This is a genomic window from Streptomyces sp. CNP082, assembly GCF_059570535.1.
The window spans coordinates 1-46,946 of sequence record NZ_JCANSZ010000056.1 but is presented as its reverse complement, the minus strand read 5'-3'; the positions used below and the strand labels follow the sequence as shown (position 1 = coordinate 46,946).

General features: G+C 70.2%; 42 protein-coding genes and 1 pseudogene. 26 read left to right on the top strand and 17 right to left on the bottom strand.

Annotated elements, in window-relative coordinates; all coding sequences use genetic code 11:
- Positions 1-469: PepSY domain-containing protein (locus B124_RS30890; protein WP_496506296.1), on the top strand; the 469-nt coding region annotated here is incomplete at its 5' end.
- A gap of 63 nt (positions 470-532) precedes the next feature.
- Here B124_RS30890 and B124_RS30885 read toward each other — a convergent pair.
- On the bottom strand, positions 533-1,048 hold the full coding sequence (locus tag B124_RS30885) for an anthrone oxygenase family protein (RefSeq protein WP_496506295.1): 516 nt from the start codon (positions 1,046-1,048) through the stop codon (positions 533-535).
- A gap of 238 nt (positions 1,049-1,286) precedes the next feature.
- On the opposite strand from B124_RS30885, the gene B124_RS30880 reads away from it, so the two are divergent.
- The 5 genes and pseudogenes from B124_RS30880 to B124_RS30860 all read left to right on the top strand — a co-directional run bounded on the left by B124_RS30880 (position 1,287) and on the right by B124_RS30860 (position 4,559).
- Entirely contained in the window at positions 1,287-1,514 is a 228-nt protein-coding gene (locus tag B124_RS30880) for a FitA-like ribbon-helix-helix domain-containing protein (protein ID WP_496500103.1), read from the top strand.
- Entirely contained in the window at positions 1,511-1,903 is a 393-nt protein-coding gene (locus B124_RS30875) for a type II toxin-antitoxin system VapC family toxin (RefSeq protein WP_496506294.1), read from the top strand. The genes B124_RS30880 and B124_RS30875 overlap by 4 nt, the downstream gene beginning before the upstream one ends.
- 94 nt (positions 1,904-1,997) lie before the next feature.
- Positions 1,998-2,936, top strand: a complete 939-nt coding sequence (locus tag B124_RS30870) for an AraC family transcriptional regulator (protein ID WP_496506293.1) — start codon at positions 1,998-2,000, stop codon at positions 2,934-2,936.
- 176 nt (positions 2,937-3,112) lie between these two features.
- Positions 3,113-3,373, top strand: a pseudogene (locus B124_RS30865) (calcium:cation antiporter family protein); the annotation flags it as partial.
- A gap of 79 nt (positions 3,374-3,452) precedes the next feature.
- Positions 3,453-4,559 carry a DUF3533 domain-containing protein gene (locus B124_RS30860; protein ID WP_496506292.1) on the top strand — a complete coding sequence of 369 codons (1,107 nt, stop codon included), beginning with the start codon at positions 3,453-3,455 and terminating at the stop codon, positions 4,557-4,559.
- 279 nt (positions 4,560-4,838) lie between these two features.
- On the opposite strand, the gene gad is transcribed toward B124_RS30860, so the two are convergent.
- Both gad and B124_RS30850 read right to left on the bottom strand, forming a co-directional pair.
- The gene (gene gad / locus B124_RS30855) at positions 4,839-6,221 is read right to left on the bottom strand and encodes a glutamate decarboxylase (protein ID WP_496506291.1); all 1,383 of its coding nucleotides are present in this window, start codon (positions 6,219-6,221) and stop codon (positions 4,839-4,841) included.
- Positions 6,222-6,361: 140 nt separating this feature from the next.
- Complete coding sequence (locus B124_RS30850; protein ID WP_496506290.1) at positions 6,362-7,102, bottom strand: hypothetical protein; 741 nt, start codon at positions 7,100-7,102, stop codon at positions 6,362-6,364.
- Between the two features lie 682 nt (positions 7,103-7,784).
- Between B124_RS30850 and B124_RS30845 the strand changes: the two genes are divergently transcribed.
- Both B124_RS30845 and B124_RS30840 read left to right on the top strand, forming a co-directional pair.
- Positions 7,785-8,078: a hypothetical protein gene (locus tag B124_RS30845; RefSeq protein ID WP_496506289.1), complete on the top strand. Its 294-nt coding sequence runs from the start codon at positions 7,785-7,787 to the stop codon at positions 8,076-8,078.
- 15 nt (positions 8,079-8,093) lie between these two features.
- The gene (locus tag B124_RS30840; protein ID WP_496506288.1) at positions 8,094-8,714 is read left to right on the top strand and encodes a hypothetical protein; all 621 of its coding nucleotides are present in this window, start codon (positions 8,094-8,096) and stop codon (positions 8,712-8,714) included.
- On the opposite strand, the gene B124_RS30835 is transcribed toward B124_RS30840, so the two are convergent.
- The 3 genes from B124_RS30835 to B124_RS30825 form a co-directional block, all read right to left on the bottom strand.
- Positions 8,675-9,529, bottom strand: a complete 855-nt coding sequence (locus tag B124_RS30835) for a hypothetical protein (protein WP_496506287.1) — start codon at positions 9,527-9,529, stop codon at positions 8,675-8,677. The genes B124_RS30840 and B124_RS30835 overlap by 40 nt on opposite strands.
- Positions 9,526-10,935 carry a putative T7SS-secreted protein gene (locus tag B124_RS30830; RefSeq protein WP_496506286.1) on the bottom strand — a complete coding sequence of 470 codons (1,410 nt, stop codon included), beginning with the start codon at positions 10,933-10,935 and terminating at the stop codon, positions 9,526-9,528. The genes B124_RS30835 and B124_RS30830 overlap by 4 nt, the downstream gene beginning before the upstream one ends.
- A gap of 196 nt (positions 10,936-11,131) precedes the next feature.
- Entirely contained in the window at positions 11,132-11,938 is an 807-nt protein-coding gene (locus tag B124_RS30825; RefSeq protein ID WP_496506285.1) for an SAM-dependent methyltransferase, read from the bottom strand.
- A gap of 635 nt (positions 11,939-12,573) precedes the next feature.
- Between B124_RS30825 and B124_RS30820 the strand changes: the two genes are divergently transcribed.
- Positions 12,574-13,644, top strand: coding sequence for a DNA methyltransferase (locus tag B124_RS30820; RefSeq protein WP_496506284.1), 1,071 nt, complete (start codon positions 12,574-12,576; stop codon positions 13,642-13,644).
- Positions 13,645-13,683: 39 nt separating this feature from the next.
- Here B124_RS30820 and B124_RS30815 read toward each other — a convergent pair whose 3' ends face one another.
- The 3 genes from B124_RS30815 to B124_RS30805 all read right to left on the bottom strand — a co-directional run bounded on the left by B124_RS30815 (position 13,684) and on the right by B124_RS30805 (position 17,293).
- A complete protein-coding gene (locus B124_RS30815; protein WP_496506283.1) occupies positions 13,684-14,646 on the bottom strand; it encodes a hypothetical protein in 963 nt (320 codons plus the stop codon).
- A 243-nt stretch (positions 14,647-14,889) separates the two neighbouring features.
- Entirely contained in the window at positions 14,890-15,843 is a 954-nt protein-coding gene (locus B124_RS30810; protein WP_496506282.1) for an FAD-dependent oxidoreductase, read from the bottom strand.
- Positions 15,844-15,853: 10 nt separating this feature from the next.
- Entirely contained in the window at positions 15,854-17,293 is a 1,440-nt protein-coding gene (locus B124_RS30805; protein WP_496506281.1) for an NsdA family TPR-like regulatory protein, read from the bottom strand.
- 1,129 nt (positions 17,294-18,422) lie between these two features.
- Between B124_RS30805 and B124_RS30800 the strand changes: the two genes are divergently transcribed.
- From B124_RS30800 to B124_RS30785, 4 genes are read left to right on the top strand one after another with little or no spacing between them, the layout of a single operon-like run.
- A complete protein-coding gene (locus tag B124_RS30800; RefSeq protein WP_496506280.1) occupies positions 18,423-18,782 on the top strand; it encodes a hypothetical protein in 360 nt (119 codons plus the stop codon).
- A gap of 20 nt (positions 18,783-18,802) precedes the next feature.
- Positions 18,803-20,089, top strand: a complete 1,287-nt coding sequence (locus B124_RS30795) for a radical SAM protein (RefSeq protein ID WP_496506279.1) — start codon at positions 18,803-18,805, stop codon at positions 20,087-20,089.
- Complete coding sequence (locus B124_RS30790) at positions 20,086-20,991, top strand: radical SAM protein (RefSeq protein ID WP_496506278.1); 906 nt, start codon at positions 20,086-20,088, stop codon at positions 20,989-20,991. Before B124_RS30795 ends, B124_RS30790 begins: the two co-directional genes overlap by 4 nt.
- A gap of 33 nt (positions 20,992-21,024) precedes the next feature.
- Positions 21,025-21,795 carry a hypothetical protein gene (locus B124_RS30785; protein ID WP_496506277.1) on the top strand — a complete coding sequence of 257 codons (771 nt, stop codon included), beginning with the start codon at positions 21,025-21,027 and terminating at the stop codon, positions 21,793-21,795.
- 57 nt (positions 21,796-21,852) lie between these two features.
- Here the strand turns inward: B124_RS30785 and aspS are convergent, their stop codons facing one another.
- Complete coding sequence (gene aspS, locus B124_RS30780) at positions 21,853-23,163, bottom strand: aspartate--tRNA(Asn) ligase (protein WP_496506276.1); 1,311 nt, start codon at positions 23,161-23,163, stop codon at positions 21,853-21,855.
- Positions 23,164-23,767: 604 nt separating this feature from the next.
- On the opposite strand from aspS, the gene metG reads away from it, so the two are divergent.
- A complete protein-coding gene (gene metG, locus B124_RS30775) occupies positions 23,768-25,492 on the top strand; it encodes a methionine--tRNA ligase (protein ID WP_496506275.1) in 1,725 nt (574 codons plus the stop codon).
- A gap of 298 nt (positions 25,493-25,790) precedes the next feature.
- On the opposite strand, the gene B124_RS30770 is transcribed toward metG, so the two are convergent.
- The 6 genes from B124_RS30770 to B124_RS30745 all read right to left on the bottom strand — a co-directional run bounded on the left by B124_RS30770 (position 25,791) and on the right by B124_RS30745 (position 32,388).
- Positions 25,791-26,537 (bottom strand): SAM-dependent methyltransferase, encoded by a 747-nt coding sequence (locus B124_RS30770; RefSeq protein WP_496506298.1) that lies wholly within the window; start codon positions 26,535-26,537, stop codon positions 25,791-25,793.
- A gap of 172 nt (positions 26,538-26,709) precedes the next feature.
- Complete coding sequence (locus tag B124_RS30765) at positions 26,710-28,428, bottom strand: relaxase/mobilization nuclease domain-containing protein (protein WP_496506274.1); 1,719 nt, start codon at positions 28,426-28,428, stop codon at positions 26,710-26,712.
- Positions 28,425-28,949 carry a plasmid mobilization relaxosome protein MobC gene (gene mobC, locus B124_RS30760; RefSeq protein ID WP_496506273.1) on the bottom strand — a complete coding sequence of 175 codons (525 nt, stop codon included), beginning with the start codon at positions 28,947-28,949 and terminating at the stop codon, positions 28,425-28,427. Before mobC ends, B124_RS30765 begins: the two co-directional genes overlap by 4 nt.
- A gap of 367 nt (positions 28,950-29,316) precedes the next feature.
- The gene (locus tag B124_RS30755) at positions 29,317-30,150 is read right to left on the bottom strand and encodes a DUF2637 domain-containing protein (RefSeq protein ID WP_496506272.1); all 834 of its coding nucleotides are present in this window, start codon (positions 30,148-30,150) and stop codon (positions 29,317-29,319) included.
- Between the two features lie 253 nt (positions 30,151-30,403).
- Positions 30,404-31,738 carry a DUF3631 domain-containing protein gene (locus tag B124_RS30750; RefSeq protein ID WP_496506297.1) on the bottom strand — a complete coding sequence of 445 codons (1,335 nt, stop codon included), beginning with the start codon at positions 31,736-31,738 and terminating at the stop codon, positions 30,404-30,406.
- A gap of 398 nt (positions 31,739-32,136) precedes the next feature.
- A complete protein-coding gene (locus B124_RS30745) occupies positions 32,137-32,388 on the bottom strand; it encodes a helix-turn-helix transcriptional regulator (protein WP_496506271.1) in 252 nt (83 codons plus the stop codon).
- Between the two features lie 282 nt (positions 32,389-32,670).
- Between B124_RS30745 and B124_RS30740 the strand changes: the two genes are divergently transcribed.
- Positions 32,671-33,189: a helix-turn-helix domain-containing protein gene (locus tag B124_RS30740; protein ID WP_496506270.1), complete on the top strand. Its 519-nt coding sequence runs from the start codon at positions 32,671-32,673 to the stop codon at positions 33,187-33,189.
- Positions 33,182-34,495: a tyrosine-type recombinase/integrase gene (locus B124_RS30735; RefSeq protein WP_496506269.1), complete on the top strand. Its 1,314-nt coding sequence runs from the start codon at positions 33,182-33,184 to the stop codon at positions 34,493-34,495. Before B124_RS30740 ends, B124_RS30735 begins: the two co-directional genes overlap by 8 nt.
- Positions 34,496-34,569: 74 nt before the next feature.
- On the opposite strand, the gene B124_RS30730 is transcribed toward B124_RS30735, so the two are convergent.
- Positions 34,570-35,031, bottom strand: a complete 462-nt coding sequence (locus tag B124_RS30730; RefSeq protein WP_496506268.1) for an ATP-binding protein — start codon at positions 35,029-35,031, stop codon at positions 34,570-34,572.
- A 203-nt stretch (positions 35,032-35,234) separates the two neighbouring features.
- Between B124_RS30730 and B124_RS30725 the strand changes: the two genes are divergently transcribed.
- From B124_RS30725 to B124_RS30680, 10 genes are all read left to right on the top strand, one after another.
- The gene (locus B124_RS30725) at positions 35,235-36,062 is read left to right on the top strand and encodes a hypothetical protein (RefSeq protein ID WP_496506267.1); all 828 of its coding nucleotides are present in this window, start codon (positions 35,235-35,237) and stop codon (positions 36,060-36,062) included.
- A 130-nt stretch (positions 36,063-36,192) separates the two neighbouring features.
- Positions 36,193-36,945, top strand: a complete 753-nt coding sequence (locus tag B124_RS30720) for a YcnI family copper-binding membrane protein (RefSeq protein ID WP_496506266.1) — start codon at positions 36,193-36,195, stop codon at positions 36,943-36,945.
- Between the two features lie 89 nt (positions 36,946-37,034).
- Entirely contained in the window at positions 37,035-37,706 is a 672-nt protein-coding gene (locus tag B124_RS30715) for an SCO family protein (protein ID WP_496506265.1), read from the top strand.
- On the top strand, positions 37,703-38,224 hold the full coding sequence (locus B124_RS30710) for a copper chaperone PCu(A)C (RefSeq protein WP_496506264.1): 522 nt from the start codon (positions 37,703-37,705) through the stop codon (positions 38,222-38,224). Before B124_RS30715 ends, B124_RS30710 begins: the two co-directional genes overlap by 4 nt.
- A 10-nt stretch (positions 38,225-38,234) precedes the next feature.
- A complete protein-coding gene (locus B124_RS30705; protein ID WP_496506263.1) occupies positions 38,235-40,583 on the top strand; it encodes a copper resistance CopC/CopD family protein in 2,349 nt (782 codons plus the stop codon).
- Positions 40,580-41,869: an iron uptake transporter deferrochelatase/peroxidase subunit gene (gene efeB / locus B124_RS30700; RefSeq protein WP_496506262.1), complete on the top strand. Its 1,290-nt coding sequence runs from the start codon at positions 40,580-40,582 to the stop codon at positions 41,867-41,869. The genes B124_RS30705 and efeB overlap by 4 nt, the downstream gene beginning before the upstream one ends.
- Positions 41,870-42,077: 208 nt before the next feature.
- Positions 42,078-43,013: a prephenate dehydratase gene (gene pheA, locus B124_RS30695; protein ID WP_496506261.1), complete on the top strand. Its 936-nt coding sequence runs from the start codon at positions 42,078-42,080 to the stop codon at positions 43,011-43,013.
- 518 nt (positions 43,014-43,531) lie between these two features.
- Positions 43,532-44,821: a serine--tRNA ligase gene (gene serS / locus B124_RS30690; protein ID WP_496506260.1), complete on the top strand. Its 1,290-nt coding sequence runs from the start codon at positions 43,532-43,534 to the stop codon at positions 44,819-44,821.
- A complete protein-coding gene (locus B124_RS30685) occupies positions 44,818-45,627 on the top strand; it encodes an HAD family hydrolase (protein WP_496506259.1) in 810 nt (269 codons plus the stop codon). The genes serS and B124_RS30685 overlap by 4 nt, the downstream gene beginning before the upstream one ends.
- Positions 45,628-45,790: 163 nt before the next feature.
- The coding region (locus tag B124_RS30680; RefSeq protein ID WP_496506258.1) for a serine/threonine-protein kinase at positions 45,791-46,946 on the top strand (1,156 nt) is incomplete at its 3' end.

Here is a 46,946-nt window from a genome sequence, read left to right as displayed (position 1 = left end):
CGACGACCGCGACGACCGCGACGACCGCGACGACCGCGATGACCGCGATGACCGCGATGACGACTGGGACGACCGCGACGACCGGGATGACGACTCGGACGACGACGGCGACGACGACCGGGGCGAGGCCGAGGCGCTCGCCGCGGCGAAGGTGAGCGTGGACGAGGCCATCGCGGCGGCGCTCCAGGAGCGGGCCGGCATGGTGGAGTCGGCGGAGTTCGACGGTGACGACGACGACCGCGGCGGGGCCCACAAGTGGGAGATCGACATCCTCGGCACCGACGGCAGGTGGTACGAGGTGCACGTCGACGCCGACAGCGGTGACGTCTTCGCGGACCGCGGTGACGACAGCGACGGCCGCGACGACCGGGACGACCGGGACGACAACGGCGACGACAACGGCGGGTCGACCGACCGGGACGACCGGTTCGAGCCCGGCGACGACCGTGACGACAGCGACGGCGCCTGATCCGACGGCGAAGACCGGCGCCGGGACCCCGTGCTCCCGGCGCCGGCCGCTTGCCGCCACCCGCTACCCCTTGCCGGTGGCGCGTCCGTACTGCAGCAGTGCCCAGGTCACGCAGCCGAAGGAGAGGACGGAGAGGACGGAGCGGACGTTGTTCCACCGCACCCACCTGTCCTCCATCCGCTCGCGCACGGCAGCCAGGTCCTTGATCTGGTCGACGGCGCCCGCGGCGTCCAGCTCGTCGTTCATCGGCACGTTGACCGCGAAGGTGATGACGAGCACGGCCACGTACAGGACGACGGCGGCGATCAGCCACGGCAGCGCCTTCGGCCTCTGGTCGCCGTCCGCGCCGGCCAGCAGGCCGCCGGCCAGCAGCAGGAAGACGATCGCGCCGCCGAAGGTGAGGGCGAACCAGCCGTTCAGCATCGCCTTGTTCATCTGCTGAAAGCTCTCGACGAAGGTGCGGTCGCTGGCGCGGGCCAGGCCGGGCATCACCGAGTACGACCAGACGTAGAACAGTCCCGCGCTGAGCCCGGTGGTGAGGACGGCCGCGAGCAGCACCGCCGAACGGAAGTCAGACATTCCAGGCTCCTCTCCCGGCGGCTTCGCGCACGAAGTCGGTGAAGTCGCGGGGGGCGCGCGCCAGGGCTTGCTGTACGCCGTCGGACAGGTGGGGGTGTGGCCGGGTGGTGGGTGCACTGGGATGTGTCATACAGCCAGTCAAGCCGCGAACGGTTGGACGTTCCATGACTCAAAGGCGCGCCCGCATACGCGAGCGTCTAGCTACGCGGTGGCGCCAAAGAAGCGCTATTATGCATGCATGGCCACGGTGCAGATCAGAAACCTCGATGACGATGCCTACGCCATACTGCGTCGGCGTGCGGCGGATTCGGGCAGGTCGCTCCAGGAGTACCTGCGCGTCGAGCTGGAGCGCGTCGCGCTTCGGCCCACCGTCGCCGAGGCCCTGGCACGGGCGCGAGCCGAGCTGACCACCGAAGTGTCGATGGATGACATCGTCGCGTTGCAGCGTCAGGAGCGCGGCGAGTGATCGTGCTCGACAACTCGGCCTTCGTCCTGCTGCTCACGGATGCCGGGCCGGTGGCCAAGGCGCTGGCCGACCGGCTCGACGGATCCGAACTCGCCGCCCCCAGCGTGATCGACCTGGAGGCGGCGAGTGCGCTCAGGGGGCTCTTGCGAGGCCGCAAGATCACCGCTGGGGATGCGGACCACGCCCTGGCGCAGATTCCGGGTTTTCCCATCGAGCGGTTTCCGCACCAAGGGCTGCTGCCGAGGATCTGGGAGCTGCGGGACAACCTCACGCCCTACGACGCCGCCTACGTGGCGCTCGCCGAGCAGCTCGGCGCGCCCCTGGTCACCGGCGACGCGAAGCTGCAACGTGCGTCGGGCGGGCGCTGCGTCGTCGAGGCGTTCGGCTGAGGTCTGCGCCGGGCCCGGCCGGGTGGTGCGCCGGAAGCGGACCGACATCTCCTGACCGGGGAAGCTCACGTGTCCGCGCCCTACCCTGGCCCGTATGGACTCGCTCGCCGGACTCCTCGACAGCCCCCGCGCACGCGGCGCGTTCATGATGCGCGCGATCCTCGACCCGCCGTGGTCGGTGCGGATCGTGGACCGGGCGCCGCTGTGCATCGTGGCGCTGGCGAGCGGCACGGCGTGGGTGACGTACGACGGCGCGGAGCCGGTGCGGGTGAGCGAGGGCGAGATCGCGATCATGCGCGGCCCCGACCCGTACGTCTTCGCCGACGACCCGGCCACCGAGCCGCAGGCGCTGATCCACCCGGGCGGGCGCTGCGAGACGCCGGCTGGCCACAGCCTCGCCGGGGACATGGACCTGGGCATACGGACCTGGGGGCACAGCACCGACGGCGCGGCGAAGATGCTCATCGGCTCGTACGAGCACACCGGGGAGATCGGCGCGCGGCTGCTGGACGCGCTGCCGCGGCTGGTGGTGCTGCGCCGGGACACGTGGGACTGCCCGCTGCTGCCGCTGCTGGAGGAGGAGATCGTCCGGGACGACCCGGCGCAGGCGGTGGTGCTGGACCGGCTGCTGGACCTGCTGGTGGTGGCGGCGCTGCGGGCGTGGTTCGCCCGGCCGGAGGCGCAGGCGCCGGGGTGGTACCGGGCGCAGGGCGATCCGGTGGTGGGGCAGGCGCTGAAGCTGCTGCACAACAACCCGGCGCACCCGTGGACGGTGGCGGAGCTGGCGGCGCGGGCGGGGGTGTCGCGGGCGGCGCTGGCGCGGCGGTTCGCGGAGCTGGTGGGGGAGCCGCCGATGACGTATCTGACGGGGTGGCGGCTGGCGTTGGCGGCGGATCTGCTGCGGGAGCCGGAGGCGACGGTGGGCGCGGTGGCGCGGCGCGTGGGGTACGGGAGCCCGTTCGCGCTGAGCGCGGCGTTCAAGCGGGTGCACGGGGTGAGCCCGCAGGAGCACCGGCTGGCGGCGGTGGGCTGAGTCGGCCGCGGGGCGGCTCGGGGCGTACAGGACCAAGGCGTACGGGACCGGGGGCTGGGGCGTACGGGGGCCGGGGACTTGGGGCGTACGGCGCCCGGAGGCCCGGCGCGTACGGGACCGCCGTCCGGCTGCGCACGATGAGCGGGGCCGCGGGCCGCGTGCCAGTGTCGGAAGATGACCGGGTGCAGACGAGCCTGAACCTGGCGTACGGGTCGGCGATCGCGAGCATCGGGCTGACGATCCCGGCGGTGGCGCTCGCGTCGGTCTGGCTGGAGGGGCCGCTGAAGCTGGGGCTGGGGAGCAATCAGTTGGTGCTGCTGACGATGACGGTGGCGGTGGGGACGCTGACGGTGATGCCCGGGCGGGCGACGCTGCAGCAGGGCGGGGTGCATCTGGTGCTGTTCTTCGCGTATCTGGTGCTGGCGGTGCTGCCGTGAGGGAGCCCGTGGGGGGCGCGGGGAGGCCGTTCGGGTGCCTGGAGGTGCGGGGTTGGGCGGCGTCGCGGACGCTGAGGTCATGGGTCTGGACAGCGGGGACGGCCTGGGAGGCAGCGGGGCGGCCGGCAGTGGGACGGCCGACGGCGGGGTGCCCGGCGGCGGGCCGGGGGGCGATGGGGGCTTCTGGCGTGAGGTGAGGGACGCGGTGACGCCGCGCTCCGCGCTGCTGGTCCTGGGGGTGCTGGCGCTGGGGGTGCTGTTCATCGCCTCGTACGCGGGGGCCTTCCACTCGCCGAAGCCGAAGGACATCCCGTTCGGGGTCGTCGCCCCCGAGCGGGTGCGCGGGGAGGTGACCGGCCGGCTGGACGGGCTTGAGGGCTCGCCGCTGTCGGCGCGGGCGGTGTCTTCGCGGGCGGCGGCGACGGAGCAGATCCGGGACCGCACGCTGGACGGCGCGCTGGTCGTCGACCCGCGGGGGCGGGCGGACCTGCTGCTGGTCGCGGGCGGCGGGGGGCAGTCGCTGGCGGACGCGGTACGGGAGGTCGTGACGACGGCGGAGCGGGCGCAGGACCGGGACGTACGGACGGTGGACGTGGCGCCGGCGGACGCCGGGGACGCGCGGGGGCTGTCGGCGTTCTACCTGGTCGTGGGGTGGTGCGTCGGCGGGTATCTGTGCGCGGCGATCCTCGCCGTCAGCTACGGCGCCCGCCCGTCGGACCCGCGGCGGGCGGTGATCCGGCTGGCGGTGCTGGCGCTGTACGCGATCCTGCTGGGGGTGCTGGGGGCAGTGGTGATCGGGCCGGCGCTGGGGGCGCTGCCGGGCAGCGTGGTGGGGCTGGCGGCGCTGGGGGCGCTGGTGGTGTGTGCGGCGGGGGCGACGACGTTCGCGTTCCAGGGGATGCTGGGCGTCGTCGGGATCGGGGCGACGGTGCTGGTGATCGTCATCGCGGGCAACCCGAGCGCGGGCGGGGCTTACCCGTATCCGCTGCTGCCGCCGTTCTGGCGGGAGATCGGCCCGGCGCTGATCCCGGGCGCGGGGACGTGGACGGCACGGTCGATCGCGTACTTCGACGGGCGCGCGATGACGGGGTCGCTGCTGGTGCTGGCGGCGTGGGCGGTGGGCGGGGCGGTGCTGACACTGGTCTTCGCCCGCGTACGCACAGCAGACGCCCAGCACTTGAACTGACCCGGCACCCCCGCACGCCCGGATCCCCCGCACGCCCCGCACGCCCGCATCCCCCGCACGCCCCGCACGTCCCGCATCCCCCGCACGCCCGGCACATCCCGCAACCCCGCACGTCCCCCGCACTCCCGCCCAAGGGTAGGCCGCCCCGCTGACAACGCCCCGCGGCCGAGGCGCCGTCGCCCCCGGCGCGGAGGTGGCCGACGCCCGCGACCGCATCGTCATCCCGGGGTCCGGCGGCACGCACCACCACCGGGTGGCGGCCACGCGGTGGGCGCGTCCTCAGTGGTGGAAGCCCGGCTGGTGCGGCGCCGGTGTCCCGGCGCCGTCCTTCAGCCGCTCCAGCGCCGCCCGAACATCCGCCGCCAGCAACTCGACCTTGTCGTGGCTGATCCCGTGCCTGATCAGCACCCGCTGGATGACCGTCTCCTCCCGCCGCGGCGGCAGCGGGTACGCGGGCACCTGCCAGCCGCGCAGCCGCAGGTGCTCCGTCAGGTCGTACAGCGTGAAGCCCGTGCCCGCCGGGTCCGTCAGCGTCCACGACACCGCCGGCAGCGCGCCGCGGCCGTCGTACAGCAGCGTGAACGGGCCCATGCCGGCGATCTGTCCGCCCAGCCACTCGGCGCTGGCCGCCGCCGCGCGGTAGATGCGGCGGTAGCCCTCGCGGCCGAGCCGCAGCAGGTTGTAGTACTGCGCGACGACCTCGCCGCCCGGCCGCGAGAAGTTGAGCGCGAACGTCGGCATGTCGCCGCCGAGGTAGCTGACGCGGAAGACCAGTTCCTCGGGCAGCAGGTCGGCGGAGCGCCAGATCGCCCAGCCGACGCCGAGGGGCGCCATGCCGTACTTGTGTCCTGAGGCGTTGATGGACGCCACGCGCGGCACGCGGAAGTCCCACTCAAGACCGGGGTGGAGGAACGGCGCGACGAAGCCGCCGCTGGCGGCGTCCACGTGCACGGGGACGTCCAGGCCCGTATCGGCCTGGATGGCGTCGAGTTCGGCGGCGATCTCCCTGACCGGCTCGTAGTCGCAGGTGTACGTGACGCCGAGGATGGCGACGACGCCGATGGTGTTCTCGTCGACGTAACGGCGCAACTGGTGCGGGCGCAGCCCCGTGGCGTCCGGCTCCAGCGGCACCTGGCGCAGCTCGACGTCGAAGTAGCGCGCGAACTTCTCCCAGCACACCTGCACCGGCCCGCACACCAGGTTCGGCCGGCCGGCGGGCCTGCCCTCCGCCTCGCGGCGCTTGCGCCAGCGCCACTTGAGCGCCAGGCCGCCGAGCATCGCGGCCTCGCTGGAGCCGGTGGTGGAGCAGCCCATGGTGGTCTCGCCCTCAGGGGAGTGCCACAGGTCGGCGAGGATGTGCACGCAGCGGCTCTCGATGTCGGCGGTCTGCGGGTACTCGTCCTTGTCGACCATGTTCTTGCCGATGCACTCGTCCATCAGCTCGTGCACCTCGGCCTCGGCCCAGGTGGTGCAGAACGTCGCCAGGTTCTGCGCGGCGTTGCCGTCGAGGGCCAGTTCGTCGCTGATGAGGGCGTATACGGCGCGCGGGTCGGAGACGTCCTCGGGCATCCGGTACTTGGGCAGCGCGTGCTCGCTGATGGGCATCGCGTAGACGTCGTCGTGCGGTCCGGCGACGCCGCGGCCGGTCTGGTGCAGGGGCACGGTGCGGCTCCTCTGGTCCCGTGCCCGCCCGCGCCCATACGCGCGGGCGCGGGCGGGCGGTGGGCGGGCGGACGGGCGGATGGCGGATGGGCGGACGGGCGAGCGGACAGGCAGAGGGGCGAGCGGGCGGGCGGCGGGCGTCAGCCGCTCCAGGGCACCGTCTCGCCGGGCGCCGGGGTCTTGTCGGGGACGGGCTGGTCGAAGGAGAAGTCCGCGACGTGCTCCTGGCCGTCGCCGGTCGAGGTCGCCCGTACCGGGTACGGCGTGCCCGTGGTGGCGACGGAGAGGACCAGTTCCTTCCCGTCGTGCTTGCCCGTGACCTCGACGACGGGCACGCCGCTGACGGTCGTCTCGCCGCCCTTCTCCAGGGGGCCCGCGGAGGCGGCGTCCTTGAGGCCGTCGCGGTACTCGTCGATGCTGCAGAGCCTGGCGAGGTCGGAGAGGCCCTGGTCCTGGGCGGTGCCCTGGAGGTACTTGCCCTCCAGCTTCCGCACGTCCCCCGTCCCGCCGGCGGGGAGGTTGTTCCTCAGCCAGGCGGCGTCCGGCTTGGCCCACACCCTGTCGGCGTGCCTGATGATCTCCAAGCTGCCGCCGTCTGCGGCGTAGTCGACGGTGCCGACGCAGTTGTCGGAGCGGTCCGCGGAGACCTCGAGGCGGGCCGGCTCGTGGCGGTCGAGCCCGGAGCCGTCCCTGCTCATGGTGACGTGGAGGGACCGGGCGTCGTTGAAGGAGCCGGTGGCCGTGTTCGCTATCCCGGTGGCGCTCTTCTCCGCGACGCCGTTGTCGTCCTGTGCCTGGGCGGCTCCTGCGGTGCCGACCAGAGCGGTCGCGCAGAGCGTGGCGCCGAGGGCGCCGAGGGTCGCTTTCCGCGTGCGGGGCATCGGATTTCCTTCCAGAAGGAAACAGCAACGCCAGAATCGTACATTTAGGGCAAAGCGGTCGCACGACCGGCGTAGCGTACGGGCGTACGCGCCCGCGGACACGCCTGCGAACAGGCCGATCCGGGGAGCAGCGCGAGACGCTCCTCATGGCCGACGACCTCCGCCCCGTCCGGCCGGGCCGCTGCCCCGGCGGGCTCCCCGACCGCGCCGGCGCCACCACCCGCTGCACCGTCCGCTACGCGGACGTGGCGGTGCCCTGGCAGGTGGAACTCACCCGCACCCCCCGCGACGCCGCCGGCGACACCGCACAAAAGAACCGCCCCCGCTACGCCGTCCGCCCCCTCACCAGCGTCCACACCGCCGAGGCCGTCTACGCCGCGTACGCCCGGCACGTCGGCCGCAGCGACGCCGACGGCCCCTGGCCCCCCGCGACCCGCGCTGCGACCGGCTCCCCGACGTCTTCACCGCGGCACCGGGCGAGGACACCGGCTACTTCTGCCAGGACATCCTGTGGTCGTGCCGCAGCGGCGACTTCGACTTCGCCTGGAACGACCTCCCCGTCCGCGCGGACGAACACGGCGACGTCACCTTCGAGTAGCCGCAGCCGGGACAGGGTCCGCGGGCACCCGCCGCTGGTACGGTGGCCGGGCCGGCTTCGGTGGAGTCCGAGGGGAGCGTCCGGATGTCGTTTCTGAGGTTCGCCTACGACGAGGTCAGGGAGATGGCCCGCACGCTGGAGGAGAGCGGCGGCCGGATGAAGAGCGCGTCGAAGGAGATGACCCGGGTCGACGCCAGCAGGATCGGCCACGAGGAACTCCACTCCGCGTGCGACGACTTCGCCGGCTCCTGGGACTACGGGTTCGGCCAGTTGTCGAAGATGACCAAGGGCGTGTCGTCGTTCACCAGGACGGCCGCCGAGGAGTTCGAGAAGCTGGACGAGAAGCTCTACAACGAGCTGATGGGCAAGGGCGGCTGAGCCGGGGGAGCCGCCATGCGGATGCGACGCTACCTGCGCAGGATGCTGGAAGAGGGCGACGCGCTCGGGGAGTTCAGCACGCCGATCCCCTGGCCGTCGGTCTGGCTCTTCGCCAAGTTCGCCTACTGCGCCGAGCAGTTCGGCTACCGCTACGCGGGCCTGGCCACCGGCGTCCCCGCCGGTCTCCGGCCGCCGCTGCACACGTTCCGCCGCCTCCCCGACGCCCGCAGCCGCGCCGAGCGCACCACCCGCGACTACCCCCGCGCGCTCCGCGGCGGCCGGCTGCCCGGCATGTACCCCTGGCCCGTACCGCTGATCGCCCGCGGCCCCGCCCGGCGTGAGGTCCGGCTGCTGCACGCCCGCATCAAGGCCGACTACTTCGGCGTGGTGGGGCACGAGCCGGTGCGGGGGCTGGCCGTCAAGATCTTCGCGGTCGTGATGGTGGCGGTCCTGGTGAGCGGGGGCGTCGGCGAGCCGCTGGTGTTCGTCGCGGCCGGCGGTCTCGCCGCGGCGCTGATCCTGCTGATCGCGTTCTCCAAGGTGTTCATGCGCCGGCGCCGCGCGTCGTACCTGCGGCTGCTGGCGCGCGAGGGGATTCAGTGGCCGCCGCCGGTGACGGCGGCCCCGGAGCGCTGAGCCGCCCCGCTCTCCCCACCCTCCCCGTCCTCCTCCTCGTGCTCCTCCCCGTGCTCCTCGTGCTCCTCCTCGGGCTCGTCGGGAGCCTCGAAGGCGAAGGTCCGGCCGATGGCGGAGAGCCGCTCGGTGTACTCGTTCAGCAGGTCGACGCAGGGCGTCGAGATCGTGACGTACACGACGTAGTCACGGGGCGCCGGGACGATCAGTTGCAGCGCGGCGAGGGAGACCGTCGCGGGCACCATGGCCGGGCTGCCGTCCGGCGGCGCGTCCCCCTCCCGTATCGATGCCGCGATGTCCGCCGACGCGACCGCGCGCACCGACGCCGACATCACCCCGGGGCCGCACGGCAGGTGCACGGCGAGCAGCGTGTCCTTGCTGCCCTGCCGGCCCTTCGCCCGCGGCAGGTCGACCTCCGTCAGTTCCGGCTCACCGGCGAAGAGGGCCTGCTCCTTCGCCCGGTAGATGCCCTCCGCGGCCATCAGCCGGTCGCCGTGCCCGCTGGGACGGGCGGAGACGGCCAACAGGCCCTGGGAGAGCCGGTAACCGTCGTCGGAGTCCTCGATCCCCAGGCACACCGCGACGTCCACCAAGGTCTCCTCGGCGACGAGCAGCGTGGGCAGGCTCCGCAGCATCTGCCGGGCGTACACGGCCCGTTCCACCTCATCCGCCGCGGGGAGCAGTTCTACGGCCGCCTCCTGCCAACCGGCAAGCCGGATCGGATCCCGTACGTGCACGAACGCGTCCGGCAGCTCGTACCGGAAGGCGTACCGGACGTTCTCCGGGACGGGTCTCTCGGGGTCCGTGGGCGCGGTCATGAGCCCGTCCGGGGGGATATGCCGCTGTCGAACGTGCTGCCCGCGGACGCGAGCGGCTTGCTGAGATCCCGGTTGGGCTCGACGAAGTCCCACACCTTCGGCGCCGTGCCGACCAGGGGGATGTCGCCCGTGTTCCAGTCTCCGTACCAGGGCGCTCCCTCCTCGAAGAAGTACCGGCCGTTGATGTTGGACCCGCCGGCCAGGGCGACACCGCCCTGCGTCCACCTCAGGTCCTTCAGCGCGCCCGTCTTGAGCATCGACTCACCCTGGCGGATCAAGTCGTCCCCCTTGCTGATCCAGCGGTACGACTGGCGCATCTCCCGGAACGCCTGCAGGGAGTTCTGCGCCCCGGTGCGCAGCCCCTGGAGCCCCTCCTTCACCTTCCACGGCTTGCGCATGAAGTTCGACGCCATGGCCTTGAAGCCGGCCGTGTTCTTCAGCGTCTTCGCCGCGTTGAGGCTGTCCGTTCCCAGGGTCCTGATGGCGGTGCCGGCGCTCTTGAGGTCCTTGCCCGCCTTCGCCAGCCGCATCCCCTTCACCGCCCGGAACCCCGCGAAGACCCCCGCCGCGTCCCAGGCGAGGGTCTGCCACGTCACGCCCTCCGCGCCGCCGAGGAAGGCGGCCCCGTGGAAGAGCAGCGCGCCGCCCGCCAGGGCGAGCCCGATCCAGCCGAGCCCGGGAACGCCGAGGAGGGCCAGGATGCCGACGACCATCGCGGCGTCGGCGAGGAAGTCCCCGATCGCCTTCCAGAAGTCGGGATCCGTGATGGAGGCGAAGGCGTTCTCCAGCATGTTGCCGAGATCGTTGATCCGCCGCTCGAACCAGTTCGGCTTCGGCGGCGCGTCGTCCGCCGCGTCCCGCAGCCGTCTGGCGGCGGTCCTGGCCTCGACGTCGAACTCGCCGTTCAGGGTGCGCGCACGGCTGCGGATGCCGTCCAGCTCGCCCTGGGCGTCGCTCAGCGCCCGCTCTTTGCCCCGCTTCTCCTTGCCGTGGTCTTCCTTCTCCCGGTCGGACATGCCCTCGGTGTCGGCCGGCAGCCCGTCCACCGCCCCCTGGGCCGTGGACACCCGCCCGGCGGCGTCCGCGGCCTCGTTCTCCAGGCGGCGGGCCGCGGCCTGGAAGCGGGTGAGGCTCGTGTGCCACGACGAGAGCGCACGGTGGGCTTCGTCGAGGGAACCCAGCGCCTTCTTCAGATAGGGCGGGATCTCGGAGACGCTCTCGCTGAACTTGTCGGCGGCCTTACCGACCCAGATGCCGTCCGACGTGCCGATCTTGTTGACCTCGGTGTGGGCGGAGTTGCCCTCTCCACTCACCCGCCCCACCAGCGCCACGAGGGCCGACAGATCGTCGAGATCACCGGGCGCGGGGTCGAACCCCAGATGGGGGAAGTCCCTCTCGGTACTCACGTGCCCTCCCAGTCCACCGCCTGAACAGAGCGCTCCTTCGGGGAAAAGCACGCCGCCGCCCGCGCGTTCGGTTCCCTTGGAGGAGCACGTACGGTTCCACACGAGGACCCGCCGCCGGAAGACTTCTGGCCAAGTACAGTACGCGCAGTCAACTGCCGTGCCGGCGTTTCCGAGCGGTCCTCCGGCAGACGTGGTGTCAGGGCTTGCGGGCGACGCCGCAGTACGCGGCGACCTCCGGCGGCAGGCCGCCGGACGGAGTGCCCTCAGGGCGCCAGCGGGAGGTGGAGATCACGCCGGGCTCCAGCAGTTCCAGGCCGTCCAGGTACGCGGCGATCTGCTCGGGACTGCGGTTGTAGTAGCGATCCCCGGAGGTCTCCTTGTTGTGCCGGTCCGTGGCCGCGACCCGGCCGGGGTCGGTGGTGGTCCCGTCGTTGATCACCAGGTAACTGCCGGACGGCACCGCCGCGACGAGCCGGCGGACGATGGAACGCGCCTCTTCGTAGTCGGCGACATTCCCCATGATGCCCAGCATGATCAGCGCCACCGGCTGCTCGAAGTCCAGCGTCCCGGCGGACTCGGCCAGGATCCGGTCCGGGTCGTGCACGTCGGCGTCGACGTACGCGCAGGTCCCCTCGTCACTCGATGCCAGCAGCACCTGGGCATGCATCAGCACCAGGGGATCGTTGTCCACGTACACGATTCTCGCCGTGGGCGCGATGCGCTGCGCGACCTCGTGGGTGTTGTCCATGGTCGGCAGTCCGGTGCCGATGTCGAGGAACTGCCGGATGCCCGCCTCCCCGGCCAGGTACCGAACGGCACGCCCGAGGAAAGCGCGGGACTGCCGGGCCACGTCCTCCACCCCGGGGAACAGCTCCTTGACCTTGTCCCCGGCCTGGCGGTCGGCCTCGTAGTAGTCCTTGCCGCCCAGCCAGTAGTTCCACATACGGGCGGAGTGCGGAACGCCCGGGTTGAGCCGGGCGTTCAGTTCGCTGTCGTACCCCATGAGGGCCGTCCTTGGTCTGCGCGCGGCGGATGTCAACACACAACCTAACCACGGGTGTCGGCACGCGCACACACAGTTCGGCACGAGGTGGCGCCGGACCGGGCGGTCAGGCCGCCTGGAGGGGGGCGTCCTCGCGCCATTTGAGGATCAAGTGCCTCCACCACCGCGGTGACCTGCGACTTCACCACGAGACCGTCGCTGACCAGCAGGAACTCCCTTCACTGGTTCCTGCTGGTCGGCGGCGTTTTCGAGCCCCGTGTGCCCTGCATGTGCCCTCACACTACGCAAGGCCGGCTTCCATCTCAGCACCCGTCAGACCGCTTGCCATGACGATGCCACTCCCACCATGATCGAACCTCGGAGCGGAGCCACAGCCGAGCACGCCCCGGCCCAAAATCCACTATCGGGCGCGGCATATCAGTGTAACGGCGCTGATAGAGGCTGACACTGTTGACATGACTCAGCCCGAGGAGCTCGGCCACGCCGCGGCTGTCAATAAGGTCGTCCGGATCCACCAACCGAGTCATAGCCGGAAGTGTAGTGAAAGGGAGCCACCCCTATGCTAGTGTCTACAGGGTTAGACATCGTCGCTGGTGAGCACGCGAGCGCCGAGACGGCTGTAAGAGGGAGACCCCGTGTCCGACACCCCCTACTCACTCCACCGTGGTGACGCCCTTGAGGCATACAAGGGCTGGGACGCCCCGGCAACGATCATCAGTGATGGCGCTTACGGAGTCCGGGGCTTTCATGGCGACACTACAGGCCCGGACGGTCTGGTTGATTGGTATAGGCCCCACGTTGAGGCGTGGTCCACGGCGGCGACTCCCTCTACGACGCTCTGGCTTTGGAACACCGAGATCGGTTGGGCTACCGTCCATCCCCTCCTAATTGAAAACGGGTGGGAATACGTTCAGCTCATCACATGGAACAAGGGTATCGCGCACATCGCGGGCAATGTCAACGGCAAGACGATTCGACAATTTCCTATTGTCACCGAGGTTTGCGGATTCTATCAGCGGAGGTTTGAAGTTAATGTCGGATCCCAGCGAATTTCAGCAAAACGCTGGCTGAGAGACGAGTGGCAGCGAGCCGGAATTCCACTATACAGAGCGAACGAAGCGTGCGGAGTCAAGAATGCCGCGACACGCAAGTACCTAACACAGGACTGGCTCTGGTACTGGCCTCCTGGGGAGATGATTGAAAAGCTTGCCCAGTACGCCACCCAGCACGGAAAGCCGACAGATCGGCCTTACTATAGCCTGGACGGCCAGCAATCTGTATCAGCTAAAGAATGGGACGCACTTCGCTACCGGTGGACTCACCGGCATGGCATTACCAATGTCTGGAATCGCGGCCCGCTGCACGATAACGAAAGACTCAAGGGAACACTCCGTCGCGCTGCACCCAGAGTATATAAACCCACCAAGGGCTCTGCCGCTCACCTGAATCAGAAGCCGCTGGAGTTCATGGAACGACTTGTCTCAGCGGTGACTTGCTCCGATGATGTCGTTTGGGAACCATTCGGCGGGCTTGCGTCCGCTTCGGTGGCAGCAGTAGCACTTGGACGCAGAGCGTTCGTTGCTGAGCTTGACGAGAATTTTCAACTCCTCGCCGAGGAACGACTTGAGAACGCAGCGAAGAACGCCGACCCTGCGGGTGAGCAATTGGTTATGGATGAAGCGACTGAGAGTACTTTCGGAGACTAATTTGGCTACACCTTAAGCCTCTCTTGACCCGGAGTCCAACTAGTCACTCAGCTCTTCCTGGATCTGGCGAACGAGGTTGGCAATCCTCTCGGCTTTTCTACTGGAGACGTGACCATGATGTGTCGCCAGTTCACCAGCGAGTGCAGCGTACACAGAGTCAGCATCAGATGAATCGCTGTGCCGAGTGAAGAACGCCACCCAATCTCGAATGGGAATTCCAAGCGCTTCCTGTGCTTTCGCCTCATCAATGAATGTCGTCATGAGCCCCCTGACACGGGCGAGCCGACCGAAATTGCCGCCGCCGTCATGTTCCGGGCTGTCCGAGATCTGCTGGTCCTTAGTCGGATAAGGTGTAGCACCATCTGGCACGCTAATGACAGAAGATGCCTGAGTTCGACGAATGTACTGCCAGTAGTAGTTTCGATACTGTGCAGCCCACCGAGCTGATGCAACCCAGGGATCTCGGGCTACAGGACTGCCCGATGTTACATTGCTAAAATGCCAGGGGACGACACAGAGCAGGTCGTGGATTGCACACGAATTAGCTGTATTAGTAAATCGAAAAGTGGGGACTCCTTCCTTACTGAACAGATACCACCCCTTTAGCTCGACCCCGAGAGCGATATCTCGCTCACCGCTCTGGCGCCCGATCAAGCGAACATCCGGAAAAGTTTGCGACTGCCTCTCAAATCGATAACCTTGCCACTCGTTCTCCGGATCCCAAAGGTCCCGTAGTCGATTAAGAGTCGCTACGACCTGAACCTCAATGCTTGCGCCGAGAAGCGTGTTCGCCGCCTGTAGATCGGTGGCGTGCACGCCTTCAATTCGGGTATCGAACTCGAAATACGAGGGCATCGCTTGAAGTGTCTCTACTACTCGTGCGCGTAGAATTGTCTTGGGATCGCTTTCGTCCAGATCTGGTGGCTCTGGCGCCTGAGGAGCGCCCGCAGACGCCTGGCTCACGGCCTCTTCAAGCACGGGGTCGGTAAACGCGTCAGTCAAGAGATCGATCCCTCTCTGATCATCGCATGGCGAGGCTTCCAGGATAGAGCATGTGCAGAAGCCCCCGAGGCTCGTTTCCCAGTCAACTCCCGCCCACGCGTGCGGAGTGCGGAATGTGAGCTGCTGCGCAGCTTGAAACTACGGTGTTCGATCTCATCGCCCCATATGCGCGCGACTGAGCGGTGGATCTGGAACCTCCTTCGCCTGCGGATACTCGTCGCGATCACTGAGTAGAGCTGCCCATTACTCCTTGGCCAGAAGGCGATGGACTTCCCGAGCGCAGCCCCAGGAGAGGGTGACGCCGGCGCCGCCGTGGCCATAGTTGTGGATCACCGGAGTTCCGTCGGTTCGGCGATCCGCCGTCACCCGCACTCGGGGCCTGGTCGGCCTGAGACCTACGCGGTGGTCGATAACCGTGGACTGGGCCAGCCGAGGCTCCACGGCGGTGCAGCGGGCCAGGATGTCGGCTGCCGCCTTCTCGTCCGGGTCCACGCTGCCGTCGCCGTCGAGAGCGGTGCCGCCGAGGACCACGGTGTCGCCGTGGGGGTAGATGCAGAGCAGGTCCGGCGATGGGCCGGTGTCTTCGGAGAAGAAGTCGGTCAGGCCGGGATTGGTGACCACGACGTGTTGGCCACGGATCGGCCGCATGGTCGCGTCGGAGGCCAGGGAGGCCGCGCCCATGCCCGTGCAGTTGATGATCGTTGACGCCTGGGGGGCGTCATCGAGTGTGGGCACCTGCTGTTGCTCGATCGCGCCGCCGGCCGTTCGCAGGCGGTGCTCCAAGTACCGCAGGTACGTCGGCATGTCGATCAGCGGGACTGTGAAACGGTAGCCGGAGGCGAAGCCGGGCGGGAGATCGGCGCGCGAGACCGGCTGGAAGCCTGGTAGCGCGGTGGCCCAGTCTGGTGCCTCGTCTGCGCTGCGGGATGCCTCGATGCCGGACGCTGCCCGGACACCAGTTGCCGAGTCGGTTGCAAGACCGCGAAAGGTCTCCAGCGAGTGCTGGCTCCACTCGTCTACCAGGTCCTTGGGCTCTACGAGGTACGGGCCCCACATCGCGCCGGCGGCCATTGAGGTCACGCCGGGGATCTCTTCAGCGATGACTTGCACCGCCAGACCTGCCTCGGCCAGGACGACGGCGGTGGTGAGGCCAATGACCCCAGCGCCCAGTACAACAGTGTCGCCTTGGAAGGTCATGTTCGTGACTCTACCTGGCCGCGGAGACGGGCGAGTTGTATCGGATGAGGGCCTGTTCGAGGCCGGGGAGGAAGCTCGCGACGTGGGGGTTGCGCTGCCGCCTTCGCAGGTCCTTGGCGAGCTGCTGGAGCAGGGCGACGCTGCGTGGCGATCGGACAACGTCCAGGCGAGCGGTGGCGATCTGGCCGACCTTGCAGGCCAGTTCCAGCTCCCCGCGGGCGCCGTAGCCCAGGGCGAGCCAAGCGCCTTCGAAGAGGGCACGACGTTGGCTGGGGTCGCCACGCGGCACGGTATAGGCGCCGCTCTCCAGGAGGGAAGTCCCCTGGGTGATGAACGCTCTGGACGCCGTGACGCCCTCGCGTTGCTTGCTTCGTCCGAGCTGGACCAAGGCGTAACCGGCCTGGCAATCAAGGTGGTTGTCGGTGAGGAAGTACAGCCAGCGAGGCTCCTCCTCCCGGCCGCCTCGGTCGATGACTTCCCGTGCCACGTCACGGGTCCGGTAGAAGTCGATTGCTCGGCCGGCAGACGTGTAGGCGTAGGCCAGTCGCGACAGAACCGAAGCTCGCACGGCGGCGGGCGCTGCGTCTGCGGCACGTCGGGCGGCTTCGCCGAGGGTGACGGCGTCCGCCGGGTAGCCGCGGCTTGCGGCCTGGAAGCTCAGATCGGCGAGTATGTGCGCGCACAGTGGCAGGTCGTTGATCTGGTGGGCGGCGCGTAGTGCGGTGATGAAGTACCGCTGCGCCAGTCCGTGGTCGGCCGCGTCGAACGCCATCCACCCGGCGAGCTGACCTATCTCGGCCAGCGCGCGGATGAGCCGGATGGTTGACGGAGCGGAATGATTTCCTTCGTGTAGGAGGAGGCCGACCGCACGGAACTGTGCGCTGACGTACGGCAGGTGGCGGGCTCCGCCGTGCTCGTCGTCGAGTTGCTGAAGAAGTGGGAGATGCTGCTCGACCTGGTCCACCAATGGATCTGCGTGGCGCTGATCGACCGCTCCCGGGGCCAACGAGCCGCGTCCAGCCGTGCCGTCGAGGTAGTTTCCGACGATCTTGGTCAGTCCGGTGCCAGAGATAGCCAGGAACCGTCTCCGGTCGACGAGTCCGCCGAGCACCCAGTCCTCCACGACCTGCCCCAATCGCTGCAGGGTCCAGTGCCCGGACAGGTTCGTGTCAGCAGGCAGCAGCGTCGGAGAGTCTGCTGCCCGTCCCTGCCAGAGCTCCGTAACGGACACCACTCGGCCCAGCTCCTGCGAGAGCACGTGAGCGGTCATCGCAGGCAGGGGCGAGCGGGGTAATGCGCCTGCATCGCGCCAGTGGTACGGCGCGGACTCTGCCGCTGTCCCGCTGCCGAACACCCGGTTCAGCTTGCGCGCCAGCATCTTGGGACTCCACCCCAGTTCGTCGAGCGCCATCGCGAGTGCGGCGTTCGGCTGTCCGGACCGTGTGCCCATCACTCACCTCACGCCTGTCCGGTGGGCTGATGCCCTCAATGGTGCCGCTCCTTGAGCCTCAACAAACGGCTTCTCGGCGGAAGTTGACCGAGTTGACCGGATATTCGGGTGCCGCAACCTCCTGACGATCCGATGTTCTTGCTGTACCGAGCCACCCCTTCACCACGAGTGGGCTGTGTAGGAGACGGGATCTTGAAGGCACGCACAGTAACGCCGACAACCTGGCCGAGCGTCTCGCTGTCCAGGTCGGGAGCTGACGAAGGCATCCCCCCTGAGTACGCACGGGAACCTCGTCTCGGCGGCCTGCTGAAGACGGGACGCTCCGCCGCACGGGCGTTATGGGACTCGCACGACTGGGCCCACGGGGAGTGCTGGCTGTGGTGTGGCCGCATCGACGTGGATGTGACCTGGATCGGCCCCATCCGCTCCAGCGGCTTGCATTCCGATATGTATGCCTGCCGCGCCTGCCTGCACCAGTTGGACCAGCGGGTATGGCTGGCCCAGCTCCGCAAGGACACCGTTGAGACTCCTGCCCCCGCCGTGCGTCGACCTCGCCAGGCGGGGGCAGGGCAGCACCAGGGAGGTGGGTCAGCGCAGTGAGCCCGCTCCTCGCCCTGGCCGTCGGCTGCCGACACCCTTGTCTGCTCCGGCTGAATACCCCCAAAACCTGGATCACCAGTGCAGTCGCGCTGCCCCGCCGGCCTCGCTGTCCGCACCAAACTCGGCTGCCGGATTCAAAGCTCCCGCTGCCTCCCGGAGGCCCGGCTTCTCCCATCACGGCCGGGCAGCTCTCCCCGGCGGGGCAGTGGGTTAGTTCCAACGCAGGTGCTGATGACGCGATTCGGTCCCCTGGGGGGCGATCGCCCAGCGCCGCCAGTTCAACGAGCGGCCTGGCAAGTATCCGCTCTTCAAGGCTGCCGTCCGGAGTCTTCGGGTCTCCGATCCCCGTACCTCCGTACGGCACTGTGGCCCGCTCCCATCCCCCGGCGGGGGCGGGTCACACCTACTCGATGCCGTGATCGTCGTGCCGCACGCTCGACCACTGGAGTTCGTGCGGGCGTCTGTTCCACCAGTGCAAGGGAGGTCATGAGCAAGTCCCTGTACAACCTGCGCAGAGAGAGGATCAGCTATGCCGCAAGCCAGGCGAGAGAAGAATAACCACCTGATCTACGCGGACGTCGTGGACTCCAAGTCCAAGGCGGGAGTGTGGATGGGGGAACAAGCCTCCTTCCAGGAGAATCAGAGCCGCATCATCGAGGCGGTCAAGGAGCAGACCGACTGGGTCGAGCTAAAGAACGCGATCATGGTCATCACCACCGACCCGGCCGGCATCACGGTCATCGCGCCGAACCCGACGCTGCCCGGCGTCATCGTCTTCGCCGACGGTGGTTCCCCGGGCACCACCGCGAAGCTCCAGTCCGCCGCCGAAGAGAACATCCGCGCCATCATGGACGATCTCGGAATCGCCGAAGAGGAAACGGCGGCCTGACCATCATGGCCGTCCCCCGAATGATTTGGGGGAAATACTTCCAGTACGAGCGGGACGGGGAAGCGGTTCTCCTCGACCCGGTCGGCCTGGACAGTGTGTTCATCGACTCCGGCGAGGTTGACGACCTCGCCGGAGTCCCCCCGACCGCGACCCATGAAGCCCTCTACGGGCTCGGCTTCACGCCCGACCGTTCTACGACCGATCGGCGTGCGGCACTCCACGACCGGCTTCGAATCCTCGACCTCGATGCCGCCCCAGTACGCATCAGCGGGTTGCGCGTGGTCCTCACCGACCGCTGCAACATGGCCTGCACCTATTGCTTCGTCGATACGAACAGCGGCAAGCCGGATATGACGAAGGAAGAGCTGTCGGAAGGGCTCCAGTTCCTGTTCGAGCAGAACGCCGGACAGGCTGAGGTATCCATCCAGTGGTTCGGCGGAGAGCCCACCATCCGCTTCGACCTCATGCAGTACGGGGACCAGCTCGCCGACGCTCTCGCCGACCGCTACGACGTGGCGAGTGTGCGACGCACCGTCGTCACCAATGGCGCCCGTCTGACGGACGAGGCGCTCGACCACTTCGTCACGTACGAGTACGGGGTTGGCATCTCCATCGACGGCCCCCCGGGCATCAACTCAGCGAATCGTCTCCTCCTCGGCGGCCAGCCCGCCGACGAGCGGATTCGCCGGAACGTCGCCCGGTTCGTCAAGGCAGACGGTCTCCATGTGGGCTGCAACCTCACCCCCACAGCCGCGAACATCGGACGCCTCGCCGAGACCGTCCGGTGGATCATCGACGATCTCGGGTTGAGGTTCATCTACGTCAACACGCCCATCCCGACCACCGGCCGCTGGCAGGTGGACGGCGCCGACCTGGCCCGCGAGCTGTACGAGGCCCGCCTGGCAGCGCTCGGGCGGGGCGGGATGCTGTTCTCCGTCCTGGACCGCGCCTTCCAGGCGCTCGACACCCGGCGGCCCATGCTGTTCGACCACATGCAGGGCGACCGCAGCCTGAACGCAGCGCTCCTGCCTGGCAACCAGATCAGTCTGTGCGACATCAACTTCACCGAGCCGTCGTTCCTGTACAGCCCCGACGAGCTGCGCGCCGATCCTGGCCTTCTGGCCGACGTGGCCAAGAAGGTCGCCCCGGTGCCCGAGTGCGAGAAGTGCCCGGCGCTCGCCATCTGCGGCGGCCCGTCGCGCAACGAGCAGGTCCTCGTCGGCGGCAGCACCCCGGACCCCGAGATGTGCGCGTTCTACACGAGCACCGTGGAGATCGCGGTGTGGGACAACATGGGGGTGCAGTGAGCACCCGTGTCCGTACGGCTCTGATCTCCACGGCCGGGCACTGCCGCGTGGGCTGCGGGTTCTGCTTCCGGGCCGACCGCGCCCACGGCTTCCTCGACACCGCGACCTACACCCGTGCCCTGTCGCGGCTGAGAGAGGCGGGCGTGGAGGGGGTGTGCCTGACCGGCGGTGAGCCGACCCATCACCCGCACGTGCGTCAGCTCGTTCGGCTGGCCCATCAGTTCGGGATGTCGGCGTCCATGGTGACCTCGGCGCGCACCGAGGCTGAGGTCGCCACCCTCTCCGAAGTAGGGCACCTGCTGGTCAACGTGACCGTCTCTGCCGACTCGCATCGCGCGATGCTTTTGGGACGTACCACCCGCACCGCAGCGTCGGGCATCGCCACGTTGCGCGCCATCAGCACCGAGACCAAGATCCTGCACGTCACCTGCTGGAGCCTGACCCACGATGAATGCCGGGACTTGGCCGACCTCGTCGCCGAGGCGGGGGTGGTGGTCCAATTCAGTCCGGTCGTCCTCGACGAGCGCATCCTGCGCCGCAACGGGAGGTCGGTCCAGGACTACCTGGTGCAGCAGCGTCTGGACGCTGATCTGCTGGGCCGGTACTTCGAACTGTCCGATCGGTACCGGGCCTACCTCGGTGAGCTGCGGGCCATGCAGTTCCCCGCGGCCGGCGGTGCGCCGTGGTCGTGCCGCTCGACGACAGCGTACGTCTCCGCGGACGGCCACATCCGGCGGTGCCCGTACGGCAAGGCGGCAGTCAGCGTCCACGCTCCCCGCTCCGAGATCAGAACGTTCCTGACCGCTCCGGCACAGGACCGGGTGACCCCGGACTGTGCCGCCATCTGCCGCCCTTCCGCCACGTATGACGACCGCAGAGCATCATGCGCCGCGCCGGCATGAGGGCCCGACGCCCCCGACTACTGGGACGGCTTTATGACGATCACGACGCCCGATGACTTCGTCCAGCGATGGCGGCAGCCACCGAACTTCCCCCTGGATGTCGCTTTCGACTACGCCTTCCTGCCCGCCGTCGACATCCTCGACCACGTTCGCAGGGACAAGGAGGTCCGGTTCACGATCCTCGGGGATGACGACTGGCAGGTGCGGATGGATCGCACCGCCGCCTTCCGCACCGCGCCGATCGAGGAGGTCGTCACCTGGACGTTCCGGCTGGTGCACTTCAACCTCAGCCGCTTCTACGACGTACTTCTGCACGGTTTCCAGGAGGAGGTCATGGTCCCCTGGCGCACCCATCTTTCCGCCCGGGGCTTCACCTGGCAGCGCGTGGCACCCATCCTGTTTGTGTCCACCGAGGGCGCTGCTTCGACCTACCACAACGACAACTCGCATGGGTTCGTCTGGCAGGTCCACGGCATCAAGACCTTCCACAGCTACCTCGATCCCGGCGAATACCTGTCGGCGGACGAGGCCATCATGGGCGAGACCACGGGCGAAGACCCGCCCGAGCACGACGAGGCCGACCGCCAGTCCGTCACGATGCAGCCCGGCGACCAGCTCTGGAGCCACGCGCTGACGCCGCACTGGGTCACCACCGAGTCGCCAATCGCCATGAGCGTCACCCTCTCCCACGGCGGCCTGTCCCATCAGGGCCGCTTCTCCGATCGGGAGTTGGCGCTGCGGGCGTACTGGGACAAGAACCCCGCCGAGGCGTGGACGCACGACCTGCGCAATGTCCGCTACTGAGACCGCGTCCCGCAACACGGAGCGCCGGCCTGTGTCGTGGGACGCGGTCCGAGGTAGTTACGGGGTGAGTCGGTTCGGCCCGCGGAAGAGGAAGGTCGCCTCGCGGATGGAATCCAGGCCGAGCATCACCATCAGTACCCGCCCCAGCCCCATGCCGAGACCGCCGTGCGGCGGGCACCCGTACCGGAACGCGTTCAAGTAGTCCTGCAACGGTTCGGGGCTCATCCCCTTCTCGGCGGCCTGCTTGAGCAGCACGTCGTACCGGTGCTCACGCTGGGCGCCGGTAGTGATCTCCAGCCCCTTCCACAGCAGGTCGAAGCTCAGGGTCACGCTCGGGTCGTCGGCCGGCCGCATGTGGTAGAAGGGCCGGATGCTCACCGGGTAGTGCGTGATGAACGCGAACTCGTGCCCGGTGGCCTCCTTGATGTGAGCCGAGATGCCCCGCTCGCCCTCGGGGTCCAGGTCCTCTTTGGCTCCCTCGGGGTCCCAGCCGTCCTTGCGCAGGATCTCGTGCGCCTCGGCCATGGTGAGCCGGGGGAACGGCGTAGTGGGTACGGTCAGCTCCATGCCGAAGCGCTCGGCGATCGCCTCGCCGTGCGCGTCGACGACCTTGGCGATCGCGTAGGCGAGCATCTGCTCCTCGAACGCCATCACGTCCTCGACGCCGTCGATCCAGGCCAGCTCTACGTCGACGCCGGTGAACTCGGTCGCGTGCCGGGAGGTGAACGAGGACTCGGCGCGGAAGACGGGACCGATCTCGAAGACCTTCTCGATCCCGGCAGAGATCGCCATCTGCTTGTAGAACTGTGGCGACTGCGCCAGGTAGGCAACGCGGTCGAAGTAGCCGAGCTTGAAGACCTCCGCTCCGGATTCCGAGGCGGTGCCCATGAGCTTGGGCGTGTGCATCTCCGTGGCACCCTGCGCGTAGGCGTATTCGCGCATCCCCTGCTCCAGGGTGGTCTGCGCGGCGAACATGAGCTGGGCGGCGGGGCGGCGGCGTACGTCGAGGAAGCGCCAGTCCAGTCGCTGTTCCAGGCCGGTGTGTTCGTCGATGGGCAGCGACGTGGCCGCCCGGTTCAACACCTCGACCGACTCGGGCACGATCTCCAGGCCGCCGAGTTTCACCTGGGCGGCGTCGACGACGCGGCCGGTGATACGGACAGCAGATTCTGGGGTGAGAGTTTCGAGCTGGGCTTCCAGGGCTTCGCCGTCGCGCTTGTGGGTCACCTGCGCCATGCCGGTGCTGTCCCGCACGATGACGAACTGCATCTTTCTCTGCAGACGGAGGGTGTTCACCCACCCGCAGACGGAAACGGTGCGGCCGACGTGTTCTCGCAGGTCGGAGACGTGTACGCGGCTGTGGATCATTCGGTCCTCCGAAGGACGTCGTCATGATCCCTTGGGAGTGCGGGCGAGAAGGGTAACTCGCGGTACCACCGCACTTTCGCCGCCACTGGGTGGCGGCCTCGTTCAGACCCGGTGACGGGGGCCAGCCGGCGGGGCATTGGACCATCAGGCGAGGTCGTTCCTCCCCGCGCTCAGGAGGGTCTTCACCTCGGGGCGCAAGACCGCCTTTCCAGCTTCCGGCGGCTCTCTCGGCTCGCGTGATCCGCGGCTACTCGTCTCCGTCAACGCGTTGTCTGAAGGATACGAACACCGCGGCTGCGGTCGCAATCAAGCGAGACCGGGGTCTGCCGGTCGTTCTAAGATGGCGAGCGCCTCGGCCGTCGGAGACTCGCTTGGCCGCCTGTCTCGGACGGCCGAGCGCTCTCTTCGCCGTACGCGGCCACGGCGAAAACCGGCGGAAGGGCGGACCGCCGGTTCGCTACGATGGCGGCGTTTTGTGGCCCCAATCCGTCGCCGCGTGTGACGCCATTCGCGGACGAGTGATCGCGGCGGATGCATCTTGCCGACCTGGGCCCGCCCTCTGCACCGCCGATGGCGCCGTACGTACGAATTGGAGCATCCGAGGATGGCTCGACACCTGGTCACCAGCGCGCTTCCCTACATCAACGGGATCAAGCACCTGGGCAACATGGTCGGGTCGATGCTTCCGGCGGACGTGTACTCGCGATACCTGCGCCAGCGTGGGCACGACGTCCTGTACATCTGTGCCACCGACGAGCACGGCACGCCGGCCGAGCTGGCGGCCAAGGAGGCCGGCCTGTCGGTCGCGGAGTTCTGCGCCCAGGCACACGAGGCGCAGAAGGCTGTCTACGAGGGATTCGAGCTCGCCTTCGACTATTTCGGACGCAGTTCGTCGCAGCAGAACGTCGAGATCACCCAGCACTTCGCACGGAAGCTCAACGAGAACGGGTTCATCGAGGAGCGGGAAGTCCGGCAGGTGTACTCGCCCGTCGACGGCCGCTTCCTGCCGGATCGCTACGTCGAGGGCACCTGCCCGCACTGCGGCTACGACAAGGCCCGCGGCGACCAGTGCGAGAACTGCACCCGCGTCCTTGACCCCACCGATCTGATCGACCCGCACTCGGCGATCAGCGGCTCCACCGAGCTGGAAGTCCGCGAGACCAAGCATCTCTTCCTGCTGCAGTCCAAGCTGCAACACGAGGTCGAGGCATGGATCGACACGGTCGGGGAGGAATGGCCGCAGCTCTCCTCCTCGATCGCCCGCAAGTGGCTGACCGAGGGCCTGCAGGACCGGTCGATCACCCGCGACCTGGACTGGGGGGTGCCGGTGCCGGCCGACACCTGGCCGGAGCTCGCCGCCGACGGCAAGGTCTTCTACGTCTGGTTCGATGCCCCGATCGAGTACATCGGCGCCACCAAGGAGTGGGCGGACGCTGCCGGTGACGGCGAGACTCGCGACTGGAAGTCGTGGTGGTACGAGGCCGACGACACCGTTCGCTACACCCAGTTCATGGCCAAGGACAACGTCCCCTTCCACACTCTGATGTTCCCGGCCACCGAACTCGGGGTGCGCGAGCCGTGGAAGAAGGTCGACTTCGTCAAGGGCTTCAACTGGCTGACCTACTACGGAGGCAAGTTCTCCACCTCGCAGAAGCGCGGCATCTTCACGGACGCGGCGCTGGAGCTCCTGCCCGGCGACTACTGGCGCTACTTCCTCATCGCCAACGCCCCGGAGTCCGACGACTCCTCCTTCACCTGGGAGCACTTCGCCGCCACAGTCAACAAGGACCTGGCCGACACCCTCGGCAACTTCGTCAACCGGGTGCTGTCCTTCTCCCGCAAGCGGTTCGGCGACGAGGTACCAGCCGGCCACGCGGCCGGCGAGGCGGAGGCGAAGCTCGGCGAGGACATCGCCCGACTCCTCTCCGAGTACGAGGAACACATGGAGGCCATGCAGTTCCGCAAGGCCGCCGCCGCGCTGCGGGCCCTGTGGTCCGCGGGCAACTCCTACCTGGAGGAGAAAGCCCCCTGGCTGGAGATCAAGACCGACCAGGACGCCGCCGCTCTGACACTGCGCACCGCAATGAACCTGATCCACCTGTACGCGGTCGTCTCCGAGCCGTTCATTCCGGCTGCTGCCGCCGCCATGCGTGGAGCCTTCGCGCTGAACGACGACACGACGAACTGGGTAACGGCTGAGCAGGCCAAGGCTCTGGACACCGTCCCGGCTGGGACTGGGTTCACGGTCCCCCCAGTGCTCTTCGCAAAGATCCCTGCGGAGGACCTGGAGAGCTACCGCGAGCGCTTCGGCGCTGCCGAGGCCGCTTGACGGCACCGCTTCGGGGCGTACTGCTCCGGCCGTCACCGGGTGATCCCGCTGCCGAGGGCGCGGGCAGGTGTGCGGGCGTCACGTTCATCAGCGGATTCGCCGGGTTCTGTCAACCGGTTCGATGTCGGTGGCGATGAGCTTGCCGTCGCGGATGACGAAGCCTCTTGGGCAGGTCGTACCGGGCCTCACACAGGCGGGGGGCCTGCTCAGCGAGGAGTTCCACAGACTCGACCACGTAGCGGCCGGCGGGGGCTGCCGAGTCGTCGAGCCCGGCTGCGACTCCGGCGAACGTGGTCTGTCAGGGCTTGCGTGCGACGCCGCAGTACGCGGCGACCTCCGCAGGCTGTCCGCCGAACGCGGTGACGTCGGGGCGCCAGCGGGAGGTGGAGATCACGCCAGGCTCCAGCAGCTCCAGGCCGTCCAAGTAGCCGGCGATCTGCTCGGGGCTGCGGTTGTAGTAGCGGTCCCCGGAGGTCTCCCGGTTGTGCCGGTCCGTGGCCGCCACTCGGTCAGGGTCGGTGGTGGTCCCGTCGTTGACCACCAGGTAACTGCCGGACGGCACCGCCGCGACGAGCCGACGGACGATGGAGCGTGCCTCTTCGTAGTCGGCTACGTTCCCCATGATGCCCAGCATGATCAGCGCCACCGGCTGCTCGAAGTCCAGCGTCTTGGCGGCCTCGGCCAGGATCCGGTCCGGGTCGTGTACGTCGGCGTCGACGTAGGCGCAGGCACCCTCGTTGCTGGAGGCGAGCAGCGCCTGGGCATGCACCAGCACAAGGGGGTCGTTGTCCACGTAGACGATTTTCGCAGTGGGCGCGATGCGCTGGGCGACCTCATGGGTGTTGTCCATGGTCGGCAATCCAGTGCCTACGTCGAGGAACTGCCGGACGCCAGCCTCGCCAGCCAGATAGCGCACGACACGCCCGAGGAAGGCACGGGACTGGCGGGCCACATCCTCCACCCCGGGGAACATCTCCTTGATCTTGTCCCCGGCCTGGCGGTCGGCCTCGTAATGATCCTTGCCGCCGACCCAGTAGTTCCACATGCGGGCGGAGTGCGGAACGGTCGGGTTGAGGAGAGCTTTCAGTTCGCTGTCGTACCCCACGAGGGCCGTCCTTGGTTTGTGCGCGGTGGATGTCAACACACAACCTAGCCGCGGCAGTTGACCTCGCACACTCCAGTCGGCACGAGAGTAACGCCGGACGGGGCGACGGACGTCAGCGTTGCCGCCGGGGAGGATCCTGGTTGAGGCGGGGTACCTCGGTGTGACGACTACCTGCTGTCAGCATCTTCTGTCGTTCAGTGCGGTATCGGGCGGTCGTATGGGGCTCGGTGGCTTCGGCCTGCCGAGACTGCTTGCCTTTGGTGTTGTGCAGGCGCCAGACAAGGACTTCGGCGATGGAGTTGGCGGTGTCGAGTTCGCGGTTGGCAACGGCCTTGTTCAGAACATCGGCTGGACGGTGACCATTGGACTCGGCCTCGTGGAGGGTGGCGGCAAGGGCTGGCCAGGCGGGGTCGGTGAGGATCTGCTCGGCGTGCTCTGGGAGAGCCCCGCGGACGAGGGTGGCGTAGCGGTCGATGGCCTCGGGCGCGGGGGCGTGCTGGGCGAGGTTGTTCAGGGCTGGGGTGGCGGTGTGGCGGTAGGCGGCGCGGAGATGGGGTAGGGCGGCTCGGGCTGCGGCGGCTTGCTGGGTGTGGCGTTGGGCGCGGTGCCAGTGGGCGGCGGCGATGGTGAGGAGGGTGAGGGTGAGGAGCAGGTCGAGGGCGGGGGCGTCGGGGATGGGTTGGCCGGCGGTGCGCAGGAGGCGTTTGGCGGAGGTGCGGAGTTCGGCGGCCTGGGCGTAGTCGGAGCGGATGCGGGAGCGGGTGGCGCGTTCGAAGGTCTGGGCGGCGGTGAAGAGTTCGCGGCGGGTGGTGCCGGTGGTGAGGGTGGGCAGGATGTCCAGCAGCTCGCCGGTGGCGGCCAGCTCGGCTTGGGCGGCGGACGGGTTGCCGTCCTGGTGCAGGGTGCGGTGGGCGTTGCTGAGCGCTGTGGTTGTGTGGCGCCAGTGGTCGGCGGGGTGGGCTCGGCGGGTGGTGGGGGTGCCGGGGGACTGTCCGGTGAGGCGGGCGCGGATCTTCGGCAGGGACAGGTCGGGGGCGAGCTTCCCGCTGGCGAACCAGATCGGCTGCCCGGCGGCGTTGGTATCTCCGGCGAGGGCCACCTTGTAGCCGAGGGCGTCCCCCGAGGGCGCAATGCGCTTGTCGACGAGGACGTCGGCCCCGGCAAGCAGAGCGAAGAAGTGGTCTTCGTTGGTGGCGTGGGCGGCGGCCGTGCGGACGGTGGCCCGGAGCTTCTCCCGCGGGGTGACGCGGCTGCTGGTGCGGCGGGTGGCCTTCTCCGTTTCGGCGCGGGTGGGGCGTTTGGCGGCGGTGCGGTCGCCGCGGTCGTAGGCGCGTAGCCCCCACTCGGTTTCGATCTTCGCCAGTTCGGTGTCGGCGCGGTGGTAGTCGTTCCAGTGGCGGGGGCGGCGCAGGTCTCCGCGCATCTTGGTGGCGACGATGTGGATGTGGTCCGGTGCGTGGCGGGCAGCGATCCAGCGGCAGCCGTCCGGGTCTCCGGCCGGCGCGATGCCGGTGGCGTGCACGATGCGGCGGGCGACCTGGGCCCATTGCTCGTCGGTGAGGATCGGGTCTTCGGGTGCGGCCCGGATCGCGCAGTGCCACACGTGGCCCTTCTCGGCGCGGTCGCCGGCCTGTTTCACCCGAAGGTCGAGCGCCTGGACCAGTTGCGCGAGGGCCTGCTTGGGGTTGTCGGTGCGGCCGGGGTCGGGGACCAGCTCGTCCCAGGCGGCCACCAGGTGCGGGTCGGTGTGGTCGTGGCCGCGGCCGGTCTTGTACAGGTAGGTGATCGTGTTGCGGGTGCTGTGGCCCGGCTTCATGATCTTCGCGATCACCGGCGTGCCCGATTCGTGGCGGCTTGGTCGGCTGAGGAGTCCACGGTCTCCAGGACTGTCCGGGTGAGGGTGATCGCCTTCTCGGCGGCGGCCAGCACGGTCACGTCCATGGGGTGGGTGGGGCCGTGGGAGTTCAGGCGTTTGGCGATTTGGTTGACGTTGTTGCCGATGCGGGCGATCTCGGTGCGTAGCGCGGCGAGTTCGTCGATCAGGTCGTCGGTGGCATTGCGTTGGTCGACGAGCGGGATGGTGTGGTCGACCGCGGCCATGGTGGCGTCCGCCATCAGATGGGCGACCGCGATGTTCAGCTCCCTGGCTCGCGTCTTGATCTGGGTTTCCTCGGCGTGGCTGAAGCGGACCGTCAGGCGTCGGGTGCGCTGGCGCTTGTCGCGGCGTCGTCGGCGGGCGGCGCGGTGCACGGCGGCGGCGATGGCGGCGCGGATCGGCAGCGGCTCGGCGGACTCGCTGACCGTCCCGCTCTGGTCCGGCTCCCCCTGGAGCCGGGCCTGTGTCTCCGCCACCCCCGGGGCGGAGACACCCCCGCCTGGGCCGGCCTTGGACGGTCCAGGGGGATACCTTGCTGGCCGGTGGTCGCCCAGGTGGGAGGCTTGCTGAGGGCTCCGGGGCGATGGCGGATCTGCTGCCGGTTCGGGCCCGAAGGTCTCGCGGCCGGGCTTGGGATCAGGCATGAGGTCTGCGCTCCTCGGGGATGCCGGATGGACGAGGGCGAGAAGGGGGGTGTCGGTGGCGACGTGTGCTGTCAGATCCGCTGCCCTGTGCGTGGTACGGGGACCAGCGGTGGCTGCGTCGTGATCTCTCACGTGCTGGTCGCAACGGCTCCCGTCGACCCTGGCCGGTTCGGCGAGGGCTAACCGGGGCGGGCGGATGTCAACCGACGAGGTGGTCGGAAAGGGTGTCGGCTTCGGCACGTACGACCTTCATGATCTCGGTGAGGCGTTCGCCACCGAGGGGCAGCCCTTCATCGCGGATAGCGGTTTCGACCACCGAGCGGGAGACCTTGCCCTGGCTGGCGACTGCGTCGCGGGCGATCTCCAGGAGCCGGTCGAGGTCGGCGCCCGGCGGGCGGCCGGTGCGGCGCTGTCGCGCCTGATCAGAGGCCGGAAGGGCTGGCTGGGCCTGGTGGCCGGTGTCGGCCGCTGTCGGGGCGCCTGTGGTTTCGTTCGCCTGCTCGGAAGGAGCCGGGCGGGTAGAGGGAGTTGCGTTGGGTAGGGCGGGATCGGCCGTGTGCTGTGCGGAAGTTTCGTTGGGGTGGGCGGTGCGGCTGTGGCGGGCGATGTGGATGTAGAGGTGTACGGCTCCGGCGAGGGCGAGCGGGGCGACGGCGGAGAGCAGCCCCACCGGAAGGTCCCCGAGTTGCAGGCCGCGCTGGCGGGTGGGGAGTTGGTTCAGGCGTACGGCGTGCAGAGCGTTGGCCCAGATGCTGGTGGCCGTGGCGGTGCCGACCAGCGCCCATACGTACAGGCGGGCCCGAGTCGGGGCGGTGCGCAGGATGATCAGCGCGCAGACGCCGATGGCGATGAAGCCGTCGATGAGCAGGGGGAAGAGGTAGGTCAGCGGACCGGCGATGTGGACGGCGACGGCCATCTGGCGCAGGGCGTCGTACGACAGGGCGAAGCCGATGGCGCCGAGGGCGGCCACGCTGAGCCGGATTGCGATGCTGCCGGGCACGGAGTGGGTGGCGGCGGGCTGGGCTTCGGTCATGAGAGCAGGACTCCACTGGAGGGGCGGGCGGCTGGTGCCGCCGAATTGAGGGGCTGAAGAGGGCCATGTGTGGGTGTCGGCCGCGTTCCGTCCCACTCGTCCCACCCGTTGCACGGCTGGTCAGCGTGGTACGAGTGATGGAGGTGGGACGGGTTGACTCGTCCCGGCCACACCACCCGTCCCCGGTGTGAGCTGGGCAGGGACGGGTGGGACGAGTAGCTACGGGTGAAGGGCAGCGGCCAGAAGCGCCGTCTTACCGGCCGCGGGCCCGGCCCGCTGCTCCGGTCGGCTTCGTGGGTGGCGCGGGTGGTCGTGGCAGTGGTGCAGGCGGTGGCGGCGGAGGTTGCTGGATGACGGTGGTCGGCTCGGTGTCGGCCACCGGTTCCCGCGGGGGCTGGGGTGAGGTGGGGGTGTAGCGGTTCCAGGCGTCTTGGAACTGGGCGCGGGTGAAGCCCTTGGCCTGGCTGCCGTCGCGGAAGCGGCGGTTGGCGGAGTGGATGCCGTAGTCCCGTAGCAGCAGTTGCAGTCCGCGCGGGCTCAGCCCGCTCGTGCCGTACTCCGCCCAGGGCGCTTCGGGGTCGGCTTTCAGGGTGCGGAGCAGGGTGGCGGTGGACAGCGCCTCGGGGTCGTCGTGCTGTGCGAAGGCGGCGCGGATGTCGATCAGGATGCGGGTCTTCAGCCCGCCGTCCTCGTCCCGTCCGGCCTCCCGTTCGCACATGGTCTTGCACGCGCTGCGGGCCAGGGTGGGCCACGGTCCGCCTGCCAGGTCGGCCACCGTGACCAGGGGCTCCCAGGTGTCCGCCGCCCGGTCGGTCACCGGCATCGTCGGAGCGTGCGAGGCAGCGTCCTTGCGCTGGGCGCGCATCCAGCGGGCCAGGCGTCCGCGCAACTGGTGCAGGGGCGGGATGTCACGGCTGGAGCGGAAGTCGGAGACCTTCTCGCCCTGCCCGCGGCGGCGCATCCGGATCACCACCGCGCGGTCCATGATGGTGTCGGGCAGGTCGCCGATCCCGGCGAGGGCGGCCATGGCGAAGGTGGCGAACTTCTGCACTCGGTTCTCCCGGCCGCTGGCACGCAGGGTGGGGCGGTTTCGCTGGTGTCCGGCGTTGAGAAGGCCGCGTAGCTCCTCGTTCTTCTCGGCCATCTTCAGCGTGCCGAACAGCGTGTCCGCTTCGTCAACCAGCAAGGTGGGCGGCTCGCGGTCGCCGATGGACCGGAAGATCGCTGCTGGGGAGGCGTTGACCGTGATGACGGGGTCGTGCACCGTCTCGGTGATCACGTCCAGCAGGCGGGACTTGCCGCACCGCTTGGCCGGGCCGACCACCGCGAGCCGGGGCGCGTGCTGCCAGACGGGCTGTAGGTGGGTGGCCGCCACCCACAGGGTGACCGCGGTCAGCGCCTGCTCATCGGGTAGCACCACGAACTTCGCGAGCGCGGACCGTAGGTCGGCCAGCACCCCATCCCCGTTGCGCGCTGGTTCCGCTGCGCCTTCGCGACCGTCTCCTTCGCCGGATGCCGGAGCCTCCGCGGTAGTGGGGCCGTCGGCCTCGGCCGGTTCCCGGTCGTCCGGCTCGTCTGCGTCTTCCAGTCGTTGCGCGTCGCTGGCCGATGACTCAGCCCCGGACGGTTCGGTGGAATCGGTCTGCTGGGCCGCAGCCTGGCGTGCATTAGCCGCTGCTCGCTCGGCCAGCGCCTGGGCCCTCGCATGCTGTCGCTTCTCCTTGCGGGACATGGGCGCCAGGTGAGTCTGCCGGTGGTTGCTGGCCGCAGCCGCATCGAGTAGGTGCCGCCCCTGCCGATCGGCTGCGGGTGGGGATGCACCGGGCGTGGAGGAAGCCCTAGTCTGTGGGTCCATAGACAGTCCTCTCCGGCGAGGGCCGGGCTGCAACCCGACCCTCACCGTGTGGCAGATCGCTTACTGGGCGGTTTCTTGAGGCGTCTTCGGCCCCTGGTGTTGGCGCACCGGGGGCCACCTCGTCTCTGTGGTCAAGCCACGTCGTGATCCGTCGTCTGGGCGTCCAGCCATGCCTCCACCTCCTGCCAGCGGTAGCGCAGGTGGCGGCCGACCTTGGTGGCCTTCGGGCCGATACCGCGGTGGTTCCAGGAGTAGAGGGTGCCGAGCGGGATGCCGAGGTAGGCGGACAGCTCCTCCGGGGAGGCCAGCGGGCTGCGCTCGGAGCTGGACGAGGCGGTACGGGATGTCGCGTCGGTGGACCGGGCTGTACGGGATGAACGCATCCAACACTCTCCATCATGACTAGGCGACGCCGCGGGGCACGAACAGTGCCACACGATCGGGGACACATCCAGCGGCATTGTCGCGGAAACCATGTAACACCTCCAAACGACGCCGACTGGTGTAGGCAACTCTTCAAATGATCTGGAGAAACGCCGGTTTGGCTAACCGGCGATCGTCGTCTATGTTGCCCCGGCTCCGCCGCCCGCCGTGGCCCCGCCGCGCTGCCGAAGAGGGGAGCCAACACTTGCCCAAGCGCCATGCACTAGGTCAACATCGCGGTCATGGCAACCCGCCCCGTGGAGATCGGCCCTACCGGCCGTCAGACCGCCACCAACATCGAACGCATCCGCACCCTCCTCGGCCTCTCCCAGCGCGAACTCGCCGAGCGCCTGACCGACTTGGGCCGCCCCATCCCCTCAACCGCGCTGAGCAAGATCGAGCGTGGGGACCGCCGCTGCGACGTCGACGACCTGGTCGCCCTTGCCGTCGCGCTCGGCGTCTCCCCCGCCACCTTGCTGCTGCCCCCGGTCGCCGACAGGACAGCCACCAGCGTCACGGGCGCCGGCGAGGTCACCTCCGCGGATGCCTGGGACTGGGCCGACGGCGTCCGCCCCCTGCTCCCGCCCGGGAACGACGGCGCGCTCGACCACGCCGTCCGCACCCGGCCCGAAGGCCGGCGCACCGACCACCTCGTCGCGAAGGGAGGTGATGCGTCAGTCCCGAAGCCACTCGGCCGTCTGACCAAGACCGAACTCATCCAACTGCTGGACGACCTCAAGGAGGTCCTTCTCGATGGCTGACGTCTACGACCGCTGGCACAAATCCCACCCGAAGCGGGAGGACGAGGAGTGCGGTGAGCACAGGAGCCGCACCCGGCGCCTCGTCCCCACCAAGGACCACGGCAGAGGCAAGCGCTGGCAGGTCCGCTATCGCGACCTGAACCGCCACCAGCGCAAGGAGAACTTCGAGATCAAGGCCAGGGCCGAAGCCCGCGCGGCCTCGGTCGAGACCGAGTTGCAGCGCGGGACCTTCGTGGACCCGAACGCCGGGAAGGTCACCCTCGCCACGTACGCGGAGCAGTGGCTCCAGGCGGCGACCGCGGGGATGGGCACAGTCGACCTGTACGAGGGCGTGGTGCGCAACCACATCAAGCCGCACCTCGGAGGGCGCCAGTTGCGATCGATATCGCAGCCGTCGCTGATCCAGGGGTGGCTGAAGAAGCTCCAGGACGCGGACCTGGAAGCGTCCACGATCAGTTGGGTGCACTCCATCCTGACGGCGATCCTCGACTCCGCGGTCGAGGACGGGCTGATCGTCAAAAACCCGTGCAAGGCCAGCACGGTCAAGCTGCCCAAGCGCCCCAAGAAGAAGATCGTCCCGTGGACCGTGGAGCGCGTGCACTCCGTCATCGCCGGCCTGCCCGCGCGTTTCCAGGCGGGCGGCAAGCTGACCTTCGGCTGCGGGCTGCGACAGGGCGAGGTCTTCGGCATCGCGGTGGAAGACATCGACTTCAAGCGCCGGCTGCTGCACGTGAGCCGACAGGTCAAGCTGGTCCGGTCGAGCATGGTCTTCGCGCTGCCCAAGGGAGAGCGGCTGCGCTCGATCCCGCTGCCGGATGAACTGGCCATGATGCTGAAGGAGCACATCAAGGAGTTCCCGCCGAAGCGGGTCGCCCTGCCGTGGCGCGTCCCGGACGGCGAGGAACGTACGCACCGGCTGCTCTTCACCACGGACGAGGGCAAGGCGTACCACCGCAGCGTCTTCAACCAGTACGACTGGAAGGCTGCCCTCGCCACCGCCGGCGTCATACCGCCGCGGGAGAAAGGCTCACCGCGCTACGCCGCGGCGCCGGACGACGGCATGCACGCCCTCCGGCACGCCTACGCTTCGGTACTCCTCGACGCCGGGGAGAGCATCAAGGCCCTGTCCGAGTACCTCGGGCACTCCGATCCCGGCTTCACCCTCCGGACGTACACCCACCTCATGCCGCAGAGCGAGGCCCGCACCCGCCAGGCCATCGACGCGGCGTTCGTCCCGCCGCCTGCCGAGGGCACATCGGATCAGGGCCGCGCGCAGGTGTGCCCTCACTGTGCCCTGGCTGCTTGATTCACAGTCGTTGACGATGGCCCGTAGCCCCGGAAGTACGAGAAAAGCAGCAGGTCAAGCCGATATTTCGACGGTTACGCCGCCTGGAGCGGGGCGTCTTCGCGCCATTTGAGGATCTTGTCGAAGCTCACCACCGCGCCGCGGCCCGGGCGGTCGCGGATGTCGAGGTGGTCGCTGAGCTCCGCGATCAGGAACAGGCCCCGGCCGCCCTCCGCGCCGATGTCGGTCAGGGGCGGGGAAGTGGCCGGGCGGCTGGGGGGTACGGGCAGGGGGTGGGTGGCGAAGCCGGGGCCGGAGTCGATGACCTCGATGTGGCAGCGGTCACCGTCGAAGCAGGCGGTGACGCGGTAGTCCTCGCCGGCCTCGGGGCCGCCGTGTTCGACGGCGTTGGCGCAGGCTTCGGTGAGGGCGAGGGAGAGGTCGAAGGCGACGTCCGGGTCGACCCCGGCCGTCTCCATGGCGCCGACCAGCAGGCGGCGGGCGAGCGGGACGCTGGCCGCCTCCCGGCGCAGTCGAAGGGACCACCACATGCTCATGCGTTCAGCCTCCTGGCCGCCACCCCGACATACGGTACGTATAACCTTTGTGTCGGCACCGTAAGCACGCGAGTTGCGTGAGAACCCTCATTCGGCGGAGGGGTTTCTTCCGCCTTTCGGGGTGGGAAATGACATGGCCCGGCCGGCCGATCGGCGCCCCGGACGGGACCGTACGGCCGTGCGGTGGGATGATGGCGCCTGCCATGGCTGCCCCGTCCGCTCCCGCCTCCGCGGAGCTGCGCCTTCTGCGGGCCGCGGTGTTCACCGCGGTCTGCGTCGTGCTGTCCGCCGGGGGGCACGTGCTGGCGTCGGACGAGACGGTGCCGCTGTGGACGATCGGGGTCGCCGCGGCGCTGGTGTTCGCGGTGGCCGTGCCGCTGGCCGGGCGGGAGCGGTCGCTGCCCGGGATCGCGGCGCTGCTGGCGGTGGGGCAGATCGGGCTGCACGGGCTCTTCGGGCTCGGGCAGCACTCCGCCGGCGCAGCGGCTGCGGGAGGCCACGGCGGTGCGCACGCGGGCGGTGAGGGCGGCGGTGTCGTCGGCCTCGCCCGGCGGATGCTCTGCAACGACCACCTGATGAACCTCACCGAGGGCCGCGCCCGCCAGATCGTCACCGACGCCGGGATCGACCCGGACGCCGTCATCGGCGGTACGGGGGCCGCCGCGGGTGCGGACGCCGCGCACGGCGGCGGGATCGGCGACGGCCTCGGCGCCGCGCTCGGGCTGTCCACGTACTCCCTGCCGATGGTCCTCGGCCACCTTCTCGCCGCCCTCGCCGGCGGCTGGCTGCTGCGCCGCGGTGACGCGGCCGTGACGACGCTGCTGCGCCTCGCCACCGGCGCCGGCCTCGCCCCGCTGCGCGCCGCCGTGCGGTACGTGCGGGCCCTCGACGCCGGGTTCGACGGCGCGGGGCTGCCGGCCCTGCGGCCCGGGGCGGCGACCGCGTACGACGAGCGGAGCGCCCGTACCGTACGCGAGCTGCAGCACACCGTCGTACGCCGCGGGCCCCCGGCCTTCGCCCTCGCGGCCTGACGCGACGGCACCCCTCCGGCTTACGGCTCACGCACGGCGTGCGCCCGGCTTCGGGTGAGCGGGTGGTCGCGCCGCTGCCGCACGCGCGCCCAACCCCTCTTCCATCCACACCCACCGGAGTGTGTCACTCATGAAGTCATCCCGTATGCGGCTGATGTCCGTCAGCGTCGCCGTCGCCGCCGGCTCCGTCCTGCTGCTCGCCGGCCCGGCCGCCGCGCACGTCAGCATCGACCCGGGCGAGGCCGAGCAGGGCGGGTACGCCACCGTCAGCTTCAAGGTGCCCAACGAGCGCGACGACGCCTCGACGGTCAAGCTGGAGGTCACCCTGCCGACCGACCACCCGCTGACGTCCGTCATGCCCCAGCCCGTGCCCGGCTGGGACGTGAAGGTGGACAAGGCCAAGCTCGACACCCCGATCGACTCGCACGGCGAGAAGATCACCGAGGCGGCCAGCAAGGTCACGTGGTCCGGCGGGGAGATCGAGCCGGGGACGTTCCAGCAGTTCCCGGTCTCGATGGGCGCCCTGCCCGAGGACGCCGATCAACTGGTGTTCAAGTCGGTTCAGACGTACGACAGCGGTGAGGTCGTCCGCTGGATCGAGATCCCCGAGGAGGGTGCGGAGGAGCCGGAGAGCCCGGCGCCCGTGCTGGCCCTGACTCCCCCTGAGGACGCCGCGGAGGACGCCGCAGAGGCGGAGGATGCCGGGAACGGCGACGACGCCGACGCCGAAGAAACCGCGGCCGACACCGACGACGACGAGGGCTCCTCCGACACCACCGCCCGGGTCCTGGGCATCGCCGGCATCGTGCTCGGCGCCGGCGGCGTCGCGTTCGGCGCGCTGGCGCGGCGGCGCGGCACGAGCGGTTCGTCCGCGGCGCAGTAGGCACGGCAGCACCACTGGGCACGTACACACAAGCGGTGGCCCGGCCGGCAGCACCGGGCGGGCCACCCGACCCCTCAAGGGAACACAGCATGCGCACAACCCGTAAGACCACCGGCTACGCCGCCGCGGCCCTCGCCGCCGCGGCGGCCCTCACCCTCACCGCCTGCGGCTCCGACTCCGGCGACGACGGCGACGGCGCCAAGCCGGCCGTCGAGGTCTCCGGCGGCAGCACTGAACCGGGCGTCGTCCTCGACGTCCCCAAGGAGAAGCCCGCCCTCGTCCTGACCGACACCGAGGGCAAGCAGTACGACTTCGTCGCGGAGACGGCGGGCAAGCCCACCCTGCTGTTCTTCGGCTACACCAACTGCCCCGACGTCTGCCCCACCACGATGGGCGACATCGCCATCGCCAAGCAGCAGCTGTCCCGCGCCGACCAGGAGAAGCTCCAGGTCGTCATGGTCAGCACCGACCCCGAGCGCGACACGCCGCGCCGGCTGGGCTCCTGGCTCGACGCCCAGGACAAGGACTTCATCGGCCTCACGGGCGACATCGACGCGGTCACGGAAGCCGCGCGGAGCGTCGGCGTGCACGTGGAGAAGCCGGTGAAGGAGAAGGACGGCAGCATCACCGTCAGCCATGGCGCGTCGGTGCTGGCGTTCTCGCCGAAGGACGACAAGGGGCACGTGGTGTACGTGGGCGGGGTGACGGCCGACGAGTACGCGAAGGACCTGCCGAAGCTGATCAAGGGGCAGAACCCGTGAGGCGTGCGCGGCGGGCCGCAGTAGTTACTGCGGCAGTTCTGTCCTTCGCCCTCGGCCTGACTGTCCTGAGCGCGTGTTCCGGCGGCGACTCCGGTACGGGGACGAGGGCGGAGTCCGGTTCCCGTGACGGCTCCCGCGGCTCCGGTGACGGCCCCCGGCTGCGCGCCGAGGGCGGCTTCGTACCGCAGCCGGTGATGAAGGACCTCGCGGCCGGCTATGTGACCGTCCGCAACGACGGCGCGGCCGACGACCGGCTCACCGCCGTCAGCACCGACCTCGCCGACGACGTCACCATGCACGCCACAGAGGGTGAGCAGATGCGCGCCGTCGACGGCTTCGACGTCCCCGCGGGCAGCGAGCTGACCCTCGCCCGCGGCGGAAACCATCTGATGCTCGAGAAGCTGGAGCGCAAGCCGGAGGTCGGCGAGAAGGTGACCCTCGTGCTGCACTTCGCCCAGTCGGAGCCGATCGAGATCGAGGTGCCGGTGCAGCCGACGACGTACCGCCCCGTGGAGTGAGAGGCGTGCCATGACCCCGACCGGACAACTCCCCCGAGCCCGCCGCGCACCAATCCGCCGGCGCTCGATGCACCGCAGGCGCGCACTCGGGGCGTTGTGCGCCGCCGTCGCCGCCGTGCTGTGCGTCCTCGTGCCCGGCGCCACCCCGGCCGCGGCGCACGCCGCGCTCACCGGCACCGACCCCGCCGAGGGCTCGGTCGTCCAGGAGGCGCCGCGGGCGGTCTCGCTCGACTTCTCCGAGACCGTGCAGTTGAGCGACGACTCCATCCGCGTCCTCGACCCCGACGGCAACGACGTCACCAAGGGCGGCGCCGGCCACCTCGACGGCGACACCAAGACGGCGACGGCCGCGCTGCGCCCCGGGCTGCCGGACGGCACGTTCACCGTGGTCTGGAAGACCGTGTCCGCCGACAGCCACCCGATCTCCGGCGCGTTCACGTTCTCCGTGGGCAAGCCGTCGAAGACGACGGTGGTGGTGTCCGAGGCGGGCGAGGACAACGGCGGCGCCAAGACGCTGTACGACACCGGGCGCTACGTGGCGTACGCGGGGTTCGTGCTGCTCGTCGGCGGTGCCGTGTTCGCGGGCGTGTGCGGCGGGCGGGGCCGGGTCGTGCGCCGGGTGGCGAGCGGGGGGTGGGCGCTGCTGTTTGCCGCCACCGTGGCGCTGCTGCTGCTGCGCGGGCCGTACACGGGCGCGGACTTCGGGCTCGACTCGGTGCGCGACGTGCTGGAGACCCGGCCGGGCACGGCGCTGCTGTCGCGGCTGCTGCTGCTGGGCGCGGCGGCGGTGGTGCTGGCGGTGCTGTTCGGGGTGTACGGGCGGGAGAGCGGGAAGGCGGGCGCGGGCGCCGGTGCTGGCGCCGGTGCTGGTGCCGGTGCTGGTGTCGGTGCTGGTGTCGGTGCTGGTGTCGGTGCCGGTGAGGGGGCGGATGCGGGTACGGGCCCGGACGCCGGCTCCGCCGCGGCGGCTGAGCCCGCTGCGGAATCCGCCGCCGAACCCGCCGTCGCGGACGCCGCTGCCGGACCCGCCGCTGCCGGACCCGCCGCCGCGGACGCCGCCGACGACGCCGCGCACAGCCGCGACCTGGCCATCGGCCTCGGGCTCGGCGGCGGCGTGATCGCCGTCGGCCTCGCCGCGACGTGGGGCATGGCCGAGCACGCCTCCACCGGCATCCAGCCGTGGCTGGCGGTGCCGGTCTCGATGGTGCACCTGCTGGCCGTCGCCGTCTGGCTCGGCGGCCTCACCTCGCTGACGCTGAGCCTGCGCCTCGGGCCGCGGGTCCCGTCGTACGTCATACGCCGCTTCTCGCGGATGGCGCTGACGTCGGTGACGGTGCTCGCCGTGACGGGGCTGTATCAGGCGTGGCGCGGGCTGGGCAGTTGGGGCGCGCTGACGGACACGTCGTACGGGCAGTTGCTGCTGGTGAAGGGCGGGCTGGTCGCGGTGCTGGTCGCCGCGGGCTGGACGTCGCGGCGGTGGACACAGCGGCTGGCCGGCTCGGGTCTTGCGGCGAGCGCGGACCCGGCGGAGGAGACGGCGGAGGCGCCGCGCGTCCACGCCGCCGCCACCGCGCGGGCGGGCACGGCCGACGGCTCCGTCTCCAGCTCCGGTTCCGGTTCCGTCTCCGCCTCCGGTTCCAGCTCCGGTTCCGGTTCGGGCTCCGGTTCCGGCGCGGCGTCGGACGGCGCCCGGGTTCCGGCCCAGGGCTCCGGCCCGGGTTCCGGCGCCGGCTCCGGTTCCGGCGCCGGCTCCGTACCGGATGGCGACGCCTCCGGCGACGAGCCCGACCCCGGCCGCGCCGCCCAGCTCGCCCGCCAGCGCGCGGCCGTCGTCGCGACCCGCGCGCGCAAGGAGCGCGACTCCGATCCCGTGCGCCGGGGGCTGCGCCAGTCCGTCCTTGTCGAGACCCTGCTCGCCGTTGTACTGCTGTCCGTCGTCACCCTGCTGACCGGCACCCAGCCGGGCCGGGCCGAGACCGAGCAGGCCGCGGCCGAGGCGGCGCGGCGGCAGCCGGCCGGGCCGGTCACGGTGAAGATCCCGTACGACACGGGCGGGCAGGGCGGCGCCGGGACCGCGGAGATCACCGTCGCCCCCGGCAGGACCGGCGACAACCAACTGCACGTCTACCTCGTGGACGCCAACAACCAGCTCCTCAACGTCCCCGAGGTACGGCTCTCCTTCACCCTGGAGGAGAAGGGCCTCGGCCCGCTCGACGTCGTTCCCGTACCCGTCGAGAACGGGCACTGGGTCGCCAACGGCGTGCAGCTCCCGATGCCCGGGGAGTGGACCCTGCGGTTCACCGTGCGCACCTCACCCATCGACCAGGTGACAGAAAAGAAGAAGTTGACGATCCCGTGAGTTCGACACGTTCCACCCGCACCAACGCACCGGACACCGACACGGCCGCCGGACCCGCCCGGCACCCGGTCTCCCGCCGCCGCCTCGTCGGCGCGGCGGGGGCCGCCGGGGCGGCCGGGCTCCTCGCCGGCGGCGCCTCCGGCGCGGTCGCCGCGGAGGCGCTGCGGGACGCGCCCCCCGCGCCGCTGACGTCGATCGGCGCGACCAGTGTGCCGTTCCACGGCACACACCAGGCGGGCATCACCACACCGCTCCAGGCCGCGGGCCACTTCGCCGCCTTCGACCTGGCCCCGGGCGCCGGGCGCAAGCAGGCCGCGGCGCTGCTCAGGCGCTGGTCGGAAACGGCCCGTGAGCTGAGCGAGGACAGGGCGGCGGCGGACGGCACCGGCAGCGCGCTCGACGCCGGGCCCGCGGCGCTGACCGTGACGTTCGGCTTCGGGCGCACGTTCTTCGACCGCACAGGGCTGGCCGACCGGCGCCCCGCCGGGCTCGCCCCGCTGCCGCCGTTCTCCGCCGACGTGCTGGACGCGCGGCGCAGCGACGGCGACCTGTGGCTGCAGATCGGCGCCGACGACGCGCTCGTGGCGTTCAACGCGCTGCGTACGCTCCAGCGCCGGGCGGGCGACGCGGCGGTGCTGCGCTGGCAGATGAGCGGCTTCAACCGCACCCCCGGCGCCACCGACCAGCCCCGTACGGCACGCAACCTCATGGGGCAGGTCGACGGCACCAACAACCCCCGGCCCGAGGACCAGGACTTCGACACGCACGTCTTCGTCCCCGCCGACGGGGGGTGGCTGGCGGGTGGCTCGTACGCCGTGTTCCGCCGGATCCGGATGCTGCTCGACACCTGGGACCACCTGTCGCTGGAGCGGCAGGAGCGGGTCATCGGCCGCCGCAAGTCCGACGGCGCCCCGCTGTCCGGCGGGCAGGAGGAGACGCCGGTGGACATGAACAAACAACTCCCGGACGGCTCCCTTGCCATCGCGGGGGACGCACACGTGCGGGTGGCGGCGCCGGAGTCGAACGGCGGGGCGACGATGCTGCGCCGCTCGTTCTCGTACCACGACGGCTATCTGGACACCCGGGACGGGCCGGTGCCCGACGCCGGGCTGCTGTTCGTCGCCTGGCAGGCGGATCCGCTGAAGGGCTTCGTGCCGGTGCAGCGCAAGCTGGACCGGGGCGACGGGCTGTCGCGCTTCCTGCGGCACGAGGCGAGCGGGCTGTTCGCGGTGCCGGGCGGGGCGGCGGAGGGCGAGTACGTGGGGCAGCGGCTGCTGGAGGGCTGAGCGGGGTTCGTACGGAGGGGCTCGTACGGGTGGCAGCGCGCGTACGGCAACGGGCGCCGCGTGCTCCGTACGGCACGGGTCCACCCGGTCCGTACGGCATGCGCACCCGGCCCCGCGCCATGATCGTCCGTTCCCCGGACCGCGACCCGCCGCCCCGCGCCCGTAGGTATCGTGGCCGTCTCGCCACCGCCCCCGAGGAGCCGCCCCGATGTCCGCCAGCCGCTTCACCTATCTCGGCCCCGAGGGCACCTTCACCGAGGCCGCGCTGCGCACCCTGCCGGAGGCGGCGACGCGCGAGCTGGTGCCGATGGTCTCGGTGCCGGCGGTGCTGGACTCGGTGCGCAGCGGGGAGGCCGCGGGGGCGCTGGTGCCGATCGAGAACTCCGTGGAGGGCGGCGTGACCGCCACGCTCGACGAGCTGGCACTGGGCGAGCCGCTGATGATTTATCGCGAGGTGCTGCTGCCGATCGCGTTCGCCCTGCTGGTGCGGCCGGGGACGAAGCTGGCGGACATCAAGACCGTCACCGGGCACCCGGTGGCGCAGCCGCAGGTGCGGCGCTGGCTGGCCGGGCATCTGCCGGACGCGGTGTGGGAGTCGTCGGCGTCCAACGCGGACGGTGCGCGGCAGGTGCAGGAGGGGCGGGTGGACGGGGCGTTCGCGGGCGAGTTCGCGGCGTCGGTGTACGGGCTGGAGCCGCTGGTCTCCGACATCCACGACGCGGAGAACGCCGAGACCCGGTTCGTCCTCGTGGGCCGTCCGGCGCGGCCGGCGGCGCCGACGGGCGCGGACAAGACGTCGGTCGTGATCTGGCTCGGCGAGGACCACCCGGGCGCGCTGATGGAGCTGCTGCAGGAGTACGCGGTGCGCGGCGTCAACCTGCTGCGCATCGAGTCGCGGCCGACGGGTGAGGGCATCGGGCGGTACTGCTTCTCGGTGGACTGCGAGGGGCACATCACCGACCGCCGGGTGGGCGAGGCGCTGACGGGGCTGAAGCGGACCTGTCCGCGGGTCCGGTTCCTCGGCTCGTACCCGCGCGCGGGGCTGTCGCCCGCGGATGTGGGGCCGCTGCGGCTGGGGACGTCGGACACGGCCTTCGCGGAGGCGTCGGACTGGCTGACGCGGTGCCTGGACGGCCGCGCCTGACCTGGGGTCTGTGCACAGTTCGGGAAAGTTATCCACAGGTTGCCGGAGCCAACTGTGTATAACTTCGATGCCCAAACGGGCAATATCGACAAGTCTGCCTAGTGACCGATTTCCGGCGTCCAACTGCTCAGATGGTTACTCGTCACGGCAATTCCCTTGATCCACTCTAAGGCGGTAGGCAATTCCGCTCCAAAGGGTGTGTAGCCGGGGGACTATCGGGGAATTCCTGCGCCAGCACCGGCCGTACGGAACGATCTTCCCCGGCTTCCACAGGCGGACCACCCGACCTGTGGATAACTTTGGGGATCCGCACCCACCTGTGGAAAAGAAGTCCGCAACTCCCCCGCACCCCAAGGACTTACGTCGCCCTTTTGTCCAAATTGATCCATCTCGCACCTTTTCTCCACTCAAGGGGAAGCGGCTCGGCGAAACCGGCTATTCGCCACAAAACGCGGAGAAATCCACAGGGGTGGAAATCGGCTGCGAGCCGGTCCGCGCACCCCGGTAACCTGGCGTGCGTGATTGACCTTCGCCTGCTCCGTGAGGACCCCGACCGAGTGCGCGCGTCGCAGCGCGCCCGTGGAGAGGACGTCGCCCTCGTCGACGCGCTGCTCTCCGCCGACGAGCGGCGCAGGTCGTCCAGTACGCGCTTCGACGAGCTGCGGGCCGAGCAGAAGCAGCTCGGCAAGCTGATCCCGCGCGCGCAGGGCGAGGAGAAGCAGGAGCTGCTGCGGCGCACCGGGGAGCTGTCCGCCGCCGTCAAGGCCGCGGACGCCGAGCAGGACGAGGCCGCCGCCGAGACGCAGCGCCTGCTGCTGCGCCTGGGGAACGTGGTGCATCCCGCCGTGCCCGTCGGCGGCGAGGACGACTTCGCGCTGCTGGAGACCGTCGGCACCCCGCGCGACTTCGCCGCCGAGGGCTTCGTACCGCGCGACCACCTGGAGCTCGGCCGCATCCTCGGCGCCATCGACGTCGAGCGCGCCGCGAAGGTCTCCGGCTCGCGGTTCTACTACCTGACGGGCGTCGGCGCGCTCCTGGAGCTGGCGCTGGTCAACGCCGCGATCGCGCAGGCCACCGCCGCCGGCTTCACCCCGATGCTCACGCCCGCGCTGGTCAAGCCGCGCGCCATGGAGGGCACGGGCTTCCTCGGCCAGGCCGCCGAGGACGTGTACTACCTGGAGCGCGACGACTTCTACCTCGTCGGCACCTCGGAGGTCACGCTCGCGGCGTACCACATGGACGAGATCATCGAGGCCGACCGGCTCCCCCTGCGCTACGCCGGGTTCTCGCCCTGCTTCCGGCGCGAGGCGGGCTCGCACGGCAAGGACACCCGCGGCATCATCCGGGTGCACCAGTTCGACAAGGTCGAGATGTTCTCGTACGTGGACCCCGAGGACGCGGAGGCGGAGCACGCGCGGCTGCTGGAGTGGGAGAAGCAGTGGCTGTCGTCGCTCGGCCTGGCGTACCGCGTGATCGACGTGGCGTCGGGCGACCTGGGCGCGTCCGCGTCGCGGAAGTACGACTGCGAGGCGTGGATCCCGACGCAGGGCAAGTACCGGGAGCTGACCTCCACGTCGAACTGCGGGGAGTTCCAGGCGCGGCGGCTGTCGGTGCGGATGCGCGACGTGCAGGGCCAGAAGAAGACGACGCGCCCGCTGGCGACGCTGAACGGGACGCTGTGCGCGGTGCCGCGGACGATCGTGGCGATCCTGGAGACCCACCAGCAGCAGGACGGCTCGGTGATGGTGCCGGAGGTGCTGCGGCCGTACCTGGGCGGACGCGAACTGCTGGAGCCGGTCGCGACATGACCGGCGTGCTTCCGTACCGGCTCGTCGCGACCGACCTCGACGGCACGCTGCTGCGCAGCGACGAGACGGTCTCGCCGCGCACGCGCGCGGCGCTTGAGGCGGCGTGCGCGCAGGGCGCGGCGCACATCGTCGTCACCGGCCGCGCCGTGGCCTGGACCCGGCACATACTGGACGACCTGGGCTACGAGGGCCTGGCCGTCTGCGGCCAGGGCGCCCAGGTGTACCACGCGGGCGAGCACCGGCTGCTGACCTCCGTGACGCTCGACCGGCGCCTCGCCGCCGACGCGGTGGCCAAGCTGGAGGCGGAGATCGGCGAGGTGGCGGTGGCCGCCAGCACCGACGGCCTCGCGGGCGAGGTCCTCTTCGGCCCCGGCTTCCGCGCGGTGGCCCGCGAGGACCTGCCGGTCCGGCGGGTGGCGGAGCGCGCCGAGCTGTGGGCCCAGCCGATCGGCAAGCTCTACCTCCAGCACGCGGAGCTGGACGACGACGCGCTGACGGCCGCCGCCCGCAGGGTCGTCGGCGACCTCGTCGGGATCGTCCTCGCCGGCGCCGACACCGTCGAGGTGCTGCCGCACGGGCTGAGCAAGGCCACCGGCCTGTCGCTCGCGGCGCGGCGGCTCGGGGTCAGGGGCGCGGAGACGATCGCGTTCGGGGACATGCCGAACGACGTCCCGATGTTCCGCTGGGCCGGCCACGGGGTGGCGATGGCGGGCGCGCACCCGGAGCTGGTCGCGGTGGCGGACGAGGTGACGGGGTCGAACGACGAGGACGGCATCGCGACGGTGCTGGACCGGGTGTTCGGCTAGGCGCGAACGGGCAGGGCCGGCGCGCGTGGCCGTACCCACGGCCGCGGGGATCAACTGGGCGGCACCACAGAGCCTTTGTGCGCTGAGTAGGATGCGGGTCGCTCCACAGGTGACGGGGCACGGGGATCCAGCAAGATCCAGCAGGGGGGACGGCAGGATGGGCATGGACGGGCTCGACCGGATCCTGAGGCCGCTGGGTGCCGACGATCCCCGGACGGTCGCCGGGTACCGGCTGGCCGGCCGGCTCGGCGCGGGCGGGATGGGCAAGGTCTACCTGTCGTACACGCCCGGCGGCCGGCCCGTGGCGATCAAGGTGATCCGGCCGGAATTCGCCGACGACAGTGAGTTTCGGCGCCGTTTCGCACAGGAGGTGCAGGCGGCGCAGCGCGTCCAGGGCCTGTACACCGCGCCGGTCGTGGACTTCGACACCGAGGGCGACCAGCCGTGGCTCGCCACGGCGTACGTCACCGGGCCCGCCCTGGCCGACGTGGTGACCGAGGAGCGACCGCTGCCCCTGGACAGCGTGCTGCTGCTGGTCGCCGGGGTGGCGGAGGCGCTGACCGCGATCCATGGCGCGGGTGTGGTGCACCGGGACCTCAAGCCGTCGAACGTGCTGCTGGCCGCCGACGGCCCGCGCGTCATCGACTTCGGCATCGCCCGCGCCGCCGACGCCACCGCGCTGACCGGCAGCGGGCTGCTGATCGGCACCCCCTCGTTCATGTCGCCCGAGCAGGCGGCGGGGCGCAGACTCACCCCGGCCACCGACGTCTTCGCCCTCGGGCAGATCGCGGTCTTCGCCGCCACCGGGCGGCCCGCGCACGGCGAGGGGCCCTCGCACGCGGTCGTCTACCGGATCGTCCACGAGGAGCCGGACCTGACGGGGCTGCCGGACGACCTGCGGCCGGTGGTGGACCTGTGCCTGGCGAAGGACCCGCAGGAGCGCGGGGCGCTGGCGGAGATCATCCGCGCATGTGAGGCGGGGGCCAGGCAGACGCAGTTGCGGATCGGGGAGGGCTGGCTGCCGGGGCCGGTCGCCGCGGCCATCACCCAGCGCACGCACGGCATTGGCACCCCGCCCCCGCCGGCCGCGGGCCCGCCGCCGGCCGCGGGCCCGCCGCCGGCCGCGGGCCCGGCCGCGCAGCCGCCCGCACCCGCGACGCCGCCGGCACCGGCGACTCCGCCCGCACCGCCGACGCCGCCGACGCCCGCAACTCCGCCGGCACCGGCGACGCCGCCGACTCCGGCCGCGGCCCCGCCGCCTGCTGCGGCCCCGGCGCCGGACGTGGCACCGGCGCCGGACGTGGCACCGGCGCCGGACG

Coding starts and splice junctions, on each gene's coding strand:
- B124_RS30735 (WP_496506269.1), top strand. CDS start 33,182: ATGGCTGACGTCTACGACCGCTGGCACAAATCCCACCCGAAGCGGGAG.
- B124_RS30860 (WP_496506292.1), top strand. CDS start 3,453: ATGGGTCTGGACAGCGGGGACGGCCTGGGAGGCAGCGGGGCGGCCGGC.
- B124_RS30720 (WP_496506266.1), top strand. CDS start 36,193: ATGAAGTCATCCCGTATGCGGCTGATGTCCGTCAGCGTCGCCGTCGCC.
- B124_RS30885 (WP_496506295.1), bottom strand. CDS start 1,048: ATGTCTGACTTCCGTTCGGCGGTGCTGCTCGCGGCCGTCCTCACCACC.
- B124_RS30685 (WP_496506259.1), top strand. CDS start 44,818: ATGACCGGCGTGCTTCCGTACCGGCTCGTCGCGACCGACCTCGACGGC.
- B124_RS30835 (WP_496506287.1), bottom strand. CDS start 9,529: ATGACCGCGCCCACGGACCCCGAGAGACCCGTCCCGGAGAACGTCCGG.
- pheA (WP_496506261.1), top strand. CDS start 42,078: ATGTCCGCCAGCCGCTTCACCTATCTCGGCCCCGAGGGCACCTTCACC.
- B124_RS30800 (WP_496506280.1), top strand. CDS start 18,423: ATGCCGCAAGCCAGGCGAGAGAAGAATAACCACCTGATCTACGCGGAC.
- B124_RS30810 (WP_496506282.1), bottom strand. CDS start 15,843: ATGACCTTCCAAGGCGACACTGTTGTACTGGGCGCTGGGGTCATTGGC.
- B124_RS30740 (WP_496506270.1), top strand. CDS start 32,671: ATGGCAACCCGCCCCGTGGAGATCGGCCCTACCGGCCGTCAGACCGCC.
- B124_RS30880 (WP_496500103.1), top strand. CDS start 1,287: ATGGCCACGGTGCAGATCAGAAACCTCGATGACGATGCCTACGCCATA.
- B124_RS30805 (WP_496506281.1), bottom strand. CDS start 17,293: ATGGGCACACGGTCCGGACAGCCGAACGCCGCACTCGCGATGGCGCTC.
- B124_RS30705 (WP_496506263.1), top strand. CDS start 38,235: ATGACCCCGACCGGACAACTCCCCCGAGCCCGCCGCGCACCAATCCGC.
- B124_RS30755 (WP_496506272.1), bottom strand. CDS start 30,150: ATGACCGAAGCCCAGCCCGCCGCCACCCACTCCGTGCCCGGCAGCATC.
- B124_RS30730 (WP_496506268.1), bottom strand. CDS start 35,031: ATGAGCATGTGGTGGTCCCTTCGACTGCGCCGGGAGGCGGCCAGCGTC.
- B124_RS30825 (WP_496506285.1), bottom strand. CDS start 11,938: ATGGGGTACGACAGCGAACTGAACGCCCGGCTCAACCCGGGCGTTCCG.
- metG (WP_496506275.1), top strand. CDS start 23,768: ATGGCTCGACACCTGGTCACCAGCGCGCTTCCCTACATCAACGGGATC.
- B124_RS30725 (WP_496506267.1), top strand. CDS start 35,235: ATGGCTGCCCCGTCCGCTCCCGCCTCCGCGGAGCTGCGCCTTCTGCGG.
- B124_RS30745 (WP_496506271.1), bottom strand. CDS start 32,388: ATGCGTTCATCCCGTACAGCCCGGTCCACCGACGCGACATCCCGTACC.
- B124_RS30845 (WP_496506289.1), top strand. CDS start 7,785: ATGTCGTTTCTGAGGTTCGCCTACGACGAGGTCAGGGAGATGGCCCGC.
- B124_RS30850 (WP_496506290.1), bottom strand. CDS start 7,102: ATGCCCCGCACGCGGAAAGCGACCCTCGGCGCCCTCGGCGCCACGCTC.
- B124_RS30715 (WP_496506265.1), top strand. CDS start 37,035: ATGCGCACAACCCGTAAGACCACCGGCTACGCCGCCGCGGCCCTCGCC.
- B124_RS30840 (WP_496506288.1), top strand. CDS start 8,094: ATGCGGATGCGACGCTACCTGCGCAGGATGCTGGAAGAGGGCGACGCG.
- B124_RS30870 (WP_496506293.1), top strand. CDS start 1,998: ATGGACTCGCTCGCCGGACTCCTCGACAGCCCCCGCGCACGCGGCGCG.
- B124_RS30785 (WP_496506277.1), top strand. CDS start 21,025: ATGACGATCACGACGCCCGATGACTTCGTCCAGCGATGGCGGCAGCCA.
- B124_RS30795 (WP_496506279.1), top strand. CDS start 18,803: ATGATTTGGGGGAAATACTTCCAGTACGAGCGGGACGGGGAAGCGGTT.
- B124_RS30770 (WP_496506298.1), bottom strand. CDS start 26,537: ATGTGGAACTACTGGGTCGGCGGCAAGGATCATTACGAGGCCGACCGC.
- aspS (WP_496506276.1), bottom strand. CDS start 23,163: ATGATCCACAGCCGCGTACACGTCTCCGACCTGCGAGAACACGTCGGC.